Raw genomic sequence first — 56,035 nt, forward strand, 5'->3', positions numbered from 1 at the left:
CGACAAGGCCAACAAGGTCCTCGATGAAGCCGGCTGGGCCAAGGGCGCGGACGGCATCCGCGAGAAAGACGGCAAGAAGCTGAAATTCGTCTTCCAGACCTCGACCAATGCGCCGCGCCAGAAGACGCAGGCCATCATCAAGCAGGCTTGCCAGAAGGCGGGCATCGAGATCGAGCTCAAGTCGGTCACCCCTTCGGTGTTCTTCTCGTCGGACGTCGGCAACCCCGACACCTACTCGAAGTTCTATGCCGACATGGAGATGTACAACACCACGCAGCCGCAGCCCGACCCGGAGCGGTTCCTGAACCAGTGCGTCTCCTGGGAGATCTCCAACAAGGACAACAAATGGCTGGGCCGCAACGTCTCGCGCTGGTCCGATCCCCAGGCTGACAAGGCCTACAAGGCGGCCCAGAACGAGCTTGATCCGGTCAAGCGCGCCGCACTGCTGATCAAGGTCGACGAAACTTTTTGCGAGGCCAACGTGTTTCTGCCGCTTCTATCCCGCAACATCGTCAATGCAGGTGTCAACAACCTCATGGTCGACATGTCAGGGTGGGACGTCACGACGTGGAATCTGGCGAGTTGGTACCGCAACTGACGCCGGGCAGGCTGAACGCTCAATCTCCGGCTCGGGCCCACCAGCTCAATCCCTGCCGGCACTTCTGTTCACATGTGAACAAATCCGGCCAGGCCCTCGCATTGGGGCGAAGGTGGCGATCGGCGTGGCATCAACCACTTGAACCATTTGCGCAGCAATCGACCAACAGGTCCCAGATCCGTTCCGCCTCGCCCGACTTGCGGCTGTCCAGCCCCTTCTCCGCGCCGGACTGCGAATAGGCCGCCACCGGACGGGCCTCGCGAGGCACGATCCATCGCTGCGAGATCGGGTCGTACCATTTTCCGATGATCATCTCAGTCACGTCAATCGACCCACAGATTCGACTCAAGTTGAACGACGCGGTCCGCGGGTTTCTTCCAAAGCCGTTCGCAGCGCATCGCCCATTTACCAATCGGCTTCTCGCGCGATCGTTCCCGCCGCCGCGTCAGCCCGGCCGCGCCGGATGAAGCGTACGGGGATGCCGCTCATGCAGCAGTCGCGCGAGCTCTTCCCGCTCAGCAGCCCGTCCCTTCATGGCGGTCTCGAACAGCGCTTCCTGGATGTCGCGAGGCATGTCGCCCCACACGTCCATCGCCGCCCGTCCGAGCAGGTTCGCGAGATGATCTGCTGCATCACTCATTCGGTTCTCCTGATCTGCGCACGGAAATGGAACAGCCGCGGCCGTGCGGCGTTCCAGTTCGTGGAGCATTACGAGTGTCGCTACGGCATGCTGATCGCCTGGGCGGAGGAACTTGGGCACGACCACATCGTGCGCTTCCTCACGACCAATTTGAACGAAGCGAAAGCTGCCAACACCGTTCTCATGGCGCGCAGATGAGTCTTCAGTCAGATGAACGGTTTCCCACCCGTGACCGCCAGGGTCGCTCCTGATGTGTAGCTCGAGAGCGGATCGGCAAGCATGACATAGGCGGTCGCGAGCTCGGCCGGCTGCCCGGCCCGCTGCATCGGCACCTGCTTGCCGAAATTCTTGACGGTGTCTTCCGGCATGGTCGACGGAATGAGCGGCGTCCAGATCGGACCCGGGGCGACCGCGTTGGCCCGAATGCCCTTCGTCGCCAGCATCTGGGCGAGCCCACCGGTAAAGTTCTGAATGGCACCCTTGGTTGTGGCATAAGCCAGCAGGGTCGGATTCGGCATGTCGGAATTCACCGACGCGGTGTTGATGATCGCCGCTCCCGGGCGCATGTGGGGGATCGCAGCCTTGGTGAGATAGAACATGGCGTGGATGTTGGTCTCGAACGTCCGCTGCCATTCCTCGTCGCTGATGTCAGCGACGTCCTTGAACGTGGCCTGATGGGCCGCGTTGTTGACGAGGATGTCTATTCCGCCGAGCTCCTCGACGGTGCGCCGGACGATCGCGCGGCAATGATCGGGATTGCGTATGTCGCCGGGGATCAGGACGATCTTGCGTCCCTCGCGCTCCACCAGCGCCTTGACCTCGGCGGCATCCTCGTCCTCGTTCAAATAGGCGATGACGATGTCCGCGCCTTCCCGGGCATAGGCGATCGCGACCGCGCGGCCGATGCCGCTGTCGCCGCCGGTGATGATCGCCCTTTTTCCGGCCAGGCGCGCCGCGCCCTTGTAACTTTCCTCGCCGTGATCCGGTCGAGGATTCATCGCGCGCGTCGAACCGGGCATCGATTGCTGCTGCGGAGGAAACGGCGGCTTTGGATATTCGGTCATGGAGCGGCTCCAGGAATTTGCTCCGCTAACGGAAAGCCGTCGGAAGCGTTCCTCGCCGTCCCATCATGCCTCTTGGCCAAGCCGCACGATGATGTCGCCCCTGGTGCACCAGAAGGGGGTCGATCTCGCGATCGAGAGGGGCCGCCTCGATCACATGCGCCGCGCTGCCATGGCGCAGGCCTTCAGTTGGCCACAGTCGGCCAGGTCGTACGCAGCCATCTACAAATTTTCGATCCAGGCGGGCAACCGCAAGACAAGCAAGGAACGGAATCGCCTGAGGGACGGTTGCAACTCTACACAGGAGTTTTCGCCATGCGCCGCTCGAAGCCACAGCCGATCCGCAACAAACTCGACCTGGCCGACCGTACTCAAGTGCGGCTCGTCAGAAAGCGTCTTGGGCTGTCGGATTCGGAGCTGACCAGCATCGTCGACCGGATCGGCAACTCGATTGCGGCGATCAGCAAGGAGGCGGCGCAGCAAAGGGCAACCACACTGCCCAAGCCGGACGATGTTCCTCCTGGCACCGTGATCGCTGCGGCGGCCGTCGGCGAGCAGGCGACAGCCGAAATAACGGCGACTGAACCAGTTTCTTGAACGGCTATTCGGGGGAACGATGGATCAACAAATACATTCGGACGACGCTCTGACGCGGGCGGCCTCGAGCCTGCGCCGCTCCCGGATCACCGAGGGCAAGCCGTTTCCGCTCGGCGCCACCTGGGACGGACTTGGCGTCAATTTCGCGCTGTTTTCGGCCCATGCCACCAAGGTCGAACTCTGCCTGTTCGACGATAACGGTGAGACTGAATTGGAGCGGATAGAGCTCCCCGAATATACCGACGAAGTCTGGCACGGCTATTTGCCCGCAGCCCGTCCCGGTACCGTCTACGGCTACCGCGTCCATGGCCCCTACGAACCCGACGCGGGACACCGCTTCAATCCCAACAAGCTCGTGCTCGATCCCTACGCCAAGCAACTGGTCGGCCGGTTGCGCTGGGGACCGGAGCTGTTCGGCTACCAGCTCGACCATGCCGACAAGGATCTCTCCTACGACGAACGCGACAGCGCGCCCTTGATGCAGAAATGCCGCGTCATCGACCCGGCCTTCACCTGGGGCGCCGCCCGCAAGCCGGAAGTGCCGTGGGAGCGGACGATCGTCTACGAGATGCACGTCAAGGGTTTTACCCAGCTGCATCCGCTGGTGCCCGACGCAGACCGGGGCACGTTCTCCGGCCTCGCGCATGCGGAGGTTCCGGCCTATCTGCGATCGCTCGGCATCACCAGTGCGGAGCTGTTGCCGATCCATGCCTTCGTCGACGACAGCTATCTGGTCGAGAAGGGATTGCGCAATTACTGGGGCTACAACTCCCTCGCCTTCTTCGCGCCGGAGCCGCGTTACCTCAAGACGCCGCTGGCGAACGAATTCAAGGCCATGGTCAACCAGTTCCACGCCCACGGGATCGAGGTCATCCTCGACGTCGTCTACAATCACACCGCGGAAGGGAACGAGCTCGGCCCGACCCTGTCTTTCAAGGGCATCGACAACGCCAGCTATTACCGCCTGCTGCCGGACACGCCGCGCCACTACATCAACGACACCGGCACCGGGAACACGGTGAACCTGTCACACCCGCGCGTGCTTCAACTGGTCGCGGATTCCCTGCGCTACTGGGCGACCGAGATGCGGGTCGACGGCTTCCGCTTCGACCTCGCCACCATCCTGGCACGAGAGCCCTACGGTTTCGACGAAGGCGGCGGCTTCCTCGATGCCTGCCGCCAGGACCCCGTGCTCTCCAGCGTCAAGCTGATCGCCGAACCCTGGGACATCGGTCCGGGCGGCTACCAGGTCGGTCAGTTTCCGCCAGGATGGGCGGAGTGGAACGACAAGTTCAGGGACACCGTGCGCGCCTTCTGGAAGGGCGAAGAAGGATCGATCGCGGACTTCGCCAAGCGCGTGTCGGGATCCGGCGATCTCTTCAACAAGCGCGGGCGCCGGCCGTGGGCCAGCGTCAACTTCGTCACGGCCCATGACGGCTTCAATCTCAACGATCTCGTCTCGTACAACGACAAGCACAACGAGGCGAATGGCGAGGACAATCGCGACGGCCACAGCAACAATCATTCCTGGAACTGCGGCGCCGAGGGGCCGACGGACGATCCGGAAATCACGGCGCTACGCGAGCGCCAGAAGCGCAATCTGCTGGCGACCATGCTGTTGTCTCACGGCACGCCGATGCTGCTTGCCGGCGACGAATTCGGACATACTCAGAACGGCAACAACAATGCCTATGCCCAGGACAACGAGACCGCCTGGCTCGGCTGGATGGGCATCACCGCGAACGGCCGCAGCCTGCGCGAATTCACGCGCAAGCTGATCGCCACGCGCAAGGCATTTCCCATTCTCTACCGCAGCCGCTTCCTGGTCGGTTCCCACAACGAGGAGCTGGACGTTCAAGGACGTGACGTGGCTCGCGCCGTCCGGAGAGGAAATGACGACGGAGCAGTGGCAGGACGGCAACGCCAAATGCTTCGCTCTGCTGCTCGACGGCCGCGCCCAGGAGACCGGGATCAAGCGCCGCGGCTCGGATGCGACCATGATGCTGATCTACAACGCCCATTACGACGTCGTGAATTTCACCTTGCCCGCCGTCGCCGAGGGACGCAACTGGCTCGGGTTGATCGACACCAATCAACCGGACGGGCAGATGCCCGCGTTCGAGTTCGGGCACGCTTATGCAATGACCGGGCGATCTCTCGTGGTGTTCGGCCTCGCTACCGAGACCGTCGCCACGCGTCGCCTGCGACAAGGCGTCGGAGCGCTGCTGGACGTCGTGGAGGCGCCGCTGCCCGGATAGTTCGCCATGATGGGGCGAGCCGACGCTTCGAGCTGACGCCAACAGGAACGCACGCAGGTCGGAGGCGTTCGAGCAGACGGGGCATCAGTTGGAGAACACCGAGATGAAGTTCACAGGTGCCGTTATCCTCGCTGCCCTTGCGCTGCCCGCAGCAGCCTGGGCGCAGTCCAGCAAGCCTGACGTATCGTCCGCGCCGAGCGCGCAGAATTCAGGGGCCGGCATTGCCGGACAGCCCGGCAACAAGAACGGTCCGGCCGCCAAGCCCGGTGAAACCGTCGGATCGAGTTCGACGAACGCCACCGGCAACCCCGCCGTGCAATCGCAGGACCCGTCGAATATTCAGGGCGCACCGGGCAACAAGAGCGGGCCGCCCGCCAAGCGTCCGGATCAGCGCTGAGAAAGCGCGCGCAATCCTGCCGCCAACGACATCGAACGATCTGCGCCTGACACCACCGGCGCAGATCGTCTCGATAGGAACGAACCTTGAAGCCGCCCGTTCGCAAAGCATCTTCTTCTCCTGTCCTTCGAACCCGAAAGTCCCCCCATGTATCACCACGTCAAGAAGCTGATGTTCACCGTTCGGGTGGACGAGCCGGATCCCCGCTTTGGCAACATGCTGCTTGAGCAGTTCGGCGGCGCCAATGGCGAACTTGCCGCCGCCATGCAGTACTCGATACAGGGGTTGAACTGCGAAGATCCCGATCGCAAGGACCTGCTGATGGACATCGGTACCGAGGAGCTCAGCCATCTGGAAGTGGTCGGCACGCTGGCGCGGATGCATCTCAAGCCGTCGAAGTTCGACCGCCAGGCGGCCGAAGCCGATCCCCTGATCGCGATCGCGGGCGGGGGCGGAGTCAATCTCTTCAACTCCCAGGGAAATGCCTGGACCGCCGACTACCTCAAGATTACCGGCGAGCTCGACGTCGATCTGCGCAGCAACATCGCCGCGGAGGCGCGGGCCAAGATCGTCTACGAGCGGCTGATCAATTTCTGCGATGACGCCGGCAGCAAGGACGCGCTGCAATTCCTGATGACCCGCGAGATCACGCACATGAAGGCGTTCGCGCTGGCGCTCGAAAGCATGGGCAAGCCGGCGTTCAGCATCGGCCGCGTCGCGCCGACGCCCGGCCTCGTCGACCAGTTCTTCAACGATTCCACCGGCGCAGGCGACCATGGCGAGATCGACACGCGCGGACCGTGGAACGAGGGCGGCGACTGGGTCTTCACGGACTCGCCGGCGATCCAGGCGGGCGAGCCGGGTCCGGCCACCGCCATCGTAACGGAGAGCTCGCCGCCGGCGGACGAAGCTGGTCTCGGTGATCTGCTTATCAACGAGCTGCGCGATATCCTGCATGCCGAGAAGCAGTTGACCAAGGCGCTTCCCAAGATGGCGGAGGCTGCCCGCTTCGACCAGTTGCGCGAGCTGTTCGAGCACCACCTCGCGGAGACCGAAGCGCAGGTCGAGCGCATCAACGAATGCTTCGAAATGCTCGGCAAATCCGCCCGCGCCAAGCCCTGCAAGGGGATGATGGGCCTCGTCGAGGAGGGCCAGGAGATCATGGCCGAGGGCGAGGACAAGGAGGACGCGGCGGCCGACCTCGCCCTGATCGGCGCGGCACAACGCGTCGAGCATTACGAGATCGCGGGCTATAGCACGGCGCGCAACCTCGCCCAGCAACTTCGGCACAGTGCCATCGTCAGCCTGCTGTCGAAATCGCTCGCCGAGGAGGAGAACGCCGACCAGCTCCTCAACCAGGTTGCCCGCTCGCTGATGTCGGTGGCGAAAATGCCGGCGACGGTCGAGCAGACCGAATAATCCCTAGGCGTCGAGGAGTTCGAGGAATTCCTCGACGCGGCTGAACGGGTCCTGGTCGCGGCGACCGGAATAGACGACGCGGTCGCCGTCGCGCTGGAGCGATCCCGCCTTCGACTTCGCCCTGGATTTCCGCAGCCGCCCCGGCAGGAACGTCGCGGCGACGGCCTCGGGCCCGACATCGAGCCTGACGATGCCGCGCCGCTTGCAATCGATCCGGAGTCTGGCGGATGCGAAGAAGTCGCGAGCCTCCGGCGGCAGTCTGCCGAAACGGCGCGAGATCTCCTCCTCCAGATCTTCCAGATCGTCGTCGCCGCGGCACCGGGCTGCGCGGCCATAGATCTCGAGCCGGACCGCTTCCGATTGCACGTAGCCTTCAGGCAGCATGTCGGCCAGCGGCATATTGAGATCGGGGACCCACAGATCGGCGCCGGTGTCGCTCCCGCGCTCGGAGGCCAGCTTCAGAAGATGACTGTAGAGCACGGGTCCGAACACCTGGACGTGCCCGGACTGCTGTTCCGAGAACAGATCGCCGGCGCCCCTGAGGTCGAGGTCGCGCTCGCTGATCGCAAAGCCGGCACCCGGCTTGCTGAACTCCTCCAGCACCGCCAGACGCTTTTCGGACTGTTGCGAAGTCGATTCCGTTAGCAGATGGGCAAACGCGCGCGTGCCGCCGCGTCCCACCCGCCCCCTGAGCTGATGCAGCTGTGCCAGGCCGAACTTTTCGGGCCAGCACACCACGATGGTGTTGGCGCGCGGTATGTCGAGGCCGCTTTCCACGATATTTGGTCGCCAGCAGCACATCCGCTTCGCCGTCGACGAAACTCATCATCCGGTCGTCGATCTCCTCGACGGGCAATCTGCCGTGCAGACAGACGATGCGCAGCTCCGGCGCCACCGATTGCACCCGCGCCAGCATCGGCTCCAGATCCTGGATGCGCGGACAGATCAGGAAGCTCTGTCCGTTCCGCCTGCGCTCGCGCAGCAGCGCCGCGGCAATGGCGGCTTCCGAAAGCGGCGCGATCCTGGTCACGATGGGAAGGCGATGAACCGGCGGCGAGGCGATCACGCTGAGATCCCTGAAGCCGGCAAGACCCGCAGCGAGCGTGCGCGGGATCGGCGTGGCGCTCATCCAGAGCGAATGAGCACCCTTTGCCAGTCCTGAAAGCTTCGTCTTCTCCGCCGCGCCGAAATGCTGCTCTTCGTCGATGATGACGAGGCCAAGATCGGCGAACTTCACGTCCTTTGCCGCGAGAGCCTGCGTGCCGACCACGACTTTCAGCCTGCCACGCCGCAGCCCTTCCTTCGTCTCCCGCGTCTCCGGGCCTGAACTGGCCCGCGACAGGCTTCCCACCTCGATCCCGAGCGGGCCGAACCGTTTGCGGAAGGTTTCGACATGCTGCCGTGCCAGCACGGTCGTCGGCGCCGCAATCGCCACCTGCTTGCCCGACAGCGCCACCGCCGCCGCTGCGCGCAGCGCCACCTCGGTCTTGCCGAATCCAACGTCGCCGCAGATCACCCTGTCCATGGGATGGCCCGACGCCAGATCGTCGAGGACGTCCTGAATCGCCTTGGCCTGATCGATCGTCGTGAAATAGGGGAAACGCGCGACGAATTTTTCGTAGTTCGCCCCCAGCGGCACCAGTTTGGGTGCACGGCGGCGGCGGCGCTGGCTGATGTGTTTGGCGAGGGCCTTGGCGGCCACCTGGATTTCCGCCTCCGCCTCGGTGCGCCGCGCCCACCAACTGCTGCCGTCCGCCTTGTCCAGCGTCAGCTTGCCGGGCTCGCCGGCATACGGCCAGATCACGGCAAGATCGGACGGCGGCACCAGCACGGCATTGTCGCCCGCAAAGGCGAGCCGGACCATCTCGCGCCGCGATCCCCGTCCCATGTCGAGGGTCTGCAAGCCGTCGAGCACGGCGAGCCCGCGTTGCAGATGGACGATGGCGGCGCCCTTCTCGGGCACGTCAGGATGATCGAACGCCGGATTCCACGAGCGCGCCATCGGCTGCGGATGATGGGCCCGGCTGCCGAGCACGTCGGACGCGGTCACGACGACAAGCGGCTTGCGGCCCGCGCCAATGAACCCCGCGTCGAAATCGGCCAGCAGCGCGGCTTCGCGGCTCCGTCCCTTCGACACTTCGCTCCAATCGGCATGGCGCTCCGCCTTGATGCCGCTCATGCGCTCCATCGCGCGAAGGTCATCCTCGACCGCCGCGACGAACAGCAGCCGCGATCCACCGCGCTGCATGTCGGCGACGAAAGCGCGAAGTGCCTTGCGCGGCGCGGCGAGCTTCGAGAACTCCGGCGTCGAGATGAAGGCGGCCTTGCGCGGCAGCACGCTGAAGCTCTTCTTCAGCCGCTTCCAGTCCGCCTGCCCCAGATATTCGCGCTCCGCATCTCTGCGGCCGGCGGCCTCCTCGATCGTGCCGAGCCAGCTATCGGCATGGGCCGACACCCCGGCATCCACGATCCATCGCGCGCGACCGCAATAATCCGGCAGCGTCGCCCGCTGTCCGCGCGTAGCTCCCAGCGCGATCCGTTCGGACATGGGGTCGATGGTCAATTCCTTGGTCTCGTAGACGACCTCGTGCTCGACCGGATCGACGGCGACGATCTTGCGGATCGTCTCGCCGGAATGCTCGATCCTGAAGGGCGCAAGTGCGCCGGCGGGAAATACTTCGAACGTCTTGCCGTGGAACAGGACGCCCCCAGGATACTCCGCCTCTTCGTCGAGATCGTAGCCGAGCGCTTCCAGCCGGCTCTCCAGCTCGGGCCCCGAATAGGGCGCGCCCACCTTCAGCGTGAGGCTCGACCGCGACCAGCTCGCCGGCAGCGGCAGCCGTTCCATGATGGCTTCCGCGGTGGACACCAGGAAGACCGGCTTCTTGGCCTTGGCGAGGCGCCGCAGCACCGCGCTGCGCCGGCCCGCGATCTCGCGGGACGGCTCGAGGCCGTCGAAGGGCAGCGTGTTCAGGCGCGGAAACACCAGCACTTCGACCAAGGGATCGAGCGCGTGGATCACGCCGCCCAGCCGCTCCGCCCTGCTCTCGTCGTCGCAGAGGAAGACGAGGCCGTCGCGGCCGGATTTTTCCCATTGCTCGAGCAGATGCAGCGCCAGCATACCGAGCGGCGATGAGGAGGCGACCGCGGAACGCGAGGCGCTCTTGCTTTTTGAGCTCTTGCTTCCCGAGCTCTTGCTTTTTGAGCCGCCACTTTTTGAGCCGTCAGCTTTTAAGCCGCTACTTTTTAAGCTTTGGCTCTTCGAGCCTTTGCTTTTTGAGCTCTGGCTCTTTGAGCTCCGGCTTTTTGTCTTTATCGCGCCGGTCGTGGCCCGGGCTTTCCTGGTGGGCGCCAATTTGTATCCAATGTTGTTTCGCAAATAGAGGCGAGCGTCGACGAGCCCTTCGTCGAGCTCCGTCGATAACGCACCTCGGGCCTGAGCGCCCAATGACGTCATTACAATTTTGCAATTGCGTTGAAAAGCGGAGAGACAGGGCGAAGGCAAGCGGCCTGCGGGCAGAAAGCTATTGCAGGACCTTCGGCAGCACCACGACCACGTCGACGCTCTGCGCCAGGATCTGGGTCGCGACCACGGCAAGGTGATGCGAGAACTCGTCCTCGATCTCGGCCGCACAGTCTTCGTTGCGCGCAACGGCAAACAGCAGATTGCCGTCGATTTCGTCGAACCGGATGCCGGCGAAGAGGCGATCGAACGTTTCGGCGCCCGCGACGAACGCGATGCGCGCCTGGATGGCCTGGTCTTCGACGAGTGACAGCTTCCTCATCTGCGCAACATATGGCCGCAGTTCCCGAATGCAAGAGCCGGAAGGCGCTGGCGCGGCGTGCATTGCGAACTATATTGGTGGCATCGTCCCGCCTGACCGCCGTTTGCCCTTGAGGAAAGTCTTGATTCTCTTCCTGCTGCTGATGTTCGTGCCGATCGGCGTGTCGGCCGGCCGCTATTATTTACGCGGAGACGGCCGCGGCAATTGGCAGACGGCGGATCGCTCCAGCGCCGGCCTTCTGCCGTCCGCATCCGCCGATCCGGACGCGCTGATCCGCGTGTTCGCCGCGCGCACCGCGCGCTGGCGCAGCATTTTCGCCGTCCACACCTGGATCGTCGTCAAGGAGAAGGGTGCCGCCACCTACAGCCGGTACGACTACACGGCCTGGGGCGACCCGATTCGCAGCAACGGCTTTGCGCCCGACGGCCGCTGGTTCGGCGCCCTGCCGGAAACGGTGGTCGCGGTCGACGGCGCGCGGGCCGAAGCGCTGATTCCGAAGATCCGCGACGTCATCGAGAATTACAAGTTCCGCACCTATGGCGACTACAGCGCCTGGCCGGGACCGAATTCCAACACCTTCGTGCAGGCGGCGCTGGACGCCGTTCCCGAGCTGCGCGCCGTGCTGCCGCCGACCGCGATCGGCAAGGACTTTCCCTACAGCGGACGCTGGGCCGGCGTCACGGCGTCCGGCACCGGCCTCTACGCCTCGCTCTCGGGCTATCTCGGCATGACCATCGGTTGGGTCGAAGGGGTCGAGATCAATTTCCTCGGCGCGGTGCTCGGCCTCGACGTCCGCCGCCCGGCGGTGAAGCTTCCCGGCATCGGGCGCGTGGGGATCGCCGCCGGCGCGTAAGGGAATGACGGAGCAAGAGGCAGCTCTGCAATGTGTGCTTCAAGTCACAGTGAAATCGATTGCCTTCGCCTATAATGATCTTGCATGGCCGCAAACAAGGTAACGGCGGTACGCACAAGGCTGAGGAGACAATCAACAGCTACGGACTTCCGAAGCCGCCAGGGTGAAGAACTCGGCGGCTTTTTCTCTGTCCAGGGGAATGCGGACAAAGTCAGCGACTTGCTCGCTGCCGATGTGGGCACCAGCAGCGCCAGCAGCTACCGTTTCTCCGGGGGCCCCGAGAGCTTCCTCTGTTCGCGCTCTTGTTCGATCTGCTGTTCCGCTTCGAGCCAAAATTCCACTTCGCGATCGGCCGGGCGACCCGCCTGCTCCCAGAGCTCGTACGCGCGCGTTGGCACCTGACCGCGCCGCATCATGCGAAGCAGCTTCCGCTTCAGCTCCTCAGCGAAGTTCCTGAAACGCTGGATAGTGGTTTCGTCTTTGACAAGCGCCGCCGCTCGCGTTGCGAGTTCGATCTGGTGCTCTATCTTTTTCTGCTCGTCCACCGCAAACACCGTCGTGCGAACGGGCCCGCTTCGCTGCCCGTGCTGCTCAGAACTCCAAGTCTTTCTAGAACCAAGTCGTTCTAGAAGGCTCTGTTCCGTAGCAGAACGGCACCCATGGCGGTCACAGCGTATCCGGCGTCCGCATGGTGTTCGACTTGTCTTCGTTGCGTAGCTCTTGCTCGGCTGCGTGCCAAAATTCTTGCTCGCGGCCCTCCGGCTTGCCTGCTCGCTCCCACAGTCGGTGCGCGCGGTCTCTGATGTCTTGCTCGGTCGGCTCAGGCATTGCATCTCCTGCGATGAAGCACGGCCCCACCCTGGGGGGTATGGGGGGCTTGGAGGCGGGGCCGTGCAGACCAGCAATTGGCGGCAATGCTGGCCCGCGGATTCAAGCCTCGATGGTGCGCAAGAGTTCCTAGCTGTCGTAGCGAACGAGCAGCTTTCAGTTACCTTTCTTCTTCCTGGCCGAAAACGCCCGCGGCATGCATCGCCGCGCACCATCCGAATACCATCGCAGGTCCGATCATCGTGCCCGGACCCGGATAAGTGCCTCGAAAGATCGAGGATGCATCCGTACCGACGGCGTAGAGTCCGGGTATGACCGCCCCATCGCCAGACAAAACCCGGGCGGTTGAATCCGTGCACAAGCCGGCACTGCTGGCGAGATCCGTCGGCCATACCGCGACGGCATAGAATGGCCCGGGACCGATCTGCCGCAGGCACGGATTTGGCTTGGCTGAGGGATCACCATTGAACCGGTTCAACTCGCTTGAACCGCGGCCGAAATCCTGGTCCACCCCGCTGTCGGCATAGCGATTGTATCGCGCAACGGTTTGAGCAAGCGCGCCGCTATCGACGCCGATTTCTTCGGCCAATGCCTCGATTGTCTCGCCCGCCACCAAATATCTGGCCCTCAGAAACTTGTCCAAATCCTTCGTCCCGGGATGAACGAGACCAATGCCGTAGGCCCCGATAAAGGCGCGATCGCAAATCAGGAAAGCCGGCGTCGCCAACGAGGAAGACGCGTTCGATCGCAACATCGCTTCCACGAAGTCGTGATAAGAGTCGGCTTCATTCACGAAACGGCGGCCGGACTTGTTCACGGCAAGCAGTCCCGGCTTGGCACGATCGAGCATGATGTGCGGGAACACCGAAACGTGGCCGTCCGCTTGCGTCATGACCGAGCTTGGCATCCACAGAGCGGGGCTGTCGAGATCGCGCTCGATGACTGCGTCGACGCGTTCGGCCGCGAGCATGCCGTCCCCGGTATTGGACGAAGGCGTGAGTGAAAATCGGCGCGCGCCCTCCGGAAAAAACCTTTCGCGAAGTTCGCGGCTCCAGCCGATGCCCCCCGTTGCCAACACAACGCCTTTGCGGGCACGTATCGCCAATGCGCCGGCCGGTGATGACAAGACCGCCCCAACGACTGCGTCGCCATCGCGGATGAGTTCGCTGAGCTCAGTCTCGTATTGCAGATGGACGCCGGAACGACGGAGGCTGTCAAACAGCCTCGCGACGAGAGCGTTACCCATGATCAGACGCGTTCCGCGCCTGTAGCGAAGCCGATCGAGCAAGTGCCGGCCGACAAGACCAACGACATGCCTGAAGTTCGTCCAGTTCCGGAGCGGCGCCAACAGCGCCGGGATGTCCGCCTTTCCCACCATCATGCCGCCGAGGACCATGAACTCTCGCCGCGGAGGTCTGACGCGATCGAAGTCTTTGCCAAGCTTGCGGCCGTCGAACGCAACGGCGCCGAGCGCACGACCGCCGATCGCTGCACCGGGAAGATTCTTGTAGTCGGGGTGTACCAGCGGCGCCGCAAACACGACGCTCGTCTTCTGCTCGAGATAGTCGAGCATGACGGGACCCGCCTGGAGAAATGCCTCCACGCGCGCGTCCGCGGCGTGCACGCCGAGCAATGCTTCGAGATAGACTCGTGCCGCCTCGATCGAGTCTGGCGTTCCTGCAAGCCGTCCCTGCCGATTGCCCGGAATCCAGACTGTGCCGGCGGAAGTCGCGGTCGTGCCGCCAACCGTATCCGACTTCTCGCAAAGGACCACGTCGAGCCCTTCAAGGGCCGCCACCAGCGATGTCGTCATGCCGGGCGGCACCCGCTCCGACGACCAGGAGATCGGTCTCGACATCCCAGGAGCAATCGGCTTGCGACATCCCGCACACCCCTTCCCGTCCCGAAATTCTCAACGCTGGCTGCGCGCCCGCTCCATGATGGCTCTGCCCGCCGCCAACGCCCGGCGCGCGCGCGACGCGGCATCGACGCTCTTTGCCAGTTGAACGGTCGGAACCTCGATGCTGATGGTCAGGTCATTCGGCATCGCGCTTGCCAGCCCCATCAGGTCTATTCCGCCCTCGCCCGGAAACATCCGCTCCTCGCGAGCCGCATGGATGAGCTGCTCCGTGGTCGCCGGGCGTTCGGCCGGGCCGTCGCATAGTTGCCAGTAGTGAAGGCGTTGCGCCGGGATGGCGCGGAGGTCCGCAAGCGAACTCTGCGACCGATCGAAATGCAGCGCATCGACCAGAATGCCGGCACCGGGACGATCGATGCCGCCGACGATGCGCATGGCGGTCTTCAGGTCCGGAACGCTCGTCCAGGGCATGAATTCGAGATCGGAAGTCAGGCCATAGTTCGCTGCCGCATCACAAAATTGCTGGTAGCGATCCGAAAACCGCGCCAGATCCGGATCGTAGGCTGCGACGAGGATGTGTTTGGCGGCGAGGCGCGCGCCCACCTCGAAGAAGGGCGTGAACGACGCGACGTCCGTTTCCGGTCTGAACGCAACGACCTCGAGATCGGCGACAGTCACCCCCGTCAGCTCCAACCGCCGAAGCGTCTCCCGCAGGAGCGGCGCATCGTCCATCAGGCGATAGGCAACACCGCCAGGCGTGGCGGGCAATAGCCTGAGCCCGACTTTTTCGTAGCCGCAGTGCGCCGCCAATTCGATCATCTCGGGCGGCGCAAGCTCGAGCACCGTCAGCGCGGCGAGCGAGAACGCTGCCATCAGCCGAAATCCGCGATACGGGCGTCGAGCGCAAACATGCTTTGATAAACTTCCGGCTCGCTCGCCCCGGTCACGACGTCGGGGGCAATGTCCGCCACTTTCCGCAAGGCAGCCTGCAAAGACGCGACGTCGAGTGCCTCGATCAGCAAAAGCCCCGCGAAAAAGCCCTCGTTCTTCCGCATGCCCTTTTCGGCAGTCGGCACCGATGTCCGCGCCTTGTCGGTCGCGCCGATCTGCACGGCGGCAACCCCGTCACACCCAACCAGCGCCTGAGCCAGACTTTGGGGATCTTTCGGCAACGTCTCGATCCGGAGCGCCGCGATCGACGCGCCCTCGCCCCGCCCTTCCCGCGCGACCATGACACCCCCGCCTCGCATGAAATTGCCGAGCTTCGGCATGATGCGCTGTGACCACGGCGTCGGTGCGTTGAGACGCGCCAGATAGGCTTCGCCGTCGAGCACCTCCGGTGTTTCCAGCTCATACAGAATGAAGAAGCGGTTGATGTCGTCTCTTGCCGCGCGGAACACACGCGATGCCAGGAAACCCTTCGTCGTCACGCGCTCGGTCGTGTGCTCACGCGTCAGCCAGTGCCGATAATCGATCAGATCGTGAGCCTCGACGTCGCTCCAGATGGCAAGAAATCCCCTTCCGCGCATCCCGCCCTCCTTGCCTACGCTTTGCCGCCGGCCGCAAGCCCGTGCAGAGCCGGCGCGATGGTCTGAGGCAATTGCCCAAGCCGTTGGACGGCAGCCAGAATCGCGGCAAGATAGCCGTAAGGACCCAGGCCGCAAATGACCGCCGTGCAGGCACTCGAGGTGATCGAGTGGCGGTGCAGCTCGTCCCGCGCGTGAATGTTCGAGATGTGCACCTCGATCTTCACGCCCTCGAAAATCTTCAGCGCATCGATCAGCGCGATCGAGGTGAACGAATAGGCCGCGGGATTCATGATGATTGCGTCCGCGTCGCCATGGGCGGACTGGATCAGGCTGACGAGCTCGCCCTCCATGTTCGATTGATAGAACGACATCGAAACTCCAAGCTGATCGGCCAGCGCCTGGCAGCTCGCCTCGATCTCCCTAAGCGTCGTCGCGCCATAAATGTGCGGCTCGCGGATGCCGAGGAAATTGAGATTGGGTCCGTTGAGGATCATGATTTTAGCGGCCATTTTTGTCCCTCTTGTCCTTTGTAGAAGCTAAGCGACTAGCCGCCAAACCATTTTGCCGGGATCGTCACCAATCCCGGGAATAGCACCATCGCGAACAGGACGATCAGTTGCGCGATCATGAAGGGCCAGACACCCTTGATGATATCCTCCATGCTGATCTTGGAGACGCCACAGACGACGTTAAGCACGATGCCGACCGGTGGCGTGATCAGGCCTATGGAATTGTTGATGATGAAGAGTACGCCGAAATAGATGGGGTCGATATGCGCCGCCTTGATGACCGGCATCAGGATCGGCGTGAGGATGAGGATCGTCGGCGTCATGTCGAGCGCCGTTCCCACGACCACCACGATCACCATGATCGCCAGCATCAGGAGCGTGTTGTTCCCCATGAAGGGCTTCAGGAGATCGACGACCTGAGCGGAGATTTCGGACACCGTGATGAGCCAGGACGACACCAGCGCTGCGGCGACGAGGAACATGACGACGCTCGTCGTCACGGCAGACGACACCAGGACCGCGTAGATCTCCGACCATTTCAGCTCGCGATAGATGCAGGTCGCAATGAACAGCGAATAGACGGCGACGACGACGCCGGCCTCGGTCGGCGTGAAGATGCCGAAGCGCAAGCCCACGATGATGATCCCGGGCAGCATGAGCGCCCAGAACCCGTCGGTGACGGCGTGCAGAATTTCGCGGAGCGAGGCCCTCGGCGGCGGCGACAGGTTCTCCTTGCGCACCACCCAGTACCAGGCGAGGCAGAGGCCCAATCCAAGCAGGAGGCCGGGAACGATGCCGGCGAGAAACAGCTTGGAGATCGACACGTTGGCGGCGACGCCGAAGATGACGAAACCGATGCTGGGCGGAATGACGGGGCCGATGACGCCACCGGCGGCCACGAGACCAGCCGCGTAGGACTTCTTGTGTCCCGCGGCCACCATCATCGGCACCAGCAGCGCCGCGAGCGCGGCAGCATCGGCCGCTGCGGATCCCGACAGAGACGACAGGATACAGGCCGCCATGATCGTTACGTAGCCCAAACCGCCCCGGAAATGCCCGACCGCAACAAGGGCGACATTGACGATGCGCTTGGCCAGCCCTCCCTTGTTCATGATCTCGCCGGCGAGCATGAAGAAGGGAATGGCCATCAGCGGAAAGCTGTCCGCGCCGTTGATGACGTTCTGCGCCACGATCTGCGCGTCGAACATGTCGATCGTGCTCATCAGGGCGACGCCGCAGATGAGGAGCGCAAAGGCGATCGGCATGCCCAGCGCCATGGCGCCGAGCAGCGAGAACGTAAAGACGGCGATCGTCATGGCGTGATCCAGGTGACGCGAAGGAAATGAACAGGCGTGATGGCGGTGGAGGACATCATTGCTCCTCCGATTCCCTCACAGCCACCATGTCTTCCTCGCTCGCCTGCCCGCTGATCACCCGGTACAGGTCGTAGAGAAGGATAATTGCGGCTGACACGCCAAAGACCACGCCGACGGCATAGAATATCCCGATGGAAAAACCGGTGGCCGGCGCACGGTCGTCGATGTTGATGATGGTCTGGCGCCAGCTTCCCGAAAGCAGCAGCCAGTCGGCAAACAGCATCAGGCAATAGTTGATGACGAAGCAGATGCGCTTGCCGGAGGCCGGCAGCATCCGGACGAGGGTGTCGACGCCGAGATGGGCGTGCTCGCGAAGCGCGACGATTGCGCCGAGAAAGGTCAACCAGACCAGCAGCCAGCGCGACAACTCTTCGGAAATCGCGATTCCGGAGTTGAAGCCGTAACGCAGGACGACATTGCCGAAGACCAGGACCACCATCACCGCGAGACAGGCGGCAATGACGGCTTTCAGGAACGTGCAATAGAGGTCGAGAACTCGCGCCATGCGTGACGTCCGGGCAAATGAGGGTGTGAGCCGGCCACTGGCCGGCTCCGCCGCGTGCGTGATGAAAGAAGTCGACTACTTCACGTTCTTGCGGATGCGCTCGACCTCTTCGTTGAAGAGCTTCACCGTCTCGGGAGGAAGATTGGCTGAAGTCTTGTCCGCGACCGGTTGCGCTGCCTTCCGCATGCGCTCCGTTTCTTCGGGAGCGATCGCGTTGTACTGCATACCCTTGGCCTGCAGCTCCGTCAGAGCCTTTTCAGTCTGAAGGCGCGTCTGCTCCTTCTGGTAGCCGCGGCTTTCTTCATAGGCTTCGCGCATCAGCCCCTGCTCGGTCGGCGACAGCTTGTCCCAGAAGGCCTTGCTCACCAGAATGATGTTCAGGGTGAAGGTGTGATTTGTGGCGGAAACGTATTTCTGCACTTCGTAGAATTTGTTCGAGAGAATGACCGTGTAGGGATTCTCCTGGCCGTCGACGGTGCGGGTCTCCAGCGCCGAATACAGCTCACCGAAGGCCATCGGGACCGGATTGGCCTTAAAGGCACTGAAGCTTTCGAGATAGACCGGGTTCGGAATCACACGAAGCTTAAGGCCGCTGAAGTCCTCAAGCTTGGTGATCGGGCGGGTGCTATTCGTGACGTTGCGGAAGCCCAGGCCCCAATATCCGAGGCCGATCAGCCCCTTCGACGGCAGCGTATCGATCATCGCCTTGCCGAATTTGCCGGTCGCGAGAGCATCGGCCTGCTCGGTCGTGTTGAACAGGAACGGGAAATCGATAAGACCGAATTCCGGAATGACGGTGGCGAGTGATGTCGTCGAGGCCGACAGCATCTCCTGGGTGCCGCCGCGCAGCGCGGATTGCTGCTGCAACTCGTTGCCGAGCTGTGAAGCCGCGAACTCGCGGACCTTCATCTTGCCCCCGCTCTTTGCCAGCAGGATCTCGGCGAACTTCTGCACACCAAAGCTGACGGGGTGATCGGTGTTGTTCAGGTGGCCCCACCTGATCGTCCGCTCCTGGATGTCCTGAGCTGATGCGCCGACCGTCAGCGCCACGCAGATCGCCGTCGCAGACAGCGCCCGTACCAACAAACTCATTCTTACCTCCCTGTTCAATCGGGCACGATCGCGGCGTTAGGCCATTTATTTTCTGCACCCTCAGGTCAATCAAAAAACATAACTATATTTCTCAGTCAAATGATAAAGATGATTTCATCTGATATTTTTGATTACATACGACGTTGGGGTTCTGCTATATTGCTGGTAACATTGATAGTTCGGCCGCCCCATCACAGGGCGTTGCGCGCGCGTTTGCGGGATCGGAGAGCATGACGTCACTTGAGGGGAGGCCCTTGTCGGCGGGCGACAGCGGTTATCAGCGGATTCGATCCGACATCATTTTCGGCGTGCTGACGCCCTCCGGGCGGCTCAAGCTCGACGCCATGAAGGAAGATTACGGCGTCAGCATCTCCACGCTGCGCGAGATCCTCAACCGGCTGACGTCCGAGGGCTTCGTGGTCGCGGAAGGTCAGCGCGGCTTCGAGGTGGGCGCCGATATCCATCCAGAACCTGCGTGAGCTCGCCGGTCTCCGCATCCTGCTGGAACATCATGCGATGGCCGAGTCGTTCCGGGCCGGCGACGTGGAGTGGGAAGGCCGGGTGGTGTCAGCGCATCACAAGCTGGCGGCGACCGAACGCACCGTCCTCAGCGAAGGCGACGATCCTGAGCTGCGCAAACGCTACGACGGCGAATTCCACCAGGCGCTCATTTCGAGTTGCGGTTCGCGCGAGCTGATGCAGACCCACGCGGTCGTGTTCGACAAATATTTCCGCTATGCGCTGCGCTACCGCGGCGCCGAGACGATCAATCAGCACAAGGCGCTGTTGGAATGCGCCCTCAAGCGCGACATCAAAAGTGCCAGGGCCGTGCTCACCGAGCACATCAACGGCTGCGTCGCGCATGCCCTCGCCTCCTGGAACGAGGGTTGATCGCCCGCGGCCTGGCGCCGGAGCGTCAGGCATAATTGTCGAGCAGCGAGAAACACATGCGTTGCGGCGTTCCCTTCTCCACGGCCAGACTCGACCGCCTGCTCGACGATGCCGGCATCGACGTGCTGATCGTCACCTCCAAGCACAACATCCAATACCTTCTTGGCGGCTACTATCACTTCCAGTTCGACTATATGGAGGCGATCGGCATCAGCCGGTACCTGCCCATTTTCGTCTATGTGAAGGGCGCGCTGGAGAAGTCGGCCTATATCGCCAACCGGAACGAGCGCGACAGCGTCCAGAACCGGACGAGCGACGGCTACTGGATGCCGGCGATCGTGTTCGGATCGTCGACCACGGTCGAGGCGATGGCACTCGCCGTCAAGCAGCTGAAGTCCGTCGCGCCATCTGCGCTCCGTGTCGGAATCGAGGGCTCATTTCTGCCGGCCGATGCGGCGGACGTGCTGCGCAGGGAGTTCGGCCATTGCCAGTTCGTCGAGGCGATGCGCCCGCTTGAGAAGCTGCGCGCCGTCAAGACGGCGGCCGAGCTGGACGTCCTCCGCGAAGCCTCCGAGCGGGTCGTCGCCTCCATGATGACTACGGTCAACCAGACCCGCCCCGGGCAGAGCAAGCGCGAGATCATCGATCATTTGCGGCAGGCCGAGCTGTCCCGGGACATGATTTTCGAATATGCGCTGGTGACATTGGGAACGAGCCTCAACCGGGCTCCATCCGAACAGCGTCTCGAACCGGGCGACGTCGTCTCACTGGATTCGGGCGGCAACTACCGCGGCTACATCGGCGACCTCTGCCGGATGGCCGTACACGGGACTCCCGACGGCGAGCTTCTCGATCTACTCGGCGAGATCGACCTGATCCAGCAGGCAGCCCGAATGCCGATCCGCGCCGGCCTCTCCGGCAGCGGCATTTACACCGCGGCCAACGAAGCGCTCGCGCGGTCCGCTTACAGCAAGCAAATGCATTTCGTCGCCCATGGAATGGGGATCGTCAGCCACGAAGCGCCGCGTCTGACGTCGAGCGGCCCTATCCCTTATCCCGCCGACGACGCCAACGAACCGCTTGAAGCCGGCATGGTCATCTCGATTGAAACCACGCTGCCCCACGCGCGCGGCTTCATCAAGCTGGAGGATACGATCGTTGTCACCACGGACGGATACGAGGCTTTCGGAGACAGCGCTCGTGGCTGGAATCGGATATCGGGATGACCGCCGACCTGATCCCCGCGCATCGGGTCGAGACCGCAGTAGCCGCGGCCGACATTCTCGGCGAGACGCCGTTGTGGTGCGACCGTTCCCGCAAGCTGTGGTGGGTCGACATCGACCGGCAGTTGCATCAATCCTTCGATCCGGCAACCGGCGCTCATCAGGTCTTTCCGTACGCGTGCAACTTCCTCGGCAGTCAGGCTCTGACGGCAGATGGCTCCCACCTGCTCGCGCAGGATCTGCGCCTTTATCGCCGGTCGTCCGGCGACGGTCCTCCAAGTCAGCTCTGTGAGGTCGAAAGCGGTCCCGACAACCGCCTCAACGACGGGCGCGTCGACGCGCGGGGCCGACTATGGATCGGCACCATGGACAACCAGCTGCATCGGCCGAACGGGTCGCTGTATCGTGTGGACGCGGACGGGCGGACGGCGCACATGTTCGGCGATGTCATCGTCACGAATGGAATTGCGTTCTCACCCGACAATCGCACGCTCTATTTCACGGAAACGAGGCGATACCGCACCTGGCAGTTCGACTTCGATCTCGATGACGGCGCGATCCGCAACAGACGACTGTTCGCAGACTACAGCGCCTCCGGGGAGAGGCCTGACGGCGCGTGCATCGACGTTGCCGGCGGGCTGTGGACCGCATTCTTCTCCGGCGGCCGGGTGATACGCTACCGGCCGGATGGCCGGATCGACACCGTTATTCCGGTGCCGGCGACCAATCCGACCTGCTTGTGCTTCGGCGGACCTGATCTGAAGACATTGTTCGTTACGACGGCGAGGAAGTTTCTGGATCGCGAGCAATCGAGCCTTGAACCCCAAGCGGGTCATGTTCTTGCCATTCATGGCATCGCACAGGGACTTCCAGAGCACCGCTTCGCCAATTCATTCTGAACTCTTGCCAGCGGGCCATTGATGGCAAGTATTCCTTGCCTCCTAACAACCGCTATTCTCTTCGGCCATTCGCCGCTCCCGGCGTGCCTTCACGCGACCTTCAGGGCTGCCTTGCTGTCGGAATCGAGGAATCCTGTAAGTCGGTCCCTGATCAGTCGCTCGGCGTCCGCCATGATGCGATCGATCAGCTCCTTCACGGTCGGAATGTCGCGAATGAGTCCAACGACCATGCCGCAGCTCCAGGCGCCCGCGTCCATATCGCCGTCGATCATCACCTTGGGATAAACGCCCCCCACCTGGTCGTGGATATCGTCGATCTTGAGGCCCTTGCCCTTCGCGCGCTCGATCTCGAGCAACTGCTCGACACCCTTGTTGTTCAAGACTCGCTCCGTATTCCGGAGCGCACGCATGACCAGCCGGGTGTCCAGCTCTGATGCCTTGACCAACGCATTCTTGACGTTCTCATGCACCGGCGCTTCCTTGGTGGCGATAAAGCGCGTGCCCATGTTCACGCCGGCGGCGCCCATTGCGAGTGCCGCAACCAAGCTGCGCGCGTCGGCCATGCCGCCCGAGGCAACGAAGGGTATTTTCAGCTCTTCGGCCGCACGCGGCAACAGGATCATATTGGGCATGTCGTCTTCGCCGGGATGGCCGCCACATTCGAAACCGTCGACGCTGACCGCATCGCAACCGATCTGCTCGGCCTTGAGCGAGTGCCGCACAGACGTACATTTGTGGATCACCTTGATGCCGACTGCCTTCAGGGCGGGCATATACTGTTCGGGGCTGCGCCCAGCAGTTTCGACGATCTTGACGCCGCCCTCCCTGATGGCAGCGATGTATTCCGGATAGGGCGGCGCGGTGAAGGTCGGCAGAAAGGTCAGGTTCACGCCGAACGGCTTGTCCGTCATGTCGCGGCAGCGCGCGATCTCCTTGGCCAAAAGTTCCGGTGTCCGTTGCGTCAGGCCGGTGATGACCCCGAGCCCGCCGGCATTCGACACAGCGGCCGCAAGTTCGGCGAACCCCACATAGTGCATTCCACCCTGAATGATCGGATGTTCGATGCCGAACATTTCGGTGATTGCTGTCTTCACAAATGCCTCCAGTATGTTGATGGACGTCCGGTTCCGGCGAGTTGTCTAATGAATGATTTCGAGCAGCCCTGCTGCGCCCATGCCGCCCCCCACGCACATGGTGACGACAGCGTATTTGGCCTTGCGCCGGCGGCCCTCGATCAGGGCGTGGCCGGTCAGCCGCGCCCCGGTCATGCCGTAGGGATGGCCGACTGCGATCGAGCCGCCGTTGACGTTGAGCTTTTCCGGATCGATCCCGAGCTTGTCGCGACAATGGATCACCTGCACCGCGAATGCCTCGTTCAGTTCCCAGAGATCGATGTCATCGACCCTAAGTCCGTGTCGCTTGAGCAGTCTGGGCACGGCATAGACCGGACCAACGCCCATCTCGTCCGGTTCACAGCCGGCCGAGACAAAGCCGCGGAAGATACCGAGCGGCTTCAGCCCCTTCTCCGCCGCCAGCTTGTCGCTCATGATGACAGCGGCACTGGCACCGTCGGAAAGCTGACTGGCATTGCCGCCGGTGACCGTGAAGCCCGGCCCCTTGGCCGGCTTGACGCCTGCGAGAGCTTCGGCCGTCGTATCGGGACGCGGCCCCTCGTCAGCCGACAGCGTCACCTGCTGATAGGACACAGCGCCACTCGCCTTGTCCGTGACCGCCATGGTCGTCTTGATCGGTGCGAGTTCGTCTGTGAACCGGCCGGCCTGCTGCGCAGCTGCCGTCCGGCGCTGACTCTCCAGGCTGTACTCATCCTGGCGTTCACGCGAGATATGGTAGCGTTTCGCCACGACCTCGGCGGTGTCCAGCATCGCGATGTAGGCGTCTCCCTTCATCGCGAGCAGCTCCGGATCGACGGCATGAAAGCTGTTGTATTGGTTGTTCTGGACCAGGCTGATGGATTCGCCGCCGCCGCCGATGGCGACCTCAACGCCGTCGAAAATGACCGAACGCGCAGCCAGCGCAATCGCCTGAAGCCCCGACGCACACTGGCGATCGATCGTCGTTCCGGCCACGCTCACCGGAAGTCCAGCACGCAGCAGCGCCTTGCGCGCGATGTTGGTCCCCGTGGTGCCCTGTTGCATGGCGCAGCCCATCACGACATCCTCAACCTCCGCGCCCTCGACCTTCGCGCGCGACAGTGCCGAGGAGATGGCATGCCCGAGCAGCGTCGCGCCTTCGGTGTGATTGAGCGCGCCCTTGTAAGCCTTGCCAATGGGAGTACGCGCGGTCGAGACGATCACGGCTTCGGTCATTTTTACCTCGGGTTGGGGTACGGCAGGCGAGTTGCTGCGTTGAATGGAGATTCAGCTCTGCTGCGCGTACCGCATCAGATGATAGGAGGGGTCTCCGAACTGAATGTTGATGGAGCTTATTCGCTTGAAGTAATGGCCGACGTTCAGTTCGTCGCTCATGCCCATGCCGCCATGCAGTTGCACCGCCTGCTCTGCGACGAAGCGCGCTGCGTAGCCGACCTTGGATTTGGTGCCAGACGCCAGTTTCGATTCATTCGGCTCCTGAGCGGCGAGGCTGAGGTTCAGATGCTGGGTGAGCGAGATGGCCTCTTCGAGCGCGATGAACATGTCGACCATGCGGTGCTGCAACACCTGAAAGGTCCCTAGCGCTACCCCGAACTGCTTGCGGGTTTTGCTGTATTCGAGCGTCGCGGAATTCAGCACGGACATCGCTCCGACCGCCTCGGCGCAGAGCGCCGCAATGGCGCGCTCGCGGCAGGCCTCGAGGGCCGCAACGCCTTCGCCTTCGCGGCCGAGCAGCTGGCCGGCGGGCACCTCGACGTTCATCAGCGTCAGTTCGGCAGCGCGCCGTCCATCGATGGTCTTGAAGCTCTGCAAATGGAGATTGGCCGAACGGCTATCGACGACAAACAGGCTCACGCCGTCCCGATCGTGAGGACCACCGGACGTCCGCGCCGATACGATCAACTTGTCGGCCCACGGCGCACCGACCACCGCGGCCTTTGACCCACTCAGGACAAAGCTTCCACCCTGGCGCCGGGCTGTCGTGGTGACGTTGTTGAAATCATAGCGCGATCGCCCTTCCGCCCAGGCCAGCGCCCATATCGCCTCACCCTCCATGATCCTCGGCAGCAATGCCTCACGCTGTTCCGGCGAGGCGACCTCCTCGATCAGGCCGCCTGCGAGAACCACCGTCTCGAAATACGGTTCGACGACGAGGTTGCGGCCAAACTCCTGCATCACGATCATGGTTGCCAGCGAGCCGCCCCCCAGGCCGCCGGAGCTCTCCTGGAACGGCGCCGCGCAGAGTCCAAGCTCGGCGAAGGCTTTCCAGTGCCTGCGGCTCCAGCCCTCATCGGTCGAGACGATCTTGCGGCGCTCGTCGAAGTCGTATTGCTCGCGCAGAAAGCGTTGGATGCTCGAACGGAGCAACTCCTGCTCTTCCGTCAACTGGATGTCCATGAGATGCCTCGTGCGATGTCGTCAGAGACCGAGCACCGCTTTCGCGATGATGTTGCGCTGGATTTCATTCGATCCCCCGTAAATGCTCAGCTTTCGGGAGTTCAAATATTTCTCGGTTGCCGTGTGTCCATAGTCCGGTCCCGGCATGAACCGGTTGGCGGTTACCGGGTGCTCGCGGATGGCCAGCCCGTAATTGCCGATCGCCTGATGGGTCAGGTCCGTAATGCGCTGGAATATCTCCGTGCCCCTGATCTTGAACAACGATGCAGCCGGACCCGGATCGATGCCGCGCGACATCTGGGCAACGATGCGCAGCTCCGTCGCCTCCAGTGCGAGCACATCGAGCTCGACGCGCGCGATCTCCCTGATGAACTCTCCGAACGCCGGATCGCCCTCACCGACCTCGGTTCGCACGATCTGCTTGAGACGCGCGAGATGACGGGTCGACCGGCCGATCCCGGCCATGCTCGTACGCTCGTTCCCGAGCAGAAATTTCGCGTAGGTCCAACCCGTGTTCTCTTCGCCGATCAGATTCTCCGCGGGGACGCGCACGTCCTCCAGGAAGACATCATTGACTTCGTGCGATCCGTCGATCGTGATGATCGGCCGCACGGTAACCCCGGGCGATTTCATGTCGATCAACAGGAAGGAAATGCCGGCTTGGGGTTTTGCCGACGGATCCGTCCGCACCAGGCAGAAGATCCAGTCGGCATGTTGGGCCAGCGTCGTCCAGGTCTTGTGGCCGTTGACGACATAGTGGTCGCCGTCGCGCACCGCCTTGGTGCGGACTGATGCCAGGTCGGACCCTGAGCCGGGCTCCGAATAGCCCTGGCACCACCAATCCTCGCCGGAGAGGATTCGCGGCAGATACTTCTTCTTCTGCGCGTCGTTGCCGAAAGTGTAGATGACCGGACCGACCATGGTGACGCTGAACGCGAGCGGCGGCAGCGTCCCGGCCCGTGACGTCTCCTGCTCGAAGATGAAGCGCTGCGTGACCGACCAGCCCGGGCCGCCATATTCCTTTGGCCACAGCGGAGCGATCCAGCCCTTCCTGTTGAGTATCCGGTGCCAAAGCAGCGATTGCTCCTTGGTCAAATCGGTCTCGGGGTTTGGAACGCGCATTTCCTGCGGATAGTTCTCCGCAATGAAAGCGCGCAGCTCGTCACGAAACGCAGCGTCCTCACGGGAAAGATTGAGCTCCATCGTGAAAGCTCCCGCTACCACTTCTCGCCGAAGGGACGAATCTCCAGCTCGAAGGTCCAGGCGCTCCTGGGCTGCTGATAGAGCAGCCAGTAGGATTCGGCGACCGACGATGGCGGCATCAGGAGGTCGGGATCATCCAGTGCGTTCGGACCAAGCGCCTCGATCCGCCGCTGCCGTACCCATTCCGTGTCGACGCCGGAATCGATGATCAGATGCGCAACGTGAATGTTCTTCGGGCCCAATTCGCGCGCCGCGGCTTGCGCGACCGCCCGCAGGCCGAACTTGGCGCTGGCGAAGGCCGCATAGCCGCTTCCGCCGCGTAAACTCGCCGTCGCACCGGTGAAGAAGATATTGCCCTGACCGCGCGGCAGCATCAGGCGCGCGGCCTCACGGCCGGCGAGGAAGCCGGAGTAGCAAGCCATTTCCCACACCTTGCGGAACACCCGCTCGGTCGTGTCCAGAATCGGAAAATTGACGTTGGCGCCGATGTTGAAGATGCAAACCTCGAGCGGCGCATGCTTGTCGGCATCGCCGAGGAAGGAGATGATCTCGTCTTCCTTGCGCGCATCGAGCGCGCGCGCGTGAATTTCGCCGCCGGCCTTCTCGACCTCCTTGACCAGCGGTTCGAGCTTGGCGCCGTCGCGGCGTCCCGCAAACACCGTAAAGCCCTCGGAGGCGAACTTCTTTGCAATCTCGCTGCCGATATAATCACCGGCGCCGATCACGGCCACGGTCGCGTTTCTCTTTTGCAAGGGTCTTCTCCCGGTCAGGTTAGATCTGTTGTGTGCGAAGCGGGACGATCGGCGCCGGAGGGACTCCGCCCTCCGCGCGCAAGGACTCCGCGAGCTTGTGCTTGAGTATCTTGCCCGTAGACGTCGCCGGCAAGGCGTCGAGAACGATGATTTCGGACGGCCGCTTGTAGGAGGTGAGCTGGATCCGGACGAAGCTCATGAGATCCGCCGGCGTCACCTGCGCCCCCGGCAGCAATTGCACAAAAGCCACGATATCTTCATTGCCGTCTGCGGCACGGCCGACCACCGCGCATTGCACGACGTCCTTGTGCGAACTGAGGACCGCTTCGACCTCGGCGGGGTAGACGTTGAAGCCCGAGCGGATGATCATTTCCTTGGTGCGACCGACAATATAGAGGCAATCGCCGTCGAAACGGGCTAGATCGCCGGTATTGAACCAGCCTTCGCTGTCGATCACTTTGGCCGTCAGCTCCGGGGCGCGGTAATAGCCCCGCATCACGTTGCGCCCGCGGACGTGGAGCTCTCCGACTTCTCCCTTCGACGCCGGTCTGCCGTCGAGAGTCCGGATGCGCCCCTCTATTCCCGGCAGCAGCGTGCCGACCGCCTGATCGGCACGCGGTGCGTCGAAGCGCACGCCCGATATCCCCGGCGAACATTCAGTGATCCCGTAGCCGTTGAGAAGCGGCAGGCCGAGCTCCTGCTCCACTCGCGATTTCAGATTGAGATCGAGCGGCGCGCCGGCCACGGCGATCAAGCGCAACGAGCCAGGATCGAGCCGATGCAGACCCGACACACTCTTGTACTCCAGCAGGCGCTGATAGGTGGCGGGTACGCCGTTGAGGATGGTTATCCCCTCCTCCGCCAGCGCCTTTGCCGTCGCCGCGGGATCAAATTTGCTGACCATCCGCACCGTGCCGCCGACCATCAAGGTCATGATCAGGAGCGAGATGCCGACGATATGCGAGATTGGCAACACCAGGTAGATCTTGTCGTCTCGATTCATCTTGCGGAAATGCGCTGTGGTCCTGGCGCTGATCAGAAAATTGTCATGAGAGAGCATCACGCCCTTCGGCGTCCCCGTGGTGCCCGACGTGTAGATCAGCACCGCAACTTGCTTCGCGGGGTCCGCTTCCACCGGCTCGACCGTTGCATTTTCGTTGAGTGGCCCGACGCCGATGTTCGGCAGCGGGCCCAACTGCCTGTTCTCCGCGCCTAGGCGCGATGCGTGGACTGCGGCCTCCTTCGAAACATCCGATGCAAAGAACATCCGGCGGGCGCCGCTGTGGTCGCGAATCTGGTCGAGCTCCCGCGCTGACAATCGCGGGTTGGCGACGATTGCCCAGGCGTCGATCCGGCTCGCCGCAAGGAGCAAGGCCGCCAGCGAAATGCAATTTTCGCTGACGATGATCATCCGATCGCCTGCTCGCACCCCGAGTGAGGAGAGGACGGCGGCTGTCTCGCTGACCCGCTTGTCCAGGTCACGATAGCTCCAGCCGACGCCGCCTTCGACCAGAGCGATTCGATCCGGGGCATCGGCGGCATGGTCGGCCGTCACGTCATGGATGCGGCGCGGCAACCCTACAGCAATCTCATCGAGATCGATCGCCTCTGAAAGACCCGCCACCGCCACACTCCCGAAAAACGTGCGCCGCCTTTTTGCCGCGGTGCAGTGGCGTGGAGTTAACGTTCTTTTTTAGAACTCGTCAATCGCTAATCCTGACTTGGCTCTCTCGTTTCATCTGGACAGCAAACCTGCCGCTTTCCGACAGTTTATAGAATTCTGTTTTACAACGCCGCCGACAACAAGTATCTCTAGTACCAAATAAGAACTTATACCAACGGGAGAAACGGATGGAAAATCGCGGCGTAGCAATACTCGTTGGCGCAGGCGACGCCATCGGCGCGGCCGTCGCCCGGCGGTTCGCCAATGGCGGCTATACGGTTTGTGTCTGCCGGCGTGACGCGGCGAAATCCGAAGCACTGGTAGATGAACTCGCCGCTGTGGGCCACCGCATTCACGCGTTCAGCGTCGATGCTCGTCGAGAAGCCGAGGTCCAGAAGCTCTTTGCCGAGGTCGAAAGGAATATCGGACCGATCGAGGTCTGCCTTTTCAATGCCGGATCTAACGTCAACAAGCTGCTGACGGACACCACGGAAAAGCTTTTCTTCAAGGCGTGGGAACTGGCCTGCTATGCCGGATTCCTGGTCGGACGCGAGGCAGCGCGTGTCATGCTTCCGCGCGGACGCGGTACCATCTTCTTCACCGGGGCAACCGCCAGCATCCGAGGCGGCCGGGGTTTTGCGGCGTTCTCCTCGGCGAAATTCGGCCTCCGCGCGGTAGCCCAGGCCATGGCGCGCGAGCTTGGACCGAAGAATATCCACGTCGTCCACCTCATTATCGACGCCGGCGTGGACAGCGAGGCCATTCACCAGCGCATGAAAGCGGCGAAAGGAATCGAGGCAAGCGATATCCCCCCGGACAGCCTGACGAAGACGTCCTCTATTGCCGAAGCGTATTGGTTCGCCCATCAGCAAAGCCGCGACGGCTGGACCCATGAACTCGACCTTCGCCCGTCAGTGGAGAAATGGTGATGAGCACAACGGATCTCACCCTGTGGGGCGCCGGTACGAGCCGCACGATCCGTGCGCACTGGGCCATGCACGAACTTGGCTTGTCTTACAGCGTCAAGCCGATCGGGCCACGGACAGGCGAGACCAAGACCGCTGAATACACCAGGCTCAATCCCCGCCAGAAGATCCCGCTGCTGCAGGACGGCGACTTCTGTATCGGCGAAAGTGCTGCGATCGTTGCCTATCTGTCGCGGATGTATTCCACGCCGGAATGCTCGTTGATTCCAGACGCCGCCCGCGATTACGCCGCGTGGCTCGAATGGTGCTTCTTTATCGTGGCCGAACTCGATTCCACGAGCCTTTACGTCATGCGCCGCCACCGCGCGGATGCGCTGGGACAACATTTATGGAGTTGCGCCCGAGGTCGTCGCACAAGCCGGGGAATACTTCCGGCAACAATTGCGACACGTGGAGGTCGCGCTGGCAGACGGCCGGACGTTCTTGATGGGTCAGCAATTCACCAGCGCCGACATCCTCCTCGCGACGTGTCTGGACTGGGCCGTCGCTTACGGCGTCGACATTTGCGACAACGCGCAACCCTACCTTGAACACATCAAAGGCCGAGAAGCCTATCGGCGCGCCGTCGAGGCCAACGTTCCGACGGGACCGATTACGGCGGCGGCGGCGAAGATCTGAGAGCCTCTCGGCGGTCGCGAGAAGGGCTTCGGATCAGACGGCCACGCGCAAGCTGCGTTCGGCGACCATCCTGTCGATGGCGCCGTCGTCGTAGCCAAGCTCGCGCAACACCTCGCGCGAGTGCTCGCCGACCCGCGGCGCAGGTCCGCCGATCGCGGCTTCATTAATTTCGAAGCGAGCCGCCGGCTTCGGCTGCCTCACCCGGCCGACCTTCGGCTGATCGAATTCCGCGATGATGCCGCGCGCGACCACCTGCTCGTTGTGAATGATTTCGCCTCGCCGCAATATTGGCGCGCACGGGACGTCCGCGGCATCCAGCCGCTCCAGCCATTCGGCGGTCGTGTGCTGGGCGATATACTCCGCCATCTTGTTGATCCGCGCGGTGGCGTTGACCGAACGCGCCGACGGCGTCGCAAACCGGGGATCTTTGGCAAGCTCGGGATCGCCGGAGGCACGGCAAAATCCCTGCCATTCGGAATCGGAAATGGTGCCGGCGGTGATGTAACCGTCGCTGGTCTTGAACACCAGATCCGGCCGGTCATTCGGATCGGCAGCCGCCGCCTCGGCGCCGACCACGGTGTACTGCATCATGCCTTCCGGCCACAGGTACGAGATCATCACATCCAGCATCGCAACCTGGATGTGGTCGCCCTGCCCGGTCTTCTCGCGCGCATAGAGCGCGGCCGCCACCGCCTGCGCGGTGAACACGGCGGTGGTCTTGTCGCATACGATGGTGCGGATCATCTGCGGCCGGTTCGTGACCGGCTGCGACTGGATATCGGCGAAGCCCGACAGGCCCTGGATGATCGGATCATAGACGCGCTTCTTCACATACGGACCGGTATCGCCGACTCCGCTGATCGAAACGTAGATCAGGCGCGGATGGCGCTGACGCAATTCCTCCGTGCCGAGACCGAGGCGCTCCATGGTGCCGGGCCGGAAGTTCTGCACCAGCACATCCGCCTGCGCGATCAGCCTGCCGAGCACCTCGCGACCGGCGAGGCTCTTGACGTCGATCGACAGCGAACGCTTGCCGCGGTTCGAGGAGATGAACAGCGCCGAAAATTCTCCATCCTTGTCGATGGTGGCACGGCTGCGGCGGGTGATATCGCCACCGATCGGCTCGATCTTCAGCACGTCGGCGCCCTGATCCGCCAGGAACATGGTCGCAAAGGGACCCGACACGACGCCAGTCAGATCGAGGACACGAACACCGCTAAGCGGGCCAGGCATGGCTTTCTCCCTGAGCTTACTTTTGATTTTTGGTCCGGGTGCTTGGCTTTCGCCTCAACCGGACAGCCGGCGCCGCTAGGCGGTCTTGGGAAGGGGTTGCCTGGTCTGTTCGACGATCGACTCCTCGACGTCGCGGATCTGGTCCTTGCCGAAGAACATCTCCTTTCCGACGAAGAATGTCGGCGAACCGAATGCCCCCCGGCTCACGGCGTCGTTGGTCAGATCGATCAGCCTCTTCTTGACGTCGTCCTGCTGCGCACGTGCGAGCAGCCGGTCGATATCGATGCCCGAGGAGGTAAAAGCACGCCGGAAGATTTCGAGGTCGTCCATCTTCTTGGGCTCTTCCCACATGTGATGGTAGGCGGCGCGGAAATAGGGCTGGAACACACCTTCGAATTGCGCAGCGACAGCACCGCGCATCAGCATCAGCGTGTTGACGGGGAAGAACGAGCTCTGGCGGAATTTCGTGATGTTGTGGCGACGGATAAATCGCTGGGTCTCCAGCGCCTGGTATTCCGGCTTGTTCTTGATGCCACGGAGCGAGTCGAACGGCGACATGTTGCCCGTCGCCTTGTAGATGCCGCCAAGCAAAACCGGGACATACTCGAATTTCACCCCGGTGCGCTGCTCGATCCCCGGGATGGCGACTTCCGCCAGATAAGCATTGGGACTGCCGAAATCGAATTGAAATTCAACCTTCAGGGGCATGTCGGCCTCTCCCGGAAAACGCGTTGGATGGTGAGGTTCGACGGTCGGCCAGTCGAACCCAGGCTCCTGATTATTGATACAGTTCTAAAAACGAACTGTCAATTCCGACGTAATCCCTGCTGTTTTATCCTGCTTGGCAAGGGATTGTTTCGAGTTAGGTACCGATCTAGAATGGTAGCGGGACCAAAAGCTCCCTGGACGATTCGAGCGGAAGCCGCGAGCAGACTGGAGATCTTGAATGAAATGGGGTGAGCTGGAGGAAGAGCCGTGCTCGATGGCCCGGACCATCGGCGTGATCGGCGATCGCTGGACCCTCATGATTCTGCGTGAGTGCTTCCTGCGCACACGCCGCTTCGAGGGATTTCAATCTTCGCTCGGTATCACACGCCATCTGCTCGCCGAACGGCTGAAGAAGCTGGTCCGGCAGGGCGTGTTGCGTCGTATCCCCTATCAGGACTCGCCCAAGCGGCACGAATACATCCTCACCCAGAAGGGGCTCGATCTCTATCCGATCATGATGGCGATCGTGCACTGGGGCGACACTCATATGGTCGACGCGCGCGGGCGGCCTTTGCTGCATCAACACCGCAAATGCGGCAAGGACTTCGATCCGGTCATGATTTGCTCCGAATGCGGCGAACCGCTTTCGGCCAAGGAGGTTCATACCCACCCCGGCCCCGGTGCTCGCCGCACCCCGGCAATAGCGGCGCCAGAGAAGCCGAAGGCAAAGACCCGCCGGAGCGCCGCCTGAGGTCGATCGCTCGAGAGCGCATCGAAAGCCGCAACGGTAGCGAACGGCTGAACCAGCCCTCAGACCCGGATCACGTCTTGACGTGCCTCGTTGCAGTATAGACGTTCCACCAGTTCAGAGCGGTGTTTCAGCACCGCACGTTGATTGACATAGGCCTTGTCGGTGATTTCTCCTGCCGCCAATGACGGCGCGTCCTTCAGCAGCGAGAAAGAACAAATTGCTTCACTGCTTCCAACGGTCTCGTTGTACTCCTGAAGACGATCCTTCAAAAACTGGAGCACGAGACGGTCGCTGGTCAGATCCGGGGCCGGGGTTTTCGAAATCCTCGCCGCCTCGGTGGGATTCAACCAGCAGAGCAGCGCGCACGATTCACGATTTTCTCCCGCGACGACGATGTCCAGCAATACGCCACGCGTTGCCGCCAGGAGTGCCGCGCGCATATTCCCGATCGTGACCCACGTGCCGTTCGCGAGTTTGAAATTTTCGGAGATTCTGCCGGTGAACCGCAGGCCGCGCTCCGGCTTCTCGGGATCCAGAAACGAGACCGTGCCGCCGATGCGGTAGAATCCTTCCTCGTCGAAAGCCTGCTCCGTCAAATCCGGCCTTCCGAGATAACCGGGAGTGACGTTGGGTCCCTTGATCCTGACCTCGTAGGTATCGGACACAGGGATCAGTTTCAGTTGCAGGCCTGGCGCTGGAAGACCGATCTCTCCCGGCTGATCGGTCGCCCAATGGGTGGTGGCGATTGTCGGGGCCGTTTCGGTGGTGCCGTAGCCGGACATGACCGGAATTCGCCGGCCGGTGGCCGCAAACGTCAATCGATAGAGTTTTTCCAGCGTGGCCTGTGAAATGGCGGCGCCGGCATAGCTTAGCCGATCCATCCTTTTGAACACGCTGGCACCAAGATCAAGGTCGTTCTCGATCGCGTCGCACAGGAGATTATAGCCGGCAGGTACGTTGAACATGGCGGTCGGCGAAATCTCCTTGAGATTTGCAACCGTCTTGTGGAAGAGCTGCGGCAGCGGCCGGCCATCGTCGATGTAGAGCGTCCCGCCGTTCTTGAGAATGCCGTGAAGGATGACGTTGCTGCCCATCGTATGGTGCCAGGGCAGCCACTCCACCTGAACCGGCGCTTCCGGAGGTGACACCAGCAGGCTCCCCATTTGCAGGGAGCTTGCCATCATGCGGTGGGTGTTGAGCACGCCTTTCGGGAAGCCGGTCGAACCGGACGTGAAGAGAATTTTGGCGACGGCATCGCAAGACACGGCGCGTGATGCCCGCTCAAACCCTTCGCTCCCGGTTCGCGCCGCAAGGGTGCGGAAAGGCACCGTATCCGGCGCACCATCGACGCTGATCCAGGCCGCTTCCGCCAACTCGGGAATGGCGCGGCCCGCGGAAAAATCGCGTCCGCTCTGAACAAAAACAAAATTCGGGCGCAGCGTTTCCGCGATATCCTTGAGACGAGCCAGGCCGCCGGGCATCAGAGTGTAGTTTGGCGATATTGGCGCCAGGATGACCCCGATCGACATGGCCGCAAACGAGATCACCGCGTTCTCGATCGAGTTTCCTGACAGGACTGCCAGCTTGTCGGCGGGCTTTGCGCCCATATCGATCAGGCTTTGGCCGGCTGCCTGGACCTGCGACCATGCCTCGCCATAGGTGATCTCGTCCCATCCACCCCCGGCATTGCGTTGCGCAAGGAAAACTCGGTCCGGAACGGCAGCTGCCCAACTCGGCAGAAAATCGGTGACGCGCCAGTCGCACGGCGCCCATTCGAGGGGCGAACGCAAGATCAGCGCGCCGTCGGGGCGACGCTCGATGCGAACCTCCCGCGGCGCAAAATTCAGAGCCTTCGTCGACATCGAGATGGTCTCCGTAATTGCTGGAAAGACAATCGCGCGGGCGGCCGGTACGCAGGCCGTGCCGGATACGCCACCTCGCCGGTTGCGCGCTTTATTCGGAGCTCGCGTCCAGCACTTCCCCGAAAGCTTCCCAGCTCGTGCCGGACCATCCGCTGCAACCGCATCTGCGTCCAGATCATGTTCTGGGCGCCGCTGGTATTGACCTTGATCCCCGGCAGCGCGGTCGGGACGACGAAATCCCTGAGGTTCTTGGCCTGCGCAAGAACGTTCTGGCGGGACAGATCATTTCCGCATTGCTTCAGGATCTGCTCGAGCAGGATGCCTTGCTGATAACCGGTCAAATAGCTGCCGTTGGTGATATCGACACCCGACAAATATTTGTCGAGAAAGCTCCGGTAAGCCTGCATGGCAGGGTCGTCCTTCCACGCCTGATCCAGGATATCCTTGTTGATCGTCCCGACGATCACGCCGACTGATTTGTCGAGGCCGGCCGGGGTGAGCGTGCCTCCAACCGAACCGGACGGAAAGTCGATGATGACGGTCGCCTTCCAGCCGATCAAAGAGGCTTGCCGGATTGCCTGCGCGGCGAACTTCGGTGTTCCCGCGATCATCAACGCGTCGGCGCCGGAGCTCTTCAGATTGGTGATCTGTGAATCGACGGTCGGTTCGGTGACCTCGTAGGAAGCGCTGACGACTTTTCGATCGTAGTCCTTGCCGAGAAACGTCTTGAAGGCATTGACGTAATCTTTGCCGAGGTCGTCGTTTTGATAGAGGATCGCATATTTGGCGTTCGGCAGCGTCTTGGTCAGATATTTGGCGTAGATTTTTCCTTCGGTATCGTAGCTGACAAGGCCCGTCGTGGTCAGCGGGTAAGCGGCGACGTCGGTGAATTTTGATGATCCGCTGACGATTGCAATGCTGGGCACGCCTTTCGCCTTCAAATATTTCGCTGTCGCCGAAATGCCGGGAGTACCGAGCTGGCCGAACATGAACGCCACTTCATCGCTCTCAACGAGCTTGCGGACGTGCTCCACCGCTTTGGGCGGGCTGTACGCGTCGTCATAGGCGATGTAGTTGATCTTGCGTCCGTTGACGCCGCCGCGGTCGTTCAAGGATTGAATGTAGGCGATCAGTCCCTTGCCCACGAGACCGATCGACGACGCCGGGCCGCTGAACGGAAACACCCCGCCGATCTTGATCTCGGTCGCAGAGACTCCCGGTTCGTCGGCCGCGAGTGCCGGGCCGCACAAGAGTAATGTCAGCGCAGCCACGAGCTTCCATGTCGGCGTCATTTTCTCGTCCTCCCAAACGCGCCGCGCCCTTTTCGGGGACATAGCGCTGTTACTGTGCGGCTGCCTGCTCGCGCCCTGCGTCCTCCAAGCCGAATTCGACTTCGCTGAACCGGACCCATCCAGGGCTGCAACCGCATATCGCGACCGTTACGACCAGTCGTCTCTTCTTTGAAGATACAGTTCTTTTTTAGAACTAGTCAACTGCTATAATCCAACGCGGCCGCTCGCGAACTCCGGGGCGCGCTCACCTGCGGAATCGAGCTAAGCAAATTGGCGTGCTTCCAGCGCTACTCTGGAAGGGCCTGGCCAGTCGCTTTTGAAGTGTTCGAGACCGATCAACGCGCGGGCTCAGCCGCCCAGGGCCGAGGCAAGATACGAGAATTCTCAGTTCTATTTAAGTATCAATCGCGCCTCCGGTTGCCCGCTCGGGAGCATCAGAAGCGCTATCTTGCCAACGCCAACGTCAGCACGCAGCGCGGTACGACGTTCGTGGTTCTCTCCAATGCGACGATCAAAAGAATCCGGCGCTCAAATCCAGGCCATGGGTAAGCGAAAGCAGAACACGAAAGCGCACGCTCCGGCCAACAGCAGCGCGTGCTTTGCCACGCCGGCGCTGGTAACCGAGAAGATCGTGCGGGAAATTGCGCTTAAGATGGCCGTCTTGCACACGCCTTCGCGTCCTCGCGGCGCATTCCGCCCGAGCTTTGCTTCGTCGCTCCACCCTCTTGTCCAGGAGGGCGCAGGGAAGGCCGGGTGCCGGCTGGCACCCACGGTCCGCTGCGCGAAATGTAGCGCAAGGAAACCGCACAGCAGCATACAGGTGTAGCCAAATCACTCGGCCTTCCCTGCGCAGGGGAAAATAAATATGCGGGTGGTCTCGGGGATACCCGTGTGGAGTGGCTAAGTCGTTGATTTGCCAGCGAACGATGCCACATTGTGCCACAGGCTTCCTTACACCTTCCCACACACCATTGGGACGAAACCGGGGACACACATGGCACGGAAGGTCCGTCACAGCGCTTTGGAGAGCCGCAGCGCTCGCCTGAAATTGCAAATTCGCCGCAAACCCTATCCCGGCCCCTCGCTCGCGCGCGGCGTCTCGTTGCTCTATCGCCGCAACCGTACCAACGGCACTTGGGTGGTGAAGGCGAGCAACGGTCACGGCGCTTATTGGACCAAGCGCATCGCCGATGCCGACGACTTCGCCGACGCTGACGGCAAAGCAGTGCTGACGTTTTTTCAGGCGCAGGACACGGCAAGGCGATTGGCGCGCGGCGACAATGGCAGCGGCGACAATGCACCCATTACTGTAGACGGCGCCCTCACCGCCTATGAGGCCGATCTGAAGGCGCGCAGCTCCAATCCTTACAATGCCCAATGGCCTCGTGTTCATCTCACGTCGGTGCTGCTCGCTAAACCGATCGTCGTTCTCACATCTAATGAGCTGCAGAAGTGGCGCGACGGTCTGCTCTCCAAGATGGCGGCTTCGACCGTCAATCGCCTCTGCGGTTGCCTGTGCGCCGCTCTGGAGCTTGCCGCACGTCATGATCAGCGGATCCAGAACAAGCAAGCATGGGACGTTGGACTAGCCGGCTTGCCGGATGCGCAAGAAGCCCGCAACGTGATCCTGTCGGATGAGGAGGTGCGGCAATTCGTTTCCGGCGCATATGGCCTCGATGACAAGCTCGGTTTGCTAGTTGACGCGCTGGCGATCACTGGCGCGCGACCGAGCCAAGCCGTGCGGTTGCGCGTTGCCGATCTGGATTCTCATCCGGCACGCCCCAAATTGTCGATGCCCAAGTCAGCCAAGGGCGGCGGGCGCAATCGCGCCAAGAAGAAACACGAGCGCTACAGCGTGCCGATCACGCTGCAGCTCGCGGCAAAGCTGCGAGAAGCGGCGAAGGGCCGTCCTGACACCGCACCCTTGTTCTTGCAGAGCGACGGCACAGCTTGGGGAGACAATCCGGGCCAGACCTATCATCGCCAGATCGACAAGATAGTTACTGCGATCGGCCGCGACCCGGCTGAAGTGACGATCTATGCACTTAGGCATTCGAGCATCGTGCGCATGCTGCTCGCCAACGTTCCGATCCGGCTGGTCGCGTCTTTGCACAACACGAGCGTGCAGATGATCGAGCGCACTTATTCGAAGTACATCACCGAGCACAGTGACGAGATTTCGCGCAGAGCGTTGCTACGGTGTGAGACGCTGAGTGACGAGAATATCTTGGCCTTGGCAAGCTAAATCGGCTGGGCCATCATGTAGCTTAGCCTCGGCTAAGCGACTTTTGCCACCGCAATTCGTGACGGCCGAAACCCCGTTACGACGAGCAAGCGACTTTGAGAAACGCACTGTCGCTTTCAAGATCACTTGTTCTGATGGCGAGAGTTCCTCTGGCCCTCTGCGCGTCAGGCCGCACCGTCAAAAAGCAACCGTGAGTACGGCAGGAATGGCTAAGACATCGAAAACACAAGCACGGCGCCGGGGCGTACACAATCAACTCGCCGCAGTGGACAAGCTACGGCGACGGATGGCGAATGGTGACCTGTTGCTGAAGCGGGGCAAGGGTAAATTGCTCATTGATGAATTTGTCGAGGAGTACGGCAAAGGAAACAAGCAGCTCTTGTGCGACGCCGTTGAGCGGCTAGGGCACTCCGCTGTGGACCGGATCGTCTGGTATGAGTTGCCTGCTGAAGCGAGGAAAATTGCTAAGCGAGCGCTTCAGGAGGTGAAGAAGGTCGATCAAGGCGCACTGTGGCTGCGCACTCTTGAACTGTCCATGATGATGCCACTTGCCATGGGTTTTACAGTGAAAGATGGTCATGTAGGGTCGGAATGGGAGGAGATAATTGACGCGGTAAAGACCATTCACCGCTGTTACCAAGCCCTTGAGAAGAATTACTATTTGACCCCACCGCTGCAAGCCGGCCGATCTGAAATCTTAGCGGGCGAGTTCGTACGGGCATTCCGCGCCTTCCATTTCCACCAGATAGGTCGTCCCCCTCCGAAGGCGAGAACTTCTCGGTTCGTGGATTTCATGCAAGCCGCTTGGATTGATCTCGATTTCCCCAAGTTGCCGGAGGGTACGTTGGGAAATATCGCCGAGCGCGGCCCGCATTCGGCGGCCAAAAATATCTGAGCAAATGCGGTAGGAGATAGCGGCGCAGTCCTCCAGATTATTCCCACGGAATTGTATGGAAGGAGGACAACCAATGACGCCCCCCGGAGTTACCGGCCACAAGCCGATTGGGTTCGACAACGTCGATGCCTACAGCATCGACGAGTTCTGCGCACGTCACCGCATTAGCGTGCAGCTCTTCTACAAACTGAAACCGCAGGGTTTGATGCCTGTCACGTTCAAACGTTGGCACCCGCGTGCTGATCTCGCGCGAGGCTGCCGCTGCGTGGCGCCGGTCTCGCGAGCAGGCGGCGTAGCAGGCCGCAGCCTACCTGAACAAGAAAGGCGGCCCGCCACAGGCCGCCCCCTCATCACCAGTAGAGATTTTGAAATGCGCATCATCGATAGCAGCGCGCGCGCTTGCGCGCAAGCCGGCGACCTGAAACCGAAGATCGGGCCTGTCGAGTTTCTGAAGGCTCTATTCGCCAACGCGACCGGTCCGGTCTACACGTGCTCATTCGCCAATGATCGCGATGACCCGACGCAGGCGAGCGAGCGCCACGTCATCACGCGCAAGCCGGTCGAGATCACGGCGTTCGCCAATAAATGGGACAAGCCCGGTCGCGGCTTGTTCTTCTGCCTCGCCTCGATGAAGGCGGGCGTGCAGCGCCGCAGCAAGGAAGGCGTCGAGCAGTCGATCGGACTGTTTGCCGATATCGACTTCAACAAGGTCGATGGTCTCGGGTCTGATCCGCGCGCTGACGTGCTGCAGAAGCTGTCGCGCCTGCGCATCCTGCCGAGCGCGACCGTGTCCTCCGGTGGCGGCGTGCACGCCTACTGGCTGTTCAAGGAGCCGATCGACACGCAAGCCGAGCGCGAGCGCATCGAGGCCGCGCTGCGGCAGCTCTGCGACATCGTTGCCGGTGATCCCGCCGTTTGCGAAGTCAGTCGCGTGCTGCGCCTGCCCGGCACGCACAACACCAAGGACGGCGCATGGAACGAGGTCGAGATCACGTCGTTCGATCCCGATCGCCGCTATGAGCTGGACGATCTCGAAGAGTGGTTCAGCGAGCAGTCGCCCGTGATGCTGCGCAAGGTTCGCCAGCGTGGTGCGACCGTGCGGGAGATCGAGGACGACTTCTTTGCGCAATATGCAAAGAAGTTCGATATCAAGGCGCCGATCGACGTCGAGGCGCGGCTGAACGCCATGATCTATATGGGCAGCGGCGAGAATTCGATCCATCAGACGCAAATCCAGTGCGCGGCCTCGATGCTGAGCCGTGGCATGGCGATCGATGAGGTCGTCGCGATCCTGCTTGCGGCGACGAAGGTCGCGGCCGGCGACTACGGCAACCGCTGGAACTGGCGCCGCGAGGAGCGCAACATCCGCCGCGACTGCGATGATTGGGTCCGTAAGCATCCGCCTGAAGAGCGCAAGAAGAAGAAGGACCCCACGTTGAAGGCCGTCGAGGGGGTCGAGGCCGGCATGACCACGCGCAATGAGATCGTCAAGCGCGAGGCCGAGTCTGACGCGCGCCAGACCGCCAGCGGCGACAACGTCGTGCCGTTGCGCCCCGTGATCACGCGCAAGGATGAGGAGCACGTGCAGCTCGGCAAGGCCGTGCTCGCCCACATGAGCGCTGCAGGCGAGCAGATCATCAACATCAATAAGCACACGTGGTTCTACAAGGCTGGCGTGTGGGAGCTGCGCGTCGAGCCGAGATGGCTGAACGTGCGCATCGAGAAAGCCTGCGTCGGGCTTGGCTTCAAGAACAGCACCAAGATGCGCAACGAAACCCGCAACTGGATCGAGGCGCGGCCTGAGCTTTTCCGCGAGGATGAAATCCCGTGGGACCAGCACGGCAAAATCCCGACGCGCTCGGGGCTGGTCGATCCGCGCACGGGCGAGCTGGAGATCGCGCGCGCTGATCACTTCTGCACGTGGCGCATCGATCTTGACTATGACCCCACCGCCACGTGCCCGTGGTGGGAAACCATGATCGGCGATATGTTCGGCGACAAGGACGATCAGAGCGATCTTGTGCGTGTCGTTCAAGAGCTGTTCGGCTGCGCGCTGATCGACAAGAAGCCGCGCTCGCTGTCGAAGGCGTGCGTGTTTTGGGGCATCCAGAACCTCGGTAAGTCGGGGCCGCTCGATGTCATTGCCGGCCTGTTCGGCAAGTCGATCAGTGCGCCTATTGGTTCAGTCGAGGGGACGCATGGCCTGATGCCGTTCCAGCATCGGGCGCCGTGGGTGTTGCACGAAGCCTTTAACGGCCAGTGGAACTTCTCGACCAACGTCAAATCGATCATCACGCAGGACCCGGTTCAGATCAACGTGAAGAACGGTCCGATGATCAACACCGTGATCCGCGCGCCGATCTTTTGGGCGACCAACTTCCAGCCGCAGTTCAAGGAGGCGACGCGCGCGATCGTTGACCGCATGGTCGTAATCGAAGTGTCGCGCCAGTTCTCCAACCGCAAGCCGATCGGCGCTGCCGCTGAGGCATTGCGCCGGGGCTTCGCCAAGCCCGGCGAGCTGGTCGTGGCGACCGAACTGCCGGGCGTTCTGAATTGGGCGATTGCCGGGCTTCGCAGGGCACTGGAGCGGGGCTCCATTGAGACCACCAATGCAATTGAAGAGACAGCCGACGCGATCCATAAGGACAGCAACCTCGTTGCCGGCTTCCTCGCCGACTGCGTCGAGTTTGATCCGATGGCCCGGCTTCGCTCCTCCGACTTCTGTCTGGCTCATTCGGCATGGTGGCTTGAGCTGAAGGGCGAAGCTCGGCGTCTGCCGACCAACGAAGCGGTCGCCAAAGCGCTGAAAGCCATGGGCGACGCGCGCATCGGCATCGATCGCAACGAGATGCGCGATAGCGCGAGCCGTTACTACTGCGGCATTGCGCTGAACGCGGCAGGTCTTCGCTACCACCGCGCCGCCTATGAGAGCCGGCTGTTCGAGGGAAAGACCACGACCGCGACCGACCCGGCGCGCGAGGTCAACTCGCTCATTCCAGTGAGCTGGAATGACCGCGAGACCATCGTCAAGATGCGTGCCGGTCACGACACCGGGTCACAAATCGATCGCGGGTCACTGACCGATGACCACGAAAGCGGCGTAAGGACGTCTCTGGTCACGACAGCGGTCATCGACGCAAGTCTCTGAACACCTTTGTTTTTCGAGCTGCTGTGACCGTAATGACCCCTTTTCTTTCAATTGCTGAAGAAGATGAGAAACGAGGGAAGTGACAGGGAAAAGACAGGCAAGAAGGAGGGTTTTAGAGAAGTAGGAGTTTTCGGGTCAGATGGGTCATCGGTCACGACGGCGTCGGTGGCGCCGATCGAGAGTTGGGCAACTTCGGCAAGGCGAAGGCTCGGGGCGCTTTGTCTTAGGGTCCTAGTCGGACCGGACGGTGGGGCGGGTCGCGCCGCGCGCCCGGCACGACTAGAGATGGCGAATTTCGAGAGCGACAACAACAACGAAAGGAACTCAACGTGAAACTCGTTTCCGCGTTCGGCGCCGCCGACATGCTGGAGCTTGATCGGCAAACTGTCCGCCGTGCCTTGCGTCATGTGGCGCCCGATGGCTACGAGAAGAAGCAGCCGCGTTGGCGGATGAAAACGATCGTCGAGGCAGTTGATCGGCACGCAGGTCGCAATAGCAGTGCCGCCGTGCCCGGTGGAACGCGCTTGCCCCCTCTCTTCGACCAGTTCGATACCGGCTGCAAGCGCCTCGACAGTTTGGCGGACCTCGAAGCCCGCCGTCGTGAGGCACGCCGACTGATGGCGTTATTGGTTGAGCTGGACGAGGCCATGCGAGCCGATGCGCGCATGCGTCGCGAGGACGAATTGCGCGCCTCTTTGCGTTGCGATCAACATTTTCAGCTTGCGATGCGCAACTTCGAAAAGCCGTGTGCATGGACCCACAATGAATGCTGGGCCGTCCTTGCGGAGGAGGGTGTGCAATGACAGACGAGCAGAAAGCGCTCGCTGCCGAACTTGACCAACTGTCCGCCGTCGCTGCGAGACTTGCTGACCGCGTGCGCCGGCTCGGTCAGGCCGGTGACGTGATGGAGGATCTTCCCGAGCGATTGTTCCTGACGGTCGCCGAGGCCGCCGCCGTGTGTGACGTGAGCGACCAAGCGGTTTACACTTGGATCGACCACGCCACGCAGATGCGTCGTCCCATCGCCGAAAAGCGCGCCAACGTGTGGATCATCCATACGGCACGGCTCCTCGCCTACATCGAGAAGCATCGCGGCGGTGCGCCCGCGCGCGTCAAAGGTGAGAACCGGCTGCGAGCATTCTGGCCTAAGTGGTCAGAGCCGCACGAGCTGCGCCGGAATCAAGCATATCAGAAGACGGTCTGAAAATTGGTTGTTAAAAACTCTTTTGCCCTCGCCAAACCTTTGATGGCCGGCGACAGTCGATAAATGAACTCAGGCTGGTTCTTATACTGAACGGGCTTGCCGTCTAAGTAGTTGGCGAGTGGATGAACTGATTGCTCCTTGATGTCCAGATTAACGTGTCGCGCAACCGGGCGCGGGCTCAGAAAGCGCCAGTACATAAGCGCGCGCTCGTTGTGAATTCTGAGAAAATTTGCGCTTAGCTTCCGATTGTATTCCCGACATCGAGGTATATCAAAGCTCAAGTCGGTTCTTGCGAGCACTCGATCAATCATCGTCATCAACGCGATGTCACCCAGCGTCCTGATCGCGTAAGCGCCACCAATATCCGAGTGTACACCGGGCATCCAAATCTGCTCTAAAAACGAATTTCCCTCCACGCCAGTCCACATGATCTGCCTGAAGTAATTCCTTGTTTCATCGATCGCCAGTAACTGGAGCCCATTCTTAACGTAAGCGTGCAGTTTTCGCTCTTCGAGCCGCAGCCTTTGAGCATTGGACGTTAAGCCGTATCCGCCAGATACGGTCTCAAAAACACCCAAGAACTCAATTTTCGGCTGGGGGTCACACATGAAGTCCTTATAGTTGACTTTTTTTCCTTCCTTCCGAGGTCCATCATCCCTAAAGCCGGGCTCCAATACTTCGGCCTCGCCGATGTAATCCGCCCAAACATACGCGAACATGTTGATGTGTTCATCGTCAAGGATCCCCATTCCTAAAAGACCGGTCAGTGCCCGGGCAACAACAGCTCCTCTGGAAAAGCCAAAGATATAGAGCCGATCACCTTGCTGGTAATTTGCGCAGATGTTCACGTACACGTCGGCAATCAAAGCATCGATGCCGTTCGCAAATCCACCGTCGATGTAGCCCCTCAGTCCCCCAACGGCTCCGAGACCTCGGCTGTAGTCGAATATCTGAGCGCGCCCTGAATTATCGTCGATGTTCAGCAGCGTGTTCATGAGGTAGACATTTGAATAAACGTCAAGCGTGTGTTGGCTGCCAGCCCACAACCAAGTGCCATCGATAAGATAAATCAAGTGTCGATAGCCGCCGTTCCGGGGAGCTTTCATGCCAACCTCCCAAGACTAAGAAAGCTAACATTTATCACAACGGGCAGGGGATGGCCACCGCAACTGTCTGGTGTTCGACCGGCGACCGCGGAGTTCCAGTAGCGGTCCTGTGGCACTGCTGATGCGCCATTGCTGATCTGGCGGAGGTCTTACTTCGTAAAGTCGGCCAACCCGGCTCGCGCGTGATCGGAAGTGCCTGAATGTGGAGCGCACCAAAAATAACTGCACTGAATGTGGCGCGTTCCACGTGCCCGATCTACGCAACTCACGCCGCAGCGGCGTAGACTGGCCGCATGAAAAATCCATTCCGAAAAGACCCCATGCACAATCTCGAAACCACGGTGGCGCTGACGACGCGCGGCGAACAGCTCGTTGCGAAACGCGAGACGGCACAGCTCGCCTTGGACAAGGCCATCAAGGCTCGTCAGCATGCGCTGCTTTCGGGCGACCTCGATGATCAGCGCGCTCTCAACAATCTGCAGGGCCTCGTGGATGCGGCAGCATCAGCGCTGACGGGCATCGACGACGCGCTCACCGTTCTGGCGCGCGACAAGGCCGAAGCAGAGCACCAGATCAAAGCTGAACGCGAGCACGTCAGGCGTTCTGCTGCCGCAGACAAGCTGCACAAGCAGGTCGCCGCGATCGAGGCGGTCTTGCCGATCTACTTGCAGACGTCTCGCGATCTTGCTGATGCTCTTTCTGACATCGGCTGGCATTTCGAGACCGGCCAAGTGGCGGGCTTCATTCAGAGCACGATGGGCCAGATCGAAGTCGCGGCCAACTTCGCGCTCGCTGAGCTGAAGTCGATGCAGAACGCCATTCGTGGGGGTCAGCAGCCGGTCCCGCAGGACCCCTCTTCGATGCCGGCTGCGGAGCCTGTGCCGGAGCCGCTGGTTATGACTGTTTTCATGCTTCGCAGCGGGAAGTTTCTCGACCAAGACGGCCGCAAGCGTTTTGCCGGGCAGTTTGAGGATGCAACGATGCCGGTTCCGACTGCACAGCGCGCGTTCCGCAAAGGTATCGCTGTCCCAACCACCGACCCGCGTCGTGCGCAGCTTCGTGGCTCGCGCGGAGGTGACTTCAGTCCGAGCGCGCCGGATGTCATCGATCTCGATGCGGTGACGCAGGTCGAAACTGATCCGGTGCTGCGCGCAGGCGGTTTCACCGTGATTGACCGGAGCGCTGAAGCGCGCACCGTCGAGATCAACGTGAGGCGGGTCTAGCTATGCGTAAGCGGCTTCTCCCGCCGGATTTTGAGTCACACCGCATCAGCCAGAGGCTGGACGGTTACGTCGTCAATCGCGAAGGCGAAATGCCTCGTGGTGTCGCCGAAGCGATGTTCGACGCGGCCTTGGGCTCTCACGGTGACGTTGGGCGCATTCGCCGCCGCATGCTCCTGCGCCAGCATCAGTATGAATTCGCCAACAGGGTCATGAACGCCCGTGAACAGCGCTTCAAGCTCGCGCGGAGAACGTAGATGAATATCAATCCTGATCTGCTCATCTGGCTGCAGAACCGCGACTGTGGGCTGCGCAGCTCCGGTTCGGCCGTGAGGCGGGCCGCGCCATTCGTTTGGGTCGTGGCGCGGGCCGTGAGCTTTCGCCATGAATAGTCAAGCAGAGGAAGAGAACGCCGAATACAACGATCTGCTCAAGCAGCTCGGCCGGACAGAGGAGCAGGACCAGCGGATAGCAGTCCACGAGGCGGGCCACGCTATCTGCGCCCGGCTGCTGGGGCATGCCGTTGGTGGCGTGACGGTTAGCCCGGACTCCGTCCGAGGGTCTGAAGGCATGTGCTGGGGCATTGGTCATGCCGAGGCATTCGCAGCGGTTCGCGGCGATGCTTCAGACGTGCGGAAGGCACTGGCTCCAATGATGCCGGAGGCCGGCGAGGATCGGGCTTCGTTCGCGGATGTCTATGCGAGCGTGTATGGACATTGCACTGAGCTGCTGGCGGGAGGGGCAGCCGAAAGCCTCTTCTCGCAACATGGGGCTGCTGGAGTGAGCGATGATCTGCGGCAGGCTCGTGAGTTGGCGCTGCTCATCTGCAAGAGCGAGGAAGCCGTCGAGACCTTCATCGCGCATTGCGACGTCGCCGCGCGCGATCTGTTGATGCCCTATGGTGACGTGGTGATCGTGCTGTCCACCGTGTTGCGCATCAAGCGGACGCTTGATGGCGCTGAGATCGATGAGATCATCTCAGACGTGCAGGCACGTAAAGCATTGGCAGTTGAGCATCGGCGGCGTGCTGATTGGTGCGCACGCGAGCTGTCGGCCAAGTCGTTTTCGAGCGAACTTTAGCATGGTCGGGCCACATCGAGACCACGATCGGATGACGTGATTGCGACTGCATCGGCTGGGCATGATCGGCGGATGTACCCGGACCCAGCGATGGCAGGACCCTCGGAGCTAATCCCCGGGGGTCTAGTTGTGTGCGGCTCGACGTGTCTTACTCCTTGGTCGGCCGGAACTTGTACTTCCACATAGCAATGCTGGTGAACGTCTGTTCAATAAAGTTTCGCGGCTGTTCTCGGAACGGCGCCATTCCCCATTGGTTGGTAATCGTAACCAGCAAGGGAGAAGCACAATGAGGAAGGCTTGTTATGTTCTCGCCGCTGTGACGGCACTCAGCGTGGCAGCACCGAGGCTCGCCAGTGCTCAGGAGTTCGGTTTCCGGATCGGTGGCGACCACGGGTACTATCGTGACAGGGACTACGGGTTTGACCGTGGCTATGATCGCGGCTGGCACCGTGGTTGGTACAACCATGATCGAGACCGCACGGTAGTCATTAGGCGTCACCACAGTTGGGACTACGACGACTAACAAACGACGATTAAGAAAATGGCCCCGACATTCGGGGTCATTTTTCTTGAGTTGCGCTGTTCGGTTCAAGCGGGTGCCTCGTATTGAGCACGGTGGGCTGGCCTTCCGAAAAGCTGAGCGCTGGTACGCAGATACTTTCGCGTAAAAAGACGGGCACTCGCGGACGTTGCGATGCGGCCGTGAATGCGCCAATATCGCCGAAGTCCTTCTCATTTGCTGAAGCACTTTTGAGCTGTGTTTTTCAATAGTCCATTTTGGGGGGCTCATGTTTGTCACGATTATTGCTGTGCTTGCCACCTTAACCTCGACGGATTGCGTCGATGAAATTGTCACCGGCTCCGCGCTCGACAGCCAGCTCACGTTCAGAGCTGCATGATCAATGGTCAAGCGGGATTAGCCACGTGGAAGGAAGAACATCCAATATATCATTCCGAGGCATGGCACATCCAGCGCTACAAGTGCGTGCCGAGAGATTGCAAAATAATTGCTCACTATCGGGCCTAATTCTTGTCGGGAGCAATTGCCGTGTCAAAAGCTACTGACGACCTTCAAATGCTGCGGCTCATCAAGGCGTTTCAGAGGATTGTTGACCGGGACACGCGCCGCACAGTCGTTTTGTATGTTGAGGAGCAGGCGCAAAAACAAGAATCGCAACAGCAGTCGAAGGCTCCATCGTGATGGTTTGCGATCTTGCACGGATGTCTCTCATGCGTGCGACTGCGTTATCGGCTTCGCGAGCTTTTCTGTCCAAGGGCTGAGGTAGAGTTCGAACAAAAGGTATGTTGTTGTACCAAACCCGGATGTAACCCTGTCATCGGGCACGGGCGGTTTGTGGACCCGAAGCGGACATCGGGACATTACATGTTCCAGTGGCACAGACGTCCTATGGCATAAGCCCCACCACTTCAAACGAACATCACGCCCACCTTAAAGGGCGTCCGCCAGACGACCCGACAGGGCAATTTCAAATTATCTTCTGGAATAATCAACGTGAAGGCGGAGGGTATTCTGTCAATCGTGTTGAAGAGTTGAAGTGCTGCGCCCGACGTAGAAATGTCACGCACCGTGCAGGGAGTTTTGTCGCCTCCAAGCTCGATCTGCGCTGGCTTGGCCACCCGAAAGCGGGGTGCACGCCGACTTCCAACCATTGGCTTTGGTCCGCTGTCTAGGTCGCTAGTATGATCCGAATTCTTCAACGCTCTGATTGATCCAGAGCAGTGCTGCGCGGCTGTCCAACCAGAAAAGTTGGTCGTCCTCCCCTTCGCCGGGAGTCATGTGCAATAGAAAGGAATTCTCGCCGTATCGAAAAAGCGTGTCACGCGCTTGGCACTCATTCAAAGTTTGGACGTCGAGAAACGAATACTCCCGTGTTGCGACAAGCCTCATCTCGCGGGCCTCCCAACCTCATGGCTCCATGTTCAATTAAGTCGTTATCACTACCTGAGAACGGCCAGCGTTCTGCAAAGCCGGGCCAACGTGCTGAACCATGCAGCGGGCTATCTCGACCGAAGCCGTCAATTCCTCCGCTTGCCGAATGACTTGGCCAATACAGGGATCATCCTTAAAGTCCGACAGTATAACTCGAACGCATCTGTTGGTGAGATCGAGGATCCATAGCGCGCCACGTATGTCGTCTTGAGTGCGCAGGTTTGCTCCGTGCAGCTCGGACAATACAGTTGTGAGCCGTTGAACTCGAATAATGGCGGGATGCACCGCAGGATGCTCTTGGCCGCGCCGGAAATTGATCACTTCGGACATCGTTGTCCTCTGAATGATTAAAATATGGGCGTAGCATGATGGCAATCATTTAACTTTTCGATAAGAAGTCTGTCGGTATTCGGCAACTCCTGCATTTCAGAACGCGATTAGAAGCTGCAAACCTGTTTCTGCCTGCTGCGCTTTAAGTTCCAACGCTTCGCGATCTGGGCCGGGCGGCAACGATTTGGCTTGTTCCCGCAGCCGCTCCACCTCGGCGACCAGCCGTTCTTTGAGGGTACCCGCCTGCTTTAATTATTCGACGCCCCGGCATTGGATCATCCGAGAAGATGGGAAATGAATGATCGTTCCATGAAGGGAACAATATCCAGAATGGCGGTCCTCGCAAGAGCTAGGAGCTGGCATAGGACTGTGCAGCGGTACCGGCGGCCCAACGGAAGGAGGTCTGAGGCGTGCTGTGCGGTCGTGCCTAAAGGAGCCTGCGGGACCGCTTCGCGAGCCTTGCGAAGGGGCACCCTCGCGCGAGCGTTGGCTTCGTAGCTGAGCGCGCCGGAAGCCGCCGCGAAAGCGGTCCAACATGGCCAGCGCCAGAAGGTGTTTCCGTCGTTAGCAGCCATCCCTTCGTGCTCTCAGGCGGCAAGAAGCGGTCCTGAAACACGATCGCGGGCGAGGCGACATTCGGCCGAAGCAAACCGAGCGCATGATCCTGCTCAGCGAAACGGAGCTGATCATGAGCAGGATTTGGACAACCGCTTGGGCTTTAGTCGTCGTTGCTGTTGTACTTGTTACCGCCGCTGCCCTTACCCCTCAGCGGATTGACAGGACCGAACTGGGCTACGGGTGGCAGTGCCGTGGCAATATGTTCGCCACCACCTGCGCCAAGTCCGTGGGGTGAACCCTGCAGATAGCTTGGCGTTCATCGCGCGGCGCGCTCTCCTCTCGTGGTGGGGCTCCGCGATGACCGAGAACGAATTCCTTTTCTACCCGCTGGACACTGGAGAAGACCCGGTCTGCCTCGCCTGCGGGAAGACGATGGTCGTTGCGGGCGTCGAGGCTCGGGAGGGGAACCCGGATTTCATCGCCTTCCGGTGCGAGAACTGTGGTCGCACGGAGAAATTTATCTGCGAGGAATGAGGGTCGGCAACGGCCACAGGAAGCCGGCAGGCGGGCTTCAACAAAGCTCCCCAGCCGAACAAGCGACTTCAAAGATCAAGAACACACAGCCACGATCCCAAGGCGAAGATCGCGTTGCTGCTCCAGTGCCGCCGATGCGAGCTCGACCTGCAGGTAGACAAGGAAAAGCCCGGACTGCTTGGTTAGTCGTTGTCGTGATGGATAACTTCTTTTTCTCTACTGCCGTCCTCATTCTCTCTCTTGATGACGGTCGTCCTGTCAGTGTCCCGATGCTCGGGCTCCCTGATCACAGTTGTGCGATCCCGATCAACGGGTCGGCGCTCGTGCGTTTCGCCAACAGTAACGCCTCCGCCCACTGGACCGGCCTGAACACCAACCCCAACTTCATCAGCAACTACGGGTGTCCCGATCGCACTCGCGAGCAGTGCAGCAAACAAGTACTTGCGCATCCCATTCTCCTTCAGCTTTCTGGGTGCTTGAAGAATGTCGGACGGCAGCAACTCGTTCCCAAAAGATTTGGCGTCAATCCTCCGGGAACTGGTGGACAACGAGCAGCGCGCCGATGATGGACACCGTGACGTCGATCACCGCCACCGTGTTTCATCTGGTGATCAGGCCCTTCTGCTGACGTCTTCATAGCCCGCGCGGCGCTCTGGCCTGTCTTGACCGACCTGCCTGTTGGTGCGTCTATCCGGCTCCCAAAGATGATCGACGTGAAAATGAGGCGAGCTATGCGCAAAGTGCTACCGTGGCTATTGCTTGGCGGCGCGGCAATCTCTGCAATCGTCCCCGCCGCAGCGCAAACCTACGATCCCAGCTATCCGGTTTGCCTGCAAAGATGGGTCTGGGGTGGCAGCACATATTTCGAGTGTAAGTTTACATCATGGGAGCAGTGTCGAGCGGCGGGGTCGGGACTTTCGGCCATGTGCTTGGACAATCCCTATTGGTCGCAAGGGTATTCCAGATCGCCCCGAGGCCGCGCTAGGTAAATGATGTTGCCTTTCTCTGTACCCGCGTGCTTGTTTCGGACGACCGGCGCGGGATAATCCGAACACGCCTTGCCTCGGTGGCAGGTTGCCGATGCAGGTTGATCACTCGGAAGAGCCAGAGGATGCGGCTGGTTGTGAAGCTCCAGAGTTTTGCAACGGAGAACACGGGGCTGCCGACCCTACTCGACCTCGATCATGCGCTCCTTGGTGGCGCGCAGGCTGCGAAGGTAATAGCCTCGAGCCTGAACGGCTGACCTGATTTCGTCGCTGACCTTGAGAACTCGTTTTCTGCTCTTGCGCCACTTATGTGCAGAGTAAATCGCGGGTACGCCAGAGCCCGTACTTAGAACGAGCAAGTCGCGCTTGCCATTGCGATAGACATCAAACACCGTTCGCCCCCGCTAGTTACATAGATAAACACGAAATATGTTTCAGTGGTCTCTCGACCAGCTTAATGTCTCGAATGGCTTTGCGGGTTGTAAATGTGCAACGCCAGCCCGGATCATTGCCAGATCGAAGCGCACGGCCTGATGCCGTGGCAAGTCCGCCGTGCTTTGCCACATGAGCGCTTTGAGTGCACCCTACGGGAAGTCAGAGCGCGTGGGACAGTGCGAGCTGGCGTTACGAATGCAGCGATGCGGCGTCAGCGGGCATCCGAATGCAGTCGCCGCATGCGAGCCCGAAGCCGAGCAGCCCTTGGGGCCGCGAAATCCAGCTTGCTTTGAAGTTGTGACAGGCAAACAGTGTCCGCAGTTGTCGAATGAGCGTAACAGAGGCTGCGATGATTGGCTGGAGCGTGGCCCGGCGTGTCGCGATGCTGTTGGACGCCGTCGTGCTCGGGCCGCTGTTGCTGTTTGCGCGGTGAACAAAGGCGAAGCTAACGTGTTTTCGGGCCAGCCAAGAACCTCGACAGCAAATCCTGAAGATAGGCGAATGTGCCGACGCCGTCCTGTGATTGCTGCTCCAGCAGCGCTGCCATGCCAGTCGTGTCTTCCAGCTTGAGGTTTTGCCGCGACCGATGCGCGACCATGCCGCCTTCAGCGTAGGGAAACCACTGACCGTGAACGACCTTGACCCGCGTGTCGTTCATCGATCGACAACTGACCGATCAGTTTCTTGAGCAGCTTTTTCTCGTCTTCGGTCTTGAGGATGTTTGAATAGACCGACGTGACAGCCGTGCACAGCAGGGCGAAGTCGTGCGTGACAATGGCATCCATGTAATTCAGGTCGAGCTTGACTGCCTGAGCGAGGTAGTATCGCAAGGTCCACTCAACCGATGCAAATTGATGGATGAATCGCCCGATGGCGCGGTAGGTTGCCTCTCGCGTGGCGTCTTCGTCCATCCAGTGCGACCACGGTGGCCTCCGCCTTTGATCAGTGACCTTGTCGTCCTATGGACTGACGACAGGAAGATCGCGACCACGATCATAGACTGCTGCCCAAAGCCGCTCTGGATATAGCGCGGAATCACCCTTCGCGTCGGCAATTATCTTGGCCACTTCGAACGCGAAGTCGCTGCCGTATGGAGGGTGTCTACGAATAACCCGATAATCTGTCAGGACCTCGGACGTCGGCGCTGCCATTGCCAGTGTGAGCCTACGGGCATATGTTCACTGCAAACTCATTTGCCTTGGCTGGAAGCATGCCCCCTTGATCGCGCAATATCTGAGAAATCATTCGTTCGGCCTTGTCGGCGTCAACTCGAATTTCCGCCATTTTGGCCCCCAATGCTCTTTTGCGAATCGCGAGCCATCACGATCGCACAATGCAGGGTAGCGCCGCGAGGATGGAGACCTTTGTCCCGGTTATTCACAGGGCTATTTGGATCATCCTCACTGCATCGTCTGAGCCGCCGCCACGATCTCGAATGTACTTCACCACGAACGGCGGCAGCGCCTTTACCTATTCGGCTTCGCCGACCCGCTGTAGACATGTTCGATGGCCGTTCGAGATCATCTTGACGCAGCAACTGGTCAAAGCTTACTCAGGGTTGTAAGCGTGAACCGATATTCGCGCACGGTCTGGGGGGTGCAGGATGGCGGTGAAGCCTCGTTTAAATCTGGACGCATACAAAGCTGCTAACGAGTTCATCGAAAAGCAGTTGCGTCGTATCTACTTCGTTTGGGCAATCGGCATTGCCGTCGGCGTTGTGCAGGTCAAGCTAGACAGCGGCATTTCATATCAAGGGGTGTCTGTCGCGATACCAAGCGCCGAGAAGCTGCAGGGCCTCATCTACTGCATCTGTCTCCTGATATATTTGGCAACGGCTGGCATGGCACTGATTATGGCCATGCAGTTCATTGCAATCGAGAAAGATCAACTGCGGACGTCGATCTACCGAGCATTGGGCAGCAAAAAAACGTTGCTTGGCCTCACGAAACAGCAGCACGAGATGCTACGTCTGCAGGCGCTGGCCTATCTCATTTTCGCTAGAGTCGTAATCGGCGGCGCGTTCCTTCTTCCTTTAATCCACATCGTTTTCCTGCAGCAGCCCACCTTGGTCGGTGGCCTCGATCTAGTTTTCCACACCCAGTCGCTCACACCGGATGGCAAGCTCGTTCTTCATAGCCCGATTGTGCTGGCGCTGACGGCATGTTTTGCGGCGGTGTGGAGCGGGATATTGAATGCATGGCTCCTGAAGAGCGAACCGCGTTTTTGGAACAGAGCCGTTAGCGTTTGCATGTTCTCGATCATCACACTCACCGGGGTCGATTCAGTCGTTCGCGGCATTTCGATCAGTGATGCATTCGGACGAGTCATCGCCGCGCAGATCATTGTCTATATTTTGTGGATTGCGCCCAGAGTTTTTCTTTCTCCTTTCATGCTGTGGCTCGACACACGGATCGGTTGGTATCGGTTCAAGGGGTATCTAGCGAAACGACGGGCGGAAAAAGCAAAGGCTGCTGAGAAGAACACAGGCGGATAGGGTGAATGCGCCGAGCTGCGTGATGGCCTAGGGAGCAAGTGGGGGACTATGATGAAGGCATCGACGCACTGCGATCCGCTGGCCCGAACACCAATCGGCGCACGGGCATTTCAGCGGTGAGGCGCTGCAGCAAGCCATGAGTATCAATGCCTCTGAGCTTGATCCCACTAAGCATCGTCTGCAGATACATGATCCAGACGGCGACAGCATTTTCGGTCTCCGCGATCACATGGTTTGTTCCAATTAGTGCGGGCTGCGCCGACGTTCTCGCAATGTAAATGAACTTGCCCGGAACAACGATGTAGTCGATTGCCACATCGAGCTTCAACATGTCCAAAAGCGTGTCCAGCGCAATCTTATTGTCGAAAGCAAAGACACCGAACAGCGGGACGTTATAGGACTCTCCGATTTTCATGCCCGGCCCCGCCTCGACTCGGACGTAGGGCAGCAGTTGCGCTGCATTCGTAATTTTTACAGCGCGTTTCATGGAACGGTATTTCTCAATTTTTCGAACGCAATCCTTCAACTCAGCAATGGTTAGAGTCGATTTGCATTCAATTGCTCCGAAACACGATTCGAAGGGAGCTAAAATCTTGCCCGACCCATCGCTGAAGATCGGCGAGAAGACGGAGTCGTAAATGATGAGATCGACCTCGCCGGAGTTAGCTCCCGCAGAGTCGAACATTTCTCCCTTGGAAAAACCGAAATTAGAGGGCATAACTCTGCGAAGATATTCGCTGACCGCGCTTTCTCGCGAGTCGCCCGCGTTTCCGCGATGCTCAAATACAGTGTCGTACTGCGCAACCAGAGAGCCGCTGAACTTCATCAAGGCCTCGGCAAACTTGTCCATTGTTTTTTTCCAGTTCTTGCGCTGATCGCTGTATCGGGCCGAGGCGTTTCGCGGCGGAGGATGCTCATCAGCTCACCGGGCGCGCAGATTTCAAATGGATGCTT

At 61.0% G+C, this 56,035-nt stretch carries 54 protein-coding genes and 6 pseudogenes (2 of these 60 running past the window's edge); 26 read left to right on the plus strand and 34 right to left on the minus strand.

Features of this window, described 5'->3' with window-relative positions; all coding sequences use genetic code 11:
* On the plus strand, window positions 1-598 hold the 3' end of the coding sequence (locus ACVWYI_RS32985; RefSeq protein ID WP_247348424.1) for a peptide ABC transporter substrate-binding protein. Its footprint begins 1,190 nt before the window's first position; only the last 598 of its 1,788 coding nucleotides appear in the window; its start codon lies beyond the left edge, outside the window; it ends in the stop codon at window positions 596-598.
* A gap of 130 nt (window positions 599-728) precedes the next feature.
* Here the strand turns inward: ACVWYI_RS32985 and ACVWYI_RS32990 are convergent, their stop codons facing one another.
* Together ACVWYI_RS32990 and ACVWYI_RS32995 are read right to left on the minus strand one after the other, a co-directional pair.
* Window positions 729-911, minus strand: coding sequence for a hypothetical protein (locus ACVWYI_RS32990; protein ID WP_247348498.1), 183 nt, complete (start codon window positions 909-911; stop codon window positions 729-731).
* Window positions 912-1,043: 132 nt separating this feature from the next.
* The gene (locus ACVWYI_RS32995; RefSeq protein ID WP_247348427.1) at window positions 1,044-1,238 is read right to left on the minus strand and encodes a hypothetical protein; all 195 of its coding nucleotides are present in this window, start codon (window positions 1,236-1,238) and stop codon (window positions 1,044-1,046) included.
* 54 nt (window positions 1,239-1,292) lie between these two features.
* Between ACVWYI_RS32995 and ACVWYI_RS33000 the strand changes: the two are divergent.
* Window positions 1,293-1,436, plus strand: a pseudogene (locus ACVWYI_RS33000) (DUF892 family protein); the annotation flags it as partial.
* An 8-nt stretch (window positions 1,437-1,444) separates the two neighbouring features.
* Here the strand turns inward: ACVWYI_RS33000 and ACVWYI_RS33005 are convergent.
* Window positions 1,445-2,302: an SDR family oxidoreductase gene (locus ACVWYI_RS33005; protein WP_247348430.1), complete on the minus strand. Its 858-nt coding sequence runs from the start codon at window positions 2,300-2,302 to the stop codon at window positions 1,445-1,447.
* A gap of 312 nt (window positions 2,303-2,614) precedes the next feature.
* Here ACVWYI_RS33005 and ACVWYI_RS33010 point away from each other — a divergent pair, with 312 nt between their 5' ends.
* The 4 genes and pseudogenes from ACVWYI_RS33010 (at window position 2,615) to ACVWYI_RS33025 (ending at window position 6,970) form a co-directional block, all read left to right on the plus strand.
* A complete protein-coding gene (locus tag ACVWYI_RS33010; RefSeq protein ID WP_247348501.1) occupies window positions 2,615-2,896 on the plus strand; it encodes a DUF3606 domain-containing protein in 282 nt (93 codons plus the stop codon).
* Between the two features lie 19 nt (window positions 2,897-2,915).
* A pseudogene (glgX, locus tag ACVWYI_RS33015) lies at window positions 2,916-5,154 on the plus strand (glycogen debranching protein GlgX).
* A 103-nt stretch (window positions 5,155-5,257) separates the two neighbouring features.
* A complete protein-coding gene (locus ACVWYI_RS33020) occupies window positions 5,258-5,551 on the plus strand; it encodes a hypothetical protein (protein WP_247348503.1) in 294 nt (97 codons plus the stop codon).
* 147 nt (window positions 5,552-5,698) lie between these two features.
* Window positions 5,699-6,970: a DUF892 family protein gene (locus ACVWYI_RS33025; RefSeq protein WP_247348436.1), complete on the plus strand. Its 1,272-nt coding sequence runs from the start codon at window positions 5,699-5,701 to the stop codon at window positions 6,968-6,970.
* A gap of 3 nt (window positions 6,971-6,973) precedes the next feature.
* On the opposite strand, the pseudogene ACVWYI_RS33030 reads toward ACVWYI_RS33025, so the two are convergent.
* A pseudogene (locus ACVWYI_RS33030) lies at window positions 6,974-10,091 on the minus strand (DEAD/DEAH box helicase).
* 43 nt (window positions 10,092-10,134) lie between these two features.
* On the opposite strand from ACVWYI_RS33030, the gene ACVWYI_RS33035 reads away from it, so the two are divergent.
* Window positions 10,135-10,353, plus strand: coding sequence for a hypothetical protein (locus tag ACVWYI_RS33035; RefSeq protein WP_346730972.1), 219 nt, complete (start codon window positions 10,135-10,137; stop codon window positions 10,351-10,353).
* A gap of 141 nt (window positions 10,354-10,494) precedes the next feature.
* Here ACVWYI_RS33035 and ACVWYI_RS33040 read toward each other — a convergent pair whose 3' ends face one another.
* The gene (locus tag ACVWYI_RS33040) at window positions 10,495-10,755 is read right to left on the minus strand and encodes a hypothetical protein (protein ID WP_247348440.1); all 261 of its coding nucleotides are present in this window, start codon (window positions 10,753-10,755) and stop codon (window positions 10,495-10,497) included.
* 121 nt (window positions 10,756-10,876) lie between these two features.
* Between ACVWYI_RS33040 and ACVWYI_RS33045 the strand changes: the two genes are divergently transcribed.
* Window positions 10,877-11,608, plus strand: a complete 732-nt coding sequence (locus ACVWYI_RS33045) for a DUF3750 domain-containing protein (RefSeq protein WP_247348442.1) — start codon at window positions 10,877-10,879, stop codon at window positions 11,606-11,608.
* A 257-nt stretch (window positions 11,609-11,865) separates the two neighbouring features.
* Here ACVWYI_RS33045 and ACVWYI_RS33050 read toward each other — a convergent pair whose 3' ends face one another.
* The 9 genes from ACVWYI_RS33050 to ACVWYI_RS33090 all read right to left on the minus strand — a co-directional run bounded on the left by ACVWYI_RS33050 (window position 11,866) and on the right by ACVWYI_RS33090 (window position 19,305).
* Window positions 11,866-12,024, minus strand: a complete 159-nt coding sequence (locus ACVWYI_RS33050; RefSeq protein WP_456664601.1) for a DUF2934 domain-containing protein — start codon at window positions 12,022-12,024, stop codon at window positions 11,866-11,868.
* A gap of 250 nt (window positions 12,025-12,274) precedes the next feature.
* On the minus strand, window positions 12,275-12,436 hold the full coding sequence (locus tag ACVWYI_RS33055; RefSeq protein ID WP_247348444.1) for a DUF2934 domain-containing protein: 162 nt from the start codon (window positions 12,434-12,436) through the stop codon (window positions 12,275-12,277).
* Between the two features lie 160 nt (window positions 12,437-12,596).
* Complete coding sequence (locus ACVWYI_RS33060; protein ID WP_456664602.1) at window positions 12,597-14,249, minus strand: FAD-binding protein; 1,653 nt, start codon at window positions 14,247-14,249, stop codon at window positions 12,597-12,599.
* A gap of 99 nt (window positions 14,250-14,348) precedes the next feature.
* The gene (locus ACVWYI_RS33065; RefSeq protein WP_247348448.1) at window positions 14,349-15,137 is read right to left on the minus strand and encodes a sugar phosphate isomerase/epimerase family protein; all 789 of its coding nucleotides are present in this window, start codon (window positions 15,135-15,137) and stop codon (window positions 14,349-14,351) included.
* A gap of 29 nt (window positions 15,138-15,166) precedes the next feature.
* Entirely contained in the window at window positions 15,167-15,823 is a 657-nt protein-coding gene (locus ACVWYI_RS33070) for a hypothetical protein (RefSeq protein ID WP_247348450.1), read from the minus strand.
* Between the two features lie 14 nt (window positions 15,824-15,837).
* Entirely contained in the window at window positions 15,838-16,332 is a 495-nt protein-coding gene (locus tag ACVWYI_RS33075) for a type II 3-dehydroquinate dehydratase (protein ID WP_247348452.1), read from the minus strand.
* Between the two features lie 35 nt (window positions 16,333-16,367).
* Window positions 16,368-17,648: a TRAP transporter large permease subunit gene (locus tag ACVWYI_RS33080; RefSeq protein ID WP_247348454.1), complete on the minus strand. Its 1,281-nt coding sequence runs from the start codon at window positions 17,646-17,648 to the stop codon at window positions 16,368-16,370.
* A 55-nt stretch (window positions 17,649-17,703) separates the two neighbouring features.
* Window positions 17,704-18,213 carry a TRAP transporter small permease gene (locus ACVWYI_RS33085; protein ID WP_247348456.1) on the minus strand — a complete coding sequence of 170 codons (510 nt, stop codon included), beginning with the start codon at window positions 18,211-18,213 and terminating at the stop codon, window positions 17,704-17,706.
* A gap of 75 nt (window positions 18,214-18,288) precedes the next feature.
* A complete protein-coding gene (locus tag ACVWYI_RS33090; RefSeq protein ID WP_247348459.1) occupies window positions 18,289-19,305 on the minus strand; it encodes a TRAP transporter substrate-binding protein in 1,017 nt (338 codons plus the stop codon).
* 230 nt (window positions 19,306-19,535) lie between these two features.
* On the opposite strand from ACVWYI_RS33090, the pseudogene ACVWYI_RS33095 reads away from it, so the two are divergent.
* The 3 genes and pseudogenes from ACVWYI_RS33095 to ACVWYI_RS33105 all read left to right on the plus strand — a co-directional run bounded on the left by ACVWYI_RS33095 (window position 19,536) and on the right by ACVWYI_RS33105 (window position 22,318).
* Window positions 19,536-20,196: pseudogene (locus tag ACVWYI_RS33095) on the plus strand (GntR family transcriptional regulator).
* A 56-nt stretch (window positions 20,197-20,252) separates the two neighbouring features.
* Window positions 20,253-21,422, plus strand: a complete 1,170-nt coding sequence (locus ACVWYI_RS33100) for a M24 family metallopeptidase (protein WP_456664216.1) — start codon at window positions 20,253-20,255, stop codon at window positions 21,420-21,422.
* Entirely contained in the window at window positions 21,419-22,318 is a 900-nt protein-coding gene (locus tag ACVWYI_RS33105; RefSeq protein ID WP_456664217.1) for an SMP-30/gluconolactonase/LRE family protein, read from the plus strand. The genes ACVWYI_RS33100 and ACVWYI_RS33105 overlap by 4 nt, the downstream gene beginning before the upstream one ends.
* Before the next feature lie 89 nt (window positions 22,319-22,407).
* On the opposite strand, the gene ACVWYI_RS33110 is transcribed toward ACVWYI_RS33105, so the two are convergent.
* From ACVWYI_RS33110 to ACVWYI_RS33135, 6 genes are read right to left on the minus strand one after another with little or no spacing between them, the layout of a single operon-like run.
* Window positions 22,408-23,412, minus strand: coding sequence for an NAD(P)H-dependent flavin oxidoreductase (locus ACVWYI_RS33110; protein WP_247348467.1), 1,005 nt, complete (start codon window positions 23,410-23,412; stop codon window positions 22,408-22,410).
* 45 nt (window positions 23,413-23,457) lie between these two features.
* Window positions 23,458-24,645 (minus strand): acetyl-CoA C-acyltransferase, encoded by a 1,188-nt coding sequence (locus ACVWYI_RS33115; RefSeq protein ID WP_247348469.1) that lies wholly within the window; start codon window positions 24,643-24,645, stop codon window positions 23,458-23,460.
* 51 nt (window positions 24,646-24,696) lie between these two features.
* A complete protein-coding gene (locus tag ACVWYI_RS33120; protein WP_456664218.1) occupies window positions 24,697-25,827 on the minus strand; it encodes an acyl-CoA dehydrogenase family protein in 1,131 nt (376 codons plus the stop codon).
* Window positions 25,828-25,848: 21 nt separating this feature from the next.
* Window positions 25,849-27,030 carry an acyl-CoA dehydrogenase family protein gene (locus ACVWYI_RS33125; RefSeq protein ID WP_247348472.1) on the minus strand — a complete coding sequence of 394 codons (1,182 nt, stop codon included), beginning with the start codon at window positions 27,028-27,030 and terminating at the stop codon, window positions 25,849-25,851.
* A 14-nt stretch (window positions 27,031-27,044) separates the two neighbouring features.
* Window positions 27,045-27,782 carry an SDR family oxidoreductase gene (locus tag ACVWYI_RS33130; protein ID WP_247348474.1) on the minus strand — a complete coding sequence of 246 codons (738 nt, stop codon included), beginning with the start codon at window positions 27,780-27,782 and terminating at the stop codon, window positions 27,045-27,047.
* A gap of 19 nt (window positions 27,783-27,801) precedes the next feature.
* Window positions 27,802-29,406: a class I adenylate-forming enzyme family protein gene (locus ACVWYI_RS33135; protein WP_247348476.1), complete on the minus strand. Its 1,605-nt coding sequence runs from the start codon at window positions 29,404-29,406 to the stop codon at window positions 27,802-27,804.
* Window positions 29,407-29,633: 227 nt separating this feature from the next.
* On the opposite strand from ACVWYI_RS33135, the gene ACVWYI_RS33140 reads away from it, so the two are divergent.
* The 3 genes and pseudogenes from ACVWYI_RS33140 to ACVWYI_RS33150 all read left to right on the plus strand — a co-directional run bounded on the left by ACVWYI_RS33140 (window position 29,634) and on the right by ACVWYI_RS33150 (window position 31,049).
* Window positions 29,634-30,374: an SDR family NAD(P)-dependent oxidoreductase gene (locus tag ACVWYI_RS33140; protein ID WP_247348478.1), complete on the plus strand. Its 741-nt coding sequence runs from the start codon at window positions 29,634-29,636 to the stop codon at window positions 30,372-30,374.
* Window positions 30,375-30,439: 65 nt separating this feature from the next.
* A pseudogene (locus tag ACVWYI_RS33145) lies at window positions 30,440-30,562 on the plus strand (glutathione S-transferase family protein); the annotation flags it as partial.
* Between the two features lie 178 nt (window positions 30,563-30,740).
* Window positions 30,741-31,049, plus strand: coding sequence for a glutathione S-transferase family protein (locus ACVWYI_RS33150; protein WP_456664219.1), 309 nt, complete (start codon window positions 30,741-30,743; stop codon window positions 31,047-31,049).
* A gap of 33 nt (window positions 31,050-31,082) precedes the next feature.
* Here the strand turns inward: ACVWYI_RS33150 and ACVWYI_RS33155 are convergent, their stop codons facing one another.
* Window positions 31,083-32,282 (minus strand): CaiB/BaiF CoA transferase family protein, encoded by a 1,200-nt coding sequence (locus ACVWYI_RS33155; RefSeq protein ID WP_247348483.1) that lies wholly within the window; start codon window positions 32,280-32,282, stop codon window positions 31,083-31,085.
* A 75-nt stretch (window positions 32,283-32,357) separates the two neighbouring features.
* Complete coding sequence (locus tag ACVWYI_RS33160) at window positions 32,358-32,990, minus strand: 2-hydroxychromene-2-carboxylate isomerase (protein ID WP_247348485.1); 633 nt, start codon at window positions 32,988-32,990, stop codon at window positions 32,358-32,360.
* Window positions 32,991-33,228: 238 nt separating this feature from the next.
* On the opposite strand from ACVWYI_RS33160, the gene ACVWYI_RS33165 reads away from it, so the two are divergent.
* Window positions 33,229-33,741, plus strand: coding sequence for a winged helix-turn-helix transcriptional regulator (locus tag ACVWYI_RS33165; RefSeq protein ID WP_247348488.1), 513 nt, complete (start codon window positions 33,229-33,231; stop codon window positions 33,739-33,741).
* 59 nt (window positions 33,742-33,800) lie between these two features.
* Here ACVWYI_RS33165 and ACVWYI_RS33170 read toward each other — a convergent pair whose 3' ends face one another.
* Window positions 33,801-35,603, minus strand: a complete 1,803-nt coding sequence (locus ACVWYI_RS33170; RefSeq protein WP_456664220.1) for an AMP-binding protein — start codon at window positions 35,601-35,603, stop codon at window positions 33,801-33,803.
* A gap of 91 nt (window positions 35,604-35,694) precedes the next feature.
* Window positions 35,695-36,895 (minus strand): annotated as a pseudogene (locus tag ACVWYI_RS33175) (ABC transporter substrate-binding protein).
* A 1,102-nt stretch (window positions 36,896-37,997) separates the two neighbouring features.
* Between ACVWYI_RS33175 and ACVWYI_RS33180 the strand changes: the two are divergent.
* The 5 genes from ACVWYI_RS33180 (at window position 37,998) to ACVWYI_RS33200 (ending at window position 44,387) form a co-directional block, all read left to right on the plus strand.
* Entirely contained in the window at window positions 37,998-39,140 is a 1,143-nt protein-coding gene (locus tag ACVWYI_RS33180) for a tyrosine-type recombinase/integrase (RefSeq protein WP_456664221.1), read from the plus strand.
* A gap of 205 nt (window positions 39,141-39,345) precedes the next feature.
* Complete coding sequence (locus ACVWYI_RS33185) at window positions 39,346-40,035, plus strand: hypothetical protein (RefSeq protein WP_456664222.1); 690 nt, start codon at window positions 39,346-39,348, stop codon at window positions 40,033-40,035.
* 370 nt (window positions 40,036-40,405) lie between these two features.
* Entirely contained in the window at window positions 40,406-43,183 is a 2,778-nt protein-coding gene (locus ACVWYI_RS33190) for a hypothetical protein (protein WP_456664223.1), read from the plus strand.
* A 329-nt stretch (window positions 43,184-43,512) separates the two neighbouring features.
* The gene (locus tag ACVWYI_RS33195) at window positions 43,513-43,986 is read left to right on the plus strand and encodes a hypothetical protein (RefSeq protein ID WP_456664224.1); all 474 of its coding nucleotides are present in this window, start codon (window positions 43,513-43,515) and stop codon (window positions 43,984-43,986) included.
* Complete coding sequence (locus ACVWYI_RS33200; protein WP_456664225.1) at window positions 43,983-44,387, plus strand: hypothetical protein; 405 nt, start codon at window positions 43,983-43,985, stop codon at window positions 44,385-44,387. Before ACVWYI_RS33195 ends, ACVWYI_RS33200 begins: the two co-directional genes overlap by 4 nt.
* Here the strand turns inward: ACVWYI_RS33200 and ACVWYI_RS33205 are convergent.
* Entirely contained in the window at window positions 44,372-45,493 is a 1,122-nt protein-coding gene (locus ACVWYI_RS33205; RefSeq protein WP_456664226.1) for a phospholipase effector Tle1 domain-containing protein, read from the minus strand. The genes ACVWYI_RS33200 and ACVWYI_RS33205 overlap by 16 nt on opposite strands.
* A gap of 320 nt (window positions 45,494-45,813) precedes the next feature.
* Between ACVWYI_RS33205 and ACVWYI_RS33210 the strand changes: the two genes are divergently transcribed.
* The gene (locus ACVWYI_RS33210; protein WP_456664227.1) at window positions 45,814-46,716 is read left to right on the plus strand and encodes a hypothetical protein; all 903 of its coding nucleotides are present in this window, start codon (window positions 45,814-45,816) and stop codon (window positions 46,714-46,716) included.
* Window positions 46,717-46,751: 35 nt separating this feature from the next.
* On the opposite strand, the gene ACVWYI_RS33215 is transcribed toward ACVWYI_RS33210, so the two are convergent.
* A complete protein-coding gene (locus ACVWYI_RS33215) occupies window positions 46,752-47,099 on the minus strand; it encodes a hypothetical protein (protein ID WP_456664228.1) in 348 nt (115 codons plus the stop codon).
* On the opposite strand from ACVWYI_RS33215, the gene ACVWYI_RS33220 reads away from it, so the two are divergent.
* Window positions 47,098-47,793: a hypothetical protein gene (locus ACVWYI_RS33220; RefSeq protein ID WP_456664229.1), complete on the plus strand. Its 696-nt coding sequence runs from the start codon at window positions 47,098-47,100 to the stop codon at window positions 47,791-47,793. The two genes, ACVWYI_RS33215 and ACVWYI_RS33220, sit on opposite strands and share 2 nt — an antisense overlap.
* Window positions 47,794-48,841: 1,048 nt before the next feature.
* Window positions 48,842-48,994, plus strand: a complete 153-nt coding sequence (locus ACVWYI_RS33225) for a hypothetical protein (protein WP_456664230.1) — start codon at window positions 48,842-48,844, stop codon at window positions 48,992-48,994.
* Window positions 48,995-49,221: 227 nt separating this feature from the next.
* Here ACVWYI_RS33225 and ACVWYI_RS33230 read toward each other — a convergent pair whose 3' ends face one another.
* Together ACVWYI_RS33230 and ACVWYI_RS33235 are read right to left on the minus strand one after the other, a co-directional pair.
* Window positions 49,222-49,464: a PilZ domain-containing protein gene (locus ACVWYI_RS33230; RefSeq protein ID WP_456664603.1), complete on the minus strand. Its 243-nt coding sequence runs from the start codon at window positions 49,462-49,464 to the stop codon at window positions 49,222-49,224.
* A 274-nt stretch (window positions 49,465-49,738) separates the two neighbouring features.
* Complete coding sequence (locus ACVWYI_RS33235) at window positions 49,739-50,074, minus strand: hypothetical protein (RefSeq protein WP_456664231.1); 336 nt, start codon at window positions 50,072-50,074, stop codon at window positions 49,739-49,741.
* Window positions 50,075-50,989: 915 nt separating this feature from the next.
* Between ACVWYI_RS33235 and ACVWYI_RS33240 the strand changes: the two genes are divergently transcribed.
* Window positions 50,990-51,166 (plus strand): hypothetical protein, encoded by a 177-nt coding sequence (locus ACVWYI_RS33240; RefSeq protein WP_456664232.1) that lies wholly within the window; start codon window positions 50,990-50,992, stop codon window positions 51,164-51,166.
* Between the two features lie 182 nt (window positions 51,167-51,348).
* On the opposite strand, the gene ACVWYI_RS33245 is transcribed toward ACVWYI_RS33240, so the two are convergent.
* On the minus strand, window positions 51,349-51,615 hold the full coding sequence (locus ACVWYI_RS33245; protein ID WP_456664233.1) for a hypothetical protein: 267 nt from the start codon (window positions 51,613-51,615) through the stop codon (window positions 51,349-51,351).
* A 282-nt stretch (window positions 51,616-51,897) separates the two neighbouring features.
* Between ACVWYI_RS33245 and ACVWYI_RS33250 the strand changes: the two genes are divergently transcribed.
* A complete protein-coding gene (locus ACVWYI_RS33250; protein ID WP_456664604.1) occupies window positions 51,898-52,155 on the plus strand; it encodes a DUF3551 domain-containing protein in 258 nt (85 codons plus the stop codon).
* A 179-nt stretch (window positions 52,156-52,334) separates the two neighbouring features.
* Here the strand turns inward: ACVWYI_RS33250 and ACVWYI_RS33255 are convergent, their stop codons facing one another.
* The 3 genes from ACVWYI_RS33255 to ACVWYI_RS33265 form a co-directional block, all read right to left on the minus strand.
* Complete coding sequence (locus ACVWYI_RS33255; protein ID WP_456664234.1) at window positions 52,335-52,544, minus strand: hypothetical protein; 210 nt, start codon at window positions 52,542-52,544, stop codon at window positions 52,335-52,337.
* Window positions 52,545-53,032: 488 nt separating this feature from the next.
* Window positions 53,033-53,245 carry a hypothetical protein gene (locus tag ACVWYI_RS33260; RefSeq protein ID WP_456664235.1) on the minus strand — a complete coding sequence of 71 codons (213 nt, stop codon included), beginning with the start codon at window positions 53,243-53,245 and terminating at the stop codon, window positions 53,033-53,035.
* Window positions 53,193-53,498: a hypothetical protein gene (locus ACVWYI_RS33265; protein ID WP_456664236.1), complete on the minus strand. Its 306-nt coding sequence runs from the start codon at window positions 53,496-53,498 to the stop codon at window positions 53,193-53,195. The genes ACVWYI_RS33260 and ACVWYI_RS33265 overlap by 53 nt, the downstream gene beginning before the upstream one ends.
* Before the next feature lie 692 nt (window positions 53,499-54,190).
* Here ACVWYI_RS33265 and ACVWYI_RS33270 point away from each other — a divergent pair.
* Entirely contained in the window at window positions 54,191-55,081 is an 891-nt protein-coding gene (locus ACVWYI_RS33270; RefSeq protein WP_456664237.1) for a hypothetical protein, read from the plus strand.
* 46 nt (window positions 55,082-55,127) lie between these two features.
* Here the strand turns inward: ACVWYI_RS33270 and ACVWYI_RS33275 are convergent, their stop codons facing one another.
* On the minus strand, window positions 55,128-55,931 hold the full coding sequence (locus ACVWYI_RS33275) for a DUF6602 domain-containing protein (protein ID WP_456664238.1): 804 nt from the start codon (window positions 55,929-55,931) through the stop codon (window positions 55,128-55,130).
* Window positions 55,907-56,035, minus strand: partial view of a hypothetical protein gene (locus ACVWYI_RS33280; protein ID WP_456664239.1) — the 3' portion only. Its footprint extends 87 nt past the window's final position; the window shows 129 of its 216 coding nt (coding positions 88-216); its start codon lies off the right edge, out of view; its stop codon occupies window positions 55,907-55,909. The genes ACVWYI_RS33275 and ACVWYI_RS33280 overlap by 25 nt, the downstream gene beginning before the upstream one ends.

It is taken from the genome of Bradyrhizobium sp. LB13.1 (assembly GCF_054056815.1).

Coding starts and splice junctions, on each gene's coding strand:
- ACVWYI_RS33105 (WP_456664217.1), top strand. CDS start 21,419: ATGACCGCCGACCTGATCCCCGCGCATCGGGTCGAGACCGCAGTAGCC.
- ACVWYI_RS33075 (WP_247348452.1), bottom strand. CDS start 16,332: ATGGCCGCTAAAATCATGATCCTCAACGGACCCAATCTCAATTTCCTC.
- ACVWYI_RS33050 (WP_456664601.1), bottom strand. CDS start 12,024: ATGATGCGGCGCGGTCAGGTGCCAACGCGCGCGTACGAGCTCTGGGAG.
- ACVWYI_RS32995 (WP_247348427.1), bottom strand. CDS start 1,238: ATGAGTGATGCAGCAGATCATCTCGCGAACCTGCTCGGACGGGCGGCG.
- ACVWYI_RS33070 (WP_247348450.1), bottom strand. CDS start 15,823: ATGCGCGGAAGGGGATTTCTTGCCATCTGGAGCGACGTCGAGGCTCAC.
- ACVWYI_RS33085 (WP_247348456.1), bottom strand. CDS start 18,213: ATGGCGCGAGTTCTCGACCTCTATTGCACGTTCCTGAAAGCCGTCATT.
- ACVWYI_RS33010 (WP_247348501.1), top strand. CDS start 2,615: ATGCGCCGCTCGAAGCCACAGCCGATCCGCAACAAACTCGACCTGGCC.
- ACVWYI_RS33020 (WP_247348503.1), top strand. CDS start 5,258: ATGAAGTTCACAGGTGCCGTTATCCTCGCTGCCCTTGCGCTGCCCGCA.
- ACVWYI_RS33060 (WP_456664602.1), bottom strand. CDS start 14,249: ATGACGACATCGCTGGTGGCGGCCCTTGAAGGGCTCGACGTGGTCCTT.
- ACVWYI_RS33100 (WP_456664216.1), top strand. CDS start 20,253: ATGCGTTGCGGCGTTCCCTTCTCCACGGCCAGACTCGACCGCCTGCTC.
- ACVWYI_RS33165 (WP_247348488.1), top strand. CDS start 33,229: ATGAAATGGGGTGAGCTGGAGGAAGAGCCGTGCTCGATGGCCCGGACC.
- ACVWYI_RS33185 (WP_456664222.1), top strand. CDS start 39,346: ATGGCTAAGACATCGAAAACACAAGCACGGCGCCGGGGCGTACACAAT.
- ACVWYI_RS33055 (WP_247348444.1), bottom strand. CDS start 12,436: ATGCCTGAGCCGACCGAGCAAGACATCAGAGACCGCGCGCACCGACTG.
- ACVWYI_RS33190 (WP_456664223.1), top strand. CDS start 40,406: ATGCGCATCATCGATAGCAGCGCGCGCGCTTGCGCGCAAGCCGGCGAC.
- ACVWYI_RS33265 (WP_456664236.1), bottom strand. CDS start 53,498: ATGGACGAAGACGCCACGCGAGAGGCAACCTACCGCGCCATCGGGCGA.
- ACVWYI_RS33090 (WP_247348459.1), bottom strand. CDS start 19,305: ATGAGTTTGTTGGTACGGGCGCTGTCTGCGACGGCGATCTGCGTGGCG.
- ACVWYI_RS33160 (WP_247348485.1), bottom strand. CDS start 32,990: ATGCCCCTGAAGGTTGAATTTCAATTCGATTTCGGCAGTCCCAATGCT.
- ACVWYI_RS33080 (WP_247348454.1), bottom strand. CDS start 17,648: ATGACGATCGCCGTCTTTACGTTCTCGCTGCTCGGCGCCATGGCGCTG.
- ACVWYI_RS33235 (WP_456664231.1), bottom strand. CDS start 50,074: ATGTCCGAAGTGATCAATTTCCGGCGCGGCCAAGAGCATCCTGCGGTG.
- ACVWYI_RS33200 (WP_456664225.1), top strand. CDS start 43,983: ATGACAGACGAGCAGAAAGCGCTCGCTGCCGAACTTGACCAACTGTCC.
- ACVWYI_RS33270 (WP_456664237.1), top strand. CDS start 54,191: ATGGCGGTGAAGCCTCGTTTAAATCTGGACGCATACAAAGCTGCTAAC.
- ACVWYI_RS33245 (WP_456664233.1), bottom strand. CDS start 51,615: ATGCGCAAGTACTTGTTTGCTGCACTGCTCGCGAGTGCGATCGGGACA.
- ACVWYI_RS33250 (WP_456664604.1), top strand. CDS start 51,898: ATGCGCAAAGTGCTACCGTGGCTATTGCTTGGCGGCGCGGCAATCTCT.
- ACVWYI_RS33170 (WP_456664220.1), bottom strand. CDS start 35,603: ATGTCGACGAAGGCTCTGAATTTTGCGCCGCGGGAGGTTCGCATCGAG.
- ACVWYI_RS33120 (WP_456664218.1), bottom strand. CDS start 25,827: ATGGACATCCAGTTGACGGAAGAGCAGGAGTTGCTCCGTTCGAGCATC.
- ACVWYI_RS33275 (WP_456664238.1), bottom strand. CDS start 55,931: ATGGACAAGTTTGCCGAGGCCTTGATGAAGTTCAGCGGCTCTCTGGTT.
- ACVWYI_RS33210 (WP_456664227.1), top strand. CDS start 45,814: ATGCACAATCTCGAAACCACGGTGGCGCTGACGACGCGCGGCGAACAG.
- ACVWYI_RS33005 (WP_247348430.1), bottom strand. CDS start 2,302: ATGACCGAATATCCAAAGCCGCCGTTTCCTCCGCAGCAGCAATCGATG.
- ACVWYI_RS33260 (WP_456664235.1), bottom strand. CDS start 53,245: ATGAACGACACGCGGGTCAAGGTCGTTCACGGTCAGTGGTTTCCCTAC.
- ACVWYI_RS33115 (WP_247348469.1), bottom strand. CDS start 24,645: ATGACCGAAGCCGTGATCGTCTCGACCGCGCGTACTCCCATTGGCAAG.
- ACVWYI_RS33220 (WP_456664229.1), top strand. CDS start 47,098: ATGAATAGTCAAGCAGAGGAAGAGAACGCCGAATACAACGATCTGCTC.
- ACVWYI_RS33215 (WP_456664228.1), bottom strand. CDS start 47,099: ATGGCGAAAGCTCACGGCCCGCGCCACGACCCAAACGAATGGCGCGGC.
- ACVWYI_RS33205 (WP_456664226.1), bottom strand. CDS start 45,493: ATGAAAGCTCCCCGGAACGGCGGCTATCGACACTTGATTTATCTTATC.
- ACVWYI_RS33155 (WP_247348483.1), bottom strand. CDS start 32,282: ATGCCTGGCCCGCTTAGCGGTGTTCGTGTCCTCGATCTGACTGGCGTC.
- ACVWYI_RS33240 (WP_456664232.1), top strand. CDS start 50,990: ATGACCGAGAACGAATTCCTTTTCTACCCGCTGGACACTGGAGAAGAC.
- ACVWYI_RS33230 (WP_456664603.1), bottom strand. CDS start 49,464: ATGGTTGGAAGTCGGCGTGCACCCCGCTTTCGGGTGGCCAAGCCAGCG.
- ACVWYI_RS32990 (WP_247348498.1), bottom strand. CDS start 911: ATGATCATCGGAAAATGGTACGACCCGATCTCGCAGCGATGGATCGTG.
- ACVWYI_RS33140 (WP_247348478.1), top strand. CDS start 29,634: ATGGAAAATCGCGGCGTAGCAATACTCGTTGGCGCAGGCGACGCCATC.
- ACVWYI_RS33040 (WP_247348440.1), bottom strand. CDS start 10,755: ATGAGGAAGCTGTCACTCGTCGAAGACCAGGCCATCCAGGCGCGCATC.
- ACVWYI_RS33025 (WP_247348436.1), top strand. CDS start 5,699: ATGTATCACCACGTCAAGAAGCTGATGTTCACCGTTCGGGTGGACGAG.
- ACVWYI_RS33150 (WP_456664219.1), top strand. CDS start 30,741: ATGCGCTGGGACAACATTTATGGAGTTGCGCCCGAGGTCGTCGCACAA.
- ACVWYI_RS33125 (WP_247348472.1), bottom strand. CDS start 27,030: ATGGAGCTCAATCTTTCCCGTGAGGACGCTGCGTTTCGTGACGAGCTG.